This is a genomic window from Sulfuricurvum sp. MLSB, from assembly GCF_000747095.1.
In the GTDB taxonomy this organism is placed as follows: domain Bacteria; phylum Campylobacterota; class Campylobacteria; order Campylobacterales; family Sulfurimonadaceae; genus Sulfuricurvum.
The window spans coordinates 1-41,909 of record NZ_JQGL01000089.1 but is presented as its reverse complement, the minus strand read 5'-3'; the positions used below and the strand labels follow the sequence as shown (position 1 = coordinate 41,909).

The following is a 41,909-nucleotide window of genomic DNA, read 5'->3' as shown; positions in this document are numbered from 1 at the left end:
AAAATCTTTTCGAAGAGCTCAAAGCGCTCCATCCGAAAATCCACATCATGACGGCCAATCAGTTTGAACTCGCCAAGGCGATTTTGAGCTAATTTCAGCCGCTTTAGGCTATAATCGATCACTATTATAATTGCAGGAACAACCTTTTATGATCGATGTAAAACTTCTCCAAAACAATTTTGACGAAACCGCCGCCGCATTGATGCGCAAAAAAGTCTCGGTTGAGACGATTCATGAGCTCAAAACCGCCTTTGAAACCCTCAAAAGTGCCAAAACCGCCTATGAAAACGCACAGGCCAAACAAAACGAATTGAGCAAGCTCTTCGGCCAGTACAAAAAAGAGGGGAAAAATACCGACGATCTGAAAAACGAAGTCGATGCCAACAAAGCGGCTCTAACCGATCTCCTTGAAACCCAGCGCACTGCCGAAGAAGCATTGGACGCGATCATTATGCGCGTCCCCAATATCCCGGACAGCAACGTTCCCGACGGAGCGGATGAAAACGACAATATCGAAATCAAAAAAGTTCTCACCCCGCCGACCTTTTCGTTTGCTCCCAAAGAACACTGGGAACTGGCCGAACAAAACGGATGGATCGATTTCGAGCGGGGCGTCAAACTCGCCAAAAGCCGTTTCAGCGTCGTAAGCGGCATGGGAGCACGTCTGGAACGCGCCCTCATTAATTTCATGCTCGATTTCAACCGCGAACGCGGATTCGAAGAGGTGAGCGTTCCGGCCCTAGTCAACCGGCGTGCGCTGGAGGGGACAGGTCAGCTTCCCAAATTCGAAGAGGATCTCTTCAAAGTCGAAGACGAAGAGCTCTTCTTGATTCCGACCGCCGAAGTCCCCCTTACCAACCTCTATCAGGACGAAATTTTAAGTGCCGCAGAATTGCCGCTGAAAATGACGGGGTATACTTCGTGCTTTCGTAAAGAAGCGGGAAGCGGCGGCCGCGACGTACGCGGAATGATCCGCCAACACCAGTTCCACAAAGTCGAGCTGGTCGCGATTACCCGCGCCGATCAGAGCGACGCAGTGTTTGATCAGATGGTCGCGTGTGCCTCGGATCTGCTCAAAGCGCTCGAACTCCCCCACCGCCTTGTCACCCTCTGCACGGGAGACCTCGGATTCGGAGCCGCCAAAACGGTCGATCTGGAAGTGTGGCTGCCGGGCCAAAACACGTACCGAGAAATCAGCTCGGTCTCCAATACCCGCGATTTTCAGGCCCGCCGGGCTAAAATTCGCTATAAGGAAGAAGGCAAAAATCTTCTCGCCCATACCCTAAACGGTTCAAGTTTGGCCGTCGGTCGGACGATGATAGCCATTATGGAAAATTTCCAGCAGGAAGACGGCACCGTCCGTATCCCGCAAGTGTTGCACAAATACCTCTAATTTAAAGAGATCGTATGGCCGAAACCCAAGAAGAGATCATCATAATCGAAGAAATCGATACCGCAGGTTCTGAGGACTCCTCTTCGGATCAGACAAACGGTTCGGCCAAAGACGATTCCAGAAAGAAACGCCTTATCCTCGGGGCAGCCGCATTTTTGATGTTGGCACTGGCCGGAACCGGCACCTATGTGATGCTGTTTCCTCCTCATGAAGCGGCAGCAACCGCGTCGGAATCCGAGACAATCCAACCCTCCCGCGAACCCAAAGAAGAGATCATCGAACCCAGCGAACTCGAAAAAATGATCAACAAGGCCAACACCCTTTATGCCAACGGGGAAACCGCCGAAGCATTGAAACTCTACGAAAAAATCGCCCTCTACTCCGAAGCGATCTCCCAATACAATCTGGGTGTCATACAGCTCAAAGAGGGCAACTACAAAACGGCACTGGAAAACTTCAAACGTTCTATTGCCAACAGCGAAAACCGATGCGTCAGTGCCATCAATGCCGCGGTGTGTTCGCTCCATTTAAAACGGGAAAAAGACTTCAACTACTACATCGATCTTGCCGCTGCCTATCTGCCGCAAGAGAGCACGTCCCCGCTCTATTCGTATTATTACACTCTCATCAATTATTATAAGGGTCACTACCTCGAAGCGCTTAGCGCTCTCAAGCACCCGACATCCGAAGAATACCTGATCACGCAAAATAAGTTGCGCGCTAAAATCGATTCTCTTTACGGCAACTATGCGGATGCCATTAATGCCCTTGAGCATCCGTTGCAGGAAGAAGATTCCTTCTCTTTAGGGCTTTTACATGCCAATACGGGCGATCTTGCGACGGCCAAAAAATATCTCGCCGATGCGGTTATGCAAAACCCTGAGCCGGTACAGGAAAAACTGGCGTTGGCGTTTGTCAACATTAAAACAGGGATGCACGAAGACGCCTCGGCGCTGATCAAAGACGTGACGCATGCCTATCCTGACAAGGTCTATACCCCCTATCCGATCCGCGTGTTTTTGAAACCGTCCCTCTTTAATCCCGACGACGTTCAGCGTTTCTATCGAAGCCAGCGCCATGCCGCCCGCTCCAAAAACTATCAAACCGTTTTTTATTTTGCGCCGTACAAAATATTCAATGCCGCTCAAACGATCAATTACATCCGAAAAGGAAATGCCAACATCTACATAGACGATGTCGAGGGGGCCAAAGCGTATCTTGAAAAAAGTACCGATCTCTCTGTCATCGACCACGGCATTGCCCTCGCGATCCAAAAAGCGCTCGATTTCCGTCTCAGAGATGCCAACCGTCAACTGAACGATTTGCTCAAAAACAACCCGAAGCACTCTATCCTTCACTATAATCTGGCACTGACATACGCTCAACTGGGCGATTTTCCTAAAGCGTATGAGCATTTTCTCCGTTCCTACCATTTGGATGCCGATAACTATCTATCCGGTATCTTTGCCCTGATGAGCTCGGACCTGATCGGCAAACACAATGCCAAACTCTCCTCCATCCTCAAAGAAAATCTCTCAAAAGAGCCGGTCAACGAAGAATTTGAGCTCTATCGCGCCGTTTTGGACATTGCACACAATAATTTCCCCAGTGCCGCAAAATGGGTCGGAAACAAATACAAAGAACGTCCGTTTTACCTCGGGCTGAAAGTACTGATCGCTTCCGAAACCGCAGACGATGATGAAGCGAAAAAAGCTGCCGAACGGCTGATAAAAATGCAACCGGGAGATATGCTTCCCCACCTGATGTACATCGATACCCATTTCAAGCAACAAAAGCCCAAAGCGTTTGCCGGATCGGCAATCAATTACCTCAAACAACAGCGATTTCGGTACGATGATCTTTATTTCGGCCCGCAGATCACCCGGGAACGGGCGATCATGATGAGTGTCATGACAGGGCAGCTCACACCGATGATCGAACGGCTGAAAATGCAGCTTCAGACAACGGCAGGCGATACGGTAGACGTGAACGGGGCGTTAGCGCAGGCATATCTGTACAACCGTGAGTTTGAAGAGGCCTATACGCTCTACAATCAGCTTATTGACACGCACAAGATCAAAGACGGGCAAACCCTCTTTCTGGGTGCATGCGCTTCTATCGGAGCCGAACACTATCAAAACGCCATTGCCTTGCTCGAACTGTCCAAACTGACAAATCCGGCTCTCGCGGAAACCCGCTACGCGTTGGGAATGCTCTATTTGCAGATCCAGAACAACGCAGCCGCTGCCGGACAGCTTAACCGTCTTGGGAACAACGGCTTCGTCTCACGCTATTTTGATTTTGCCATCGACACCGATAAATTGGCGCATGAACCGCACAAATATCACGCTTTATAAACAAAGCGCCGCAAAAGGTAATATGAGGCCCGTAACGGCCCGTAAAGAAGATATAGCGCGGCTATAAGCGCCATCCCCTCGATGGGATAAACGAATATTCCCATCGCTACTACGATCACCGCGATCAAAAATCTGAGCAGATGAAATGACTTGAAACTGATCTTTTTAAAGCTTGGATAGCGGATATTGCTCACCATCAAGACAGCCAATGCCGCACCAAGCGGCAGCATCAAAAACTTCAGTTCCCCGTACTCTTCGTAACGTTCGAGAAGCAGCACCGCCGTAGCGATCATAATGGCCGCTGTCGGAATCGGCAGTCCGATAAAAACGCTCGGCTCAATGCGCGATGTCGTCACATTAAATCGTGCCAGACGAACCGCCCCGAAAATAATAAACAGTGCGCTGGCAACAATCCCGATACGCCCATATGACTCTCCGATATACAGGTACATTAACAATGCGGGTGCGACTCCGAAAGCGACAATGTCGGCTAAGGAATCAAATTCGACGCCGAAATGGCTGGCCGTATTGGTCATACGCGCAACACGTCCGTCCAAACCGTCAAAAATCAACGCCAGAAAAATGAACCACGCGGCTTCGGAAAAGGAACTTTCCAGTGCCAGCGCAATCGCGTAAAACCCGGTAAAAATAGATGCTGCGGTAAAAAAATTGGGGAGAAGGTAGGCAATCGGGGGAGGAGGATCTTTACGTATCATCGCCTGCCTTTGGGTGAAAATACGCTTACGCAGCGTTGAAATAGCCGACGATGCTTTCGCCGGAACGAAGAGTGGCACCCGCATTTACTGATAAACGGACATTTTCAGGCAAATAGACAATGCTTCGCCCTTTTGCCAGAAAGCCGTATCGTGATCCTTCCTTGAATTTCTGATTCGCTTCCGCATCGATGCCGATAGGGAAACAGCTCTGTTCGCTAAGATGTTCGATGTAGACCTCTTCGCCTTTGGCGGAACGGAATGACAGTACCGCCTTTTCGTTCAACGTCTCCGCAAGCGGGTGATACAGCGGCAGCGATGCGCCGTGACGGATTTTATATCCCTCTACGGTAGCGTCAAACGGAGCGCGGAGTATCGATACGTCCCACAATGAATTCAATACCGTCATCTTTTTCATTTTATGCTCATCGATCACAACCTCTTCGACCGAAAGAACGACACCGTCCACACTGCTGATAATGGCGTCTGGCTCATACGCGGCCGTATTGCGTTCGGGGTTGCGGAAAATTATCAGCAACGCCAGAAGCAGCGCACCGAACAAAAACTGGAATAAATGAAGTCCCGTCATCGTAAAGAAAAGAAAAAGAGCACCGACTACGCCGGCCAATAGCCATCCCCGTTTTGAGAGGATGAAAGTGTCATTCTGAACGTTCATGTCGTGCTCCTTTGAACTGTTTACTCTGAAATGATGGTTGTTTCGCTCGCCCGTATCTCTTTACGGGGCTCCAGTTTGGTCTCAATGTTGTTTTCACTCTCATACGCTTCGATGATATCGCGCACTTGATCGCCCGTAATGTTTTCTTTCGCGTACAGAAGTTCAACGATCTTTTCGATAGCCCCTCGGTACTCTTCCAAACGTCCTTTAACCATAGCATAACGTTCGTTCAGGGCGTTTTTAATGTACGCATCCATGTCTTCGGCCATCTTGTCGCTGTATTCACGTGCTTGCGTCATACCGCCGCCCAAAAAGGTACTGCGCTGTTTTTCAAGAACCATCAAACCGGCTACGTCGCTCATGCCGTACATTTGTACCATTGCTTTGATGATGTCAGTCGTGCGTTCCAGATCGTTGGCCGCGCCGGTACTGATTTCGCCGATGAAAACTTCCTCGGCCGCCCGTCCGCCGAGCAGTACATCCACCTCGGCCCACAACTCGTGGCGCTGCATCAGGTATTTATTCTCTTCGGGAGTATTCAGGGTATATCCCAATGCCGCAAGTCCGCGCGGGACGATCGATACTTTGGAAACTTTTTTAGCCCCCTTGGTCGTCTCGGCCAACAACGCGTGTCCGCTTTCGTGGTAGGCGACGATCCGTTTTTCTTTTTCATCGATCCGGCGGCTCTTTTTCGATAGTCCCGCGATAGCGCGTTCTACCGCTTCGCGCAAATCGGTCTGTTTGACCGTTTTTTGGCTTTTGCGTCCGGCCAACAAAGCCGCTTCGTTGACGATATTGGCCAAATCGGCTCCGGCCAGCCCCGCAGTCAGACGCGCAATCTCCTCGAGATCGACGTCAGCGTCTTTTTTGATCCCTTTGACATGAACGTTGAGAATGTCGATACGTCCCTGATAGTCGGGTTTGTCGACCAGCACCTGACGGTCAAATCGTCCCGGACGCAGCAACGCCGGATCAAGGATCTCAGGGCGATTGGTGGCGGCGAGGATAATGATCGGCGTATCGGTACCGAATCCGTCCATTTCCGCCAGCAGTTGATTGAGGGTTTGTTCGCGCTCGTCGTTTCCACCCATCATCCCGCCTGCGGCACGGCTTTTACCGATCGCATCGATCTCATCGATAAAAATAATCGACGGAGCGTCTTTTTTCGCCTGTTCGAACAAGTCACGCACGCGGGCGGCACCGACACCGACGAACATCTCGATAAAGCTTGACCCCGAAACAGAGAAAAACGGAACGTCCGCTTCCCCCGCGACCGCTTTGGCCAGCAGCGTCTTACCCGTACCCGGACTTCCGACGAGGAGAACTCCTTTAGGGATTTTCGCACCGAGTTCAACGTAACGGTCGGGAAAGCGGAGGAAATCGACGATCTCGAGAACTTCCTCTTTCGCTTCCTGCGCTCCGGCGACGTCATCGAATTTGGTTTTGGGCTTTTCAGAATTGATCAGGCGTTTGGATGTTCCCATGCCGAGAATTCCGCCCCCCATATTTCGCTGCATCCGTCCGGCAAAGAACATCCAGATAGCGATAATGATCAAAAACGGGAACAGCCATCCGAACATGTCGGTAAACCAGTTGCTCTCGCTGAAGCCGTTGTAATTGATCCCTTGCTTGTCCAAAAGAGGGATTAACGTCGCATCCGGCCCGACGATACGGGTTGTATACGCTACTTTACCGTTTCCGTCGCTGCCGATCGCACGAATCAAAGTCTGGCCGATAGAGACTTTCTCGACCTCTTTGTTTGCAATGAGGCGCTTGAGGTCGGCGTAGCTGATCTCCTGTGTTCGGGTTACGTTTTGTCCCGAAATTTTTCCGGCAAGCTCATTTTCGTCTCCGATAAACGCTTTGAACAGCATAATAACGACAATCGAAAAAATAGCAAACGTGATGAGAGGATTTTTATTGAAAAAATTGCCGTTTTTATCCGGATTCGGATTCGACTCGTTTTGGCTCATTATTATCCATTTCCTTTTTGGGTCATTACAAGGGTAACCCATTCATTTTCAACGATACGCTCGGTCAGCTCAAGAGCTTTATACGAACGCAAAACTTTATCTTCATATTTATCCATAATGCCTGAGAGGATCAGAATGCCGTCCTTCGCTAACCGTTTTTTCAGGTCGCCCGCAATAAACACCAAGACATCGGCGACGATATTGGCGATAATGACATTGTACTTTTCATCGCTTTCTTGTACCGGACCTTCCCATATTCTGCGGTAAGAAAGGTGGTTTTGCTCCGCATTTGCAAGCGCATTTTCAACGGAGAGCGGATCGGTATCGCACGCGTCAACGACGGCACCTTTGAGCAGTGCGGCCATGGCCAAAATTCCGCTGCCGCATCCTACGTCCATTACGCTGTCGCCTGCTTTAACGTATTTGGCAACGGCGCGAAGGCACGATGCCGTCGTCGGATGATGCCCCGTTCCGAATGCGAGAGCGGGATCGATTGCGATGTTCAGCATCCCTTCTTTCGGTGCTTCCCATGTCGGATGGATGTAAAAGGGATCGATTTGAACGGGGGTTACCGCTTGCTGATAGCGCGCAATCCAATCATCGTTTTTCTCTTTGGTCAGGATCAGCTCGACATCGATCACTTCTCCGGTTGCCCGCTGCAGCGCTTCGGCAAACTGGCCGATCCCCCAGCTCACGGTTTCAAGGTTTTCTTCGCTGCGTATAATAAAGCCTTCGTCGGTCTCTTCGAAACCGACGGGAAGCAGATCGACCAAAAAGTCGCTGAAAAGCTCGATATGAGATGATGGCTTGACCACCAGCATGTAATAGAATTCTTGCATTAACCCTCAGTACCGAGAACTGCGGCAAGTTTTTCTTTCAGAACCTGCGGCGTAAAGGGCTTGACAATATAATTGTTTACGCCTGCTTTGAGAGCGGTAATAACTTCCGCTTTTCCGCCCTCTGTCGTGACCATAATGATCGGAAGATCAGTAAAACGGGCATCTGCACGTACTTTTTTCACCAGTTCAAGACCGTTCATTTCCGGCATATTCCAGTCCGTAATCAACATACCCATATCAGGATTTTCATTCAGAGCGGCCCATCCCTGTAGCCCGTCTTCGCCTTCCAAGACATCTTCATAACCGAGTCGAGAAAGCGTATTCTTGATAATACGGCGCATCGTCGAACTATCATCTACTACCAATAATTTCAATGTACGTCCTTTTGTCGATTCAAAATTTTGCAGAATTAATGCCCAATGATAACGAATCCATCTTTGCGGAAAGTTTAAAAAAAGCGTTTGAGGTCAATTGTCCCCTCATAAAACGCTTTTCCGACGATAACTCCCGCAATCTCTCCCGTTGCGAGGAGGGCTTCGATATCGGATTCATCCCGGACACCGCCGCTTGCAATCGTGGCAATGCCCGATGCTCTGGCAATCTCGAGGGTAAAATCGACATTTACGCCGGAAAGTGTACCGTCGCGTCCGACATCGGTACAAATAATGGCTTCGACCCCCGCATCGGCGAATGCACGGGCCAGATCCGTCGCCTTCATGGAGCTGACTTCACCCCATCCTTCAACGGCGACGTACCCGTCGATTGCATCAATCCCTACGGCGATCGGATATTTGGATGCCATCTCTTTGACGAACTCGGGATCTTTGACCGCAATGGACCCTAAAATCAGCCGGTCGATTCCCAGCTCAAGATAACGTCGGATCGTCGCTTCATCGCGAATCCCCCCTCCGAGTTCCAGTTTGACATTGCAGTTTTCACGGATTGCGCGAATCTGTTCAAGATTTTTCGGTTCCCCTGCAAACGCGCCGTTCAAATCGACGAGATGTACCCATTCGGCCCCCATTTCCTCGAAGGTTTTCACAAGTTCCCAAGGGGTATCGGAGTAAATTTTGGCGCTGTCCATCGCCCCTTTGGTCAAACGGACCGCTTTGCCGTCTTTGAGATCGATCGCCGGAAAAATTGTCATCAGGTATGTCCTTTTAGAGATTGATAAAGTTTTTGAGAATACTCAGGCCGTTTTGATGGCTTTTCTCCGGGTGAGGCTGTATTCCCATGACGTTTGCATGCGCCACGGCACTCGTAAAACGGTAGCCGTATACGCTCTCGCCGATGCTGTCCGCCTCGCTAGAGCACAGGGCATGATAGGAGTGGACAAAATAAAGATAATGCGCTTCATCCAGCCCTTCGAAAAGGGGATGAGCTTTGGTAAACATCCGGTTCCAGCCCATGTGAGGGACTTTGAGCGGCGTATGGAAACGGCTGGTGTCAAACGCCACAACCCGACCCGGTATCAGCCCCAGCCCTTCGGTAACTCCGAATTCTTCACTCGAATCAAACAGCAGCTGCATCCCCAGACATATCCCCAAAAGGTATTTCCCGCTTTGGGCGTACTCTTTGACCGCCTGATCCATCCCGCGGCTTCGCAAATGTTCCATCGCATCGCCGAAAGCTCCGACACCGGGCAAAATCACTTTGTCATACGATGAAAGCTTATCGGGATCGGATTCGACAACGACTTTTTCTCCCAAAAGGTCAAAAGCATTTTTGACACTGGCAAGATTGCCCATATTGTAATCGACGATAGCTATCAATGGCGTTCTCCCAAGTTCGTAAAACGGATATAGACGGCAAGGCCCACCAGCAGCATCGCTACGCCGCCGACGATGTAAACGGCATTCACGATCATGGCGGGTTCCGTCATCGCGAATTTAAAGACGAGCATCAGCGCTTCGATCGAAAGGGCAATGATGATCGAACCTAAAAACCGGACCATCGTCTTGTGAATGCTGGAGGCGGGATCGCTTTTGGGCCGTCCCAACACTTCCTCTTCAAAAATGGTTTTGACCAAGTCCAATATTGCCAGAGACAATGTCAGCAAAATGGTCGCTTCGAAAATATCTTTGATCTCAATCCGGTCATAATGGCCGAACCCGTACGCCAAAAAGCTTTCGATCCCTTTGACGAACAGCAACAAAGCAACGAGCGAAAGGACGACCGTAAAAGCGGCATACGCCAGCCTGAAGAATCGTCCGGCATTCGATTCAAGCGCCATAGGATGGGCGATTTTAAGAACTTCGCCCAACGGCATGTCAATGCACGCAACGTACACAATTTCACCGTGCTCGTCAAAAATAGGCTCCGATGCGGTCACGGTGAGTTCATCGTTGAGCAAAGAAGGATAAGGATCGGTAATGGTGCATCGGCGCTCATGCATGGCGCGATAATAATAGGCACGAGTGGAACGGTTCGTTCCGACATCTTCCTCTTTTTTCCCGCTTTTAAGATATGTCGGGCTGACCTGGTTCCCTTTTGCATCGAGGACATACGCCGCTTCCAGCCCCTGAAGATCACCCCTGATTTTCAACAGACGGGCGGTAATGGACTCGATCGAGACGGAAGGGAGATGATTGGGGAGATTTTTATGAAAAAGATAGCAAAAATAGGCCCTTGCTTTCGGGCGAATTTCCGCAAACTGCTGGATATCCTGGACAACCATTCCTTCTCCTTTTTCTCTGCCTTTATTGAGGGGGATTGTAACTTAGTTGCGCTATAGTTACGCTTATGAAAAATTCAAATCCTCGAATCGCTATCGTCCGGCTGAGCGCGCTGGGCGATATTGTCAATACTGCCCTCATACTGCAGATTATCCGTCGATATTATCCGGACGCCGTGATCGATTGGTTCGTCGAAGAGGCATTCGCGCCGATATTGGCGGGACACCCTCTCCTGAATGAGACTGTCGCCGTACCGATCAAACGGATCAAAAAAAACAAAGATTTCACCCTTCTGACCCAGACACTCACGAATCTGAAAAACCGTCCTCCCTACGATCAAATCATTGACGCGCAGGGACTTCTCAAATCAGCCGTCGTCGCATCGCTTCTGCCCGGACGGGTCCACGGTTTCGACCGCCGCAGCGCCAGAGAAGGGATCGCCGCATGGTTTTACGATACGACCTCGCATATCCCCTACGATGAAAACGTGATCCGCCGTAATATCAAAGTCGTGACCGATGCATTGAATATCCCCTATTCCGAAGCACTCATCAAGGATAAGAACCCGGTATTCCCAACCGGTTCCAGACCCCCTCTCCTCCCTGAAAACACCAAAGCCGTCGCCTGCGTCATCGGGGCATCATGGCCGAGCAAATGCTATCCCAAAGAACGTTTTGCCGAAGTATGCGCCAAACTGGATGTTCCCTGTTATCTGATCTGGGGAAGCGAGCCGGAGCATCAGGATGCTCTTTGGATAGCACAGCACGTTCCCAACGCCGCCATTGCCCCGAGAATGTCGCTGAAAGAACTCGTCAACTTTATTGCCCACTGCGATCTGCTCATCGGAAACGACACGGGGCCGACCCACATGGCCTGGGCGATGAATCGCCCCTCGATCACCCTTTTCGGCCCGACGAACGAACGGATGATCTATCCGACCGACAAAAACATAGCGCTCAAATCATCCTCCCCTGTCAATATTCTTAAAATTGACCGGAATGATTTTTCGATCCGCCAGATCGATCCGCAAGAGATCGTGACCAAAGCCAAGGAACTCTTATGATCCGTTTCCGCCTCTTTTTGGCATTAGACCGTTTTCTGATGATATTGCCCCGTGCATGGCGCAAAGAATTTTTTATTGCCCTTGGATGGCTCGCCCATCGTTTGGCCCCCAAGCGTAACCGTGTAATCGCCCAAAACCTTGCATTCGCCTTCGGCGGCACCATGAACGAAGCCGAACGGGAGACAATCGAGCGGTACTGTTACCGCAATCTGCTCCTAAACTTTTTGCAGGTTATGGAAAACCGCCGAAACGATGCGGAAGATCTGGCCAAGCGCGTGAGCTTTGAAAACCGGGAAAAAGTGGATGCTCTCCTGGCCGAAGGTCGGGGGATCATTTTCATCTCCGCCCATTTTGGCAACTGGGAAATCGGAGCTACTGCTCTCTCCAAACTTATCGTACCGACGACGGCAATTTACAAAAGTTTCGACCGTCCCGAGTTTAACCCCTATCTTCTCGAAGCCCGTACCCGTCACGGCATGGAGATGATCGAAAAAGAAGGAGCGCTCAAACACCTTACCCGAGCCCTCAAACAGAAAAAATGCGTTTCACTGATGATCGATCAGGCCAGCAACGCACGCCACGGCGTCGCCGTCGATCTTTTTGGTCACAGCACGTACCATTCTTCCACTCCGGCAACCCTTTCGTACAAATACAACGCCCCGATCATACCGCTGTATATACTGACCGATGACGACGAGAATTACACGATCCGTTTCGAAGAGCCCATCGAAGTAAAAAGCGACGATCCGCAATCGATTCTCGATGCGACGCAGCGTCAGGTAAAAACGTTGGAAGACATTATCCGGGCAAATCCCAAATTTTGGTTCTGGTGCCATAAACGCTGGAAAGGGGAATTTCCGGAACTGTACCGGAAATAAGGGTATTTAAAGAAATAAGAATCAGGCCGGATAGGCCGCTTTTAAAACTGCATACAGCTCATCAGGGGTCATATCGGGATGTGATTCCCATGAATGTTTCATCACGGCATTGTCTTCTTCGCCGTTCCATATTTTGACGTAATGCCCCTCTTTATAGCCGTGATCCTGACGGAATTGGTTCAGGATATTTTTTCCGACATAAAGGCGGTACAGGGTATCGAGGTTCAGCCCTCCCATTTCGGCAAGTTTGAAAAAGTCATCGGTCATAATATGCAAATCGCCGTTAATGGCCGGTTCGAGCGCATGGCGCATTAAAATCTCGATTTTGAGCATCAGGGCCTCATCCGATGCATACTCCCCTTCTTTAGCGCGGCATACTTCGCCGTATCCTTCGGTTTCGGACATCCATTGCGCCATTTGCTCGAAATTTTCCCCTTCACGGTAGATGCCGTCTTCAAGAACGAGGCTCATAATGAAATGCCATACATCCACGATCTCGATTTGTAGATTCGCATAATCGGTCGGCTGTGCAATGCTTTTCCAGTGTTTCCATCCAAACGAATCGATCATTTCGGCGCATTCCATATAGACGCAACGCCGCCAGTTGATCCGTTTTCCGTCCTTGGTTATCCCCTTTTCCCATCCAGTGCCGTTGGTGGAATCATTAAGGCGTTGCTGCAGTTCCAGCATACAAAGTAATTTATTCATAATTTTCCTTTTTTATGTTGCTAATTATACGCTAAACTTTCATCATGCAAAAGATCAATTGCCACCGATGCGCGTACTATTTCGTCACGTGGGAAGCCAACCAGCCCCACGGATGCAAAGCGTACGGATTCAAGTCCAAAATCATCCCCTCGCAGGTCGTTCTCAGTTCCAGCGGCAAACCCTGCACCTTTTTCACCCCGAAGGGGAGCGTTTCCAACTGATTTTTTTCCCGAAGCCGAGGGTGTTATCGGTCATTTTGACCTCATCGAGCTCGATTCGCCACAACGTCGGGTTCATGACCCGTGCATAAGGAAACCGTGTAAAATAAACTCTTTGGCTCTCTTCATCATCCGCTTTTCGGACATGTGCGGCAAACTGTATTCCCTGTATTTTCCCGACGGTTTTCGTCTCCAATGCCACCGTTCCCGCGACATACTCATTATCCTTGATATTGCGCATGTGTTCGGTCGATTCGTCCGAAGCGACGATAAACGCGACTGCTTCGGGGTCAAAGGCATAAAACATCGAACAGCACCACAGCCGCTGGCCGATTGTCGCCAAAGAAAGAAGATGGTGTTGCTCAATAAAGGCAGCGATTTTTTCAAACTCCACGCAGTACTCTCCCCAGCTTTTCGAGCGCGTTCTCCAAAATAGACGAAGGAACCGCGAAGTTAAGCCGCATGAATCCAGATCCCTCTTTGCCGAAGCTCAGTCCCGGACTGAGCCCAAGCCTCGCTTCACGGACAAAAAATTCGCGCAGTTCGCGATCGCCCAGCGTTAAAGCCCGGCAATCGAGCCATGCCAGATAGGTCGCTTCGGGCTTGCCATAGAGGATGCTTTTCTGCGTCGCTGCCCACGCGTCGATCATCGCGGCGTTACGCCCCAGATGCTCCATCAGACCACGGTGCCATTCATCTCCCTGAGCGTAAGCCGCTTCAAACGCAACGTGCGACAATGCCGCGCCCTCTCCCCAGTGGACACGCTTACGTTCCTCATCGTACAAAGCACGCAGATCAGGCGAAGGGATACATACCGTCGAGATCGAAAACCCCGCCATGTTAAACGTCTTACCCGGACCGATCAGCATAACGGTATTGTTTTGAACCGCTTCGGAAAGCGAAGCGGTAGGAATATGCCAATGCGGTTGGTAGACAAGGTCGCAATGGATCTCGTCACTGATGATTCGGATACCGTGCTCGCAGCACAGCGATCCGAGCGATTCTAGTTCCTTACGGCTCCATACCCGACCAACCGGATTATGGGGAGAACACAACAGTAACAGTTTGGTTTTCGGTGTTATTTGGGAACGAAGGAGCTCAATATCAAAACGATACATCCCCTCATTGTCCTGCTTTAGCGAATGGGTAACAAGGCGGCGGTTGTTATGTTTGACCATCGCATAAAACGGCGGGTACACGGGGTCCATCACGACGACCTCATCCCCCTCGTCGCTAAGCGCTCGTATCGCAACGCCGATCGAAGCGACAACCGAAGGAGAGTAGCTCAGCCATTCGCGCTCTATTGTGAATCCGTGATGCGTTTCGAACCATCTCATCTGCGCCGCATAGGCATCATCGCTCATTATTTCATACCCGATCACCGGATGATCCAAACGTTCCCGTACCGCGTCCAGAACACACGCGGGAGTCGCAATATCCATATCCGCTACCCACATCGGCTGTACCGTGTCGGTTCCGAAAAGGGCATTACGCAACGTATATTTTTCGGCGTTGGTACCGCTGCGGTCGATGAGAATATTGTAAGAATCTAACGCCATACGCTCGCAAATCCTCTCTGCGCTTGAGATTGTTTGACGTAATCGAACGCGGTCGCCTCTTCTTGAAGCGGGCGCGTATCCAACACTATCACAATCCCGTTCTCATTCAGCCGTCCGCGGATCGCTTCGAGGATAACCGAGAGATCCTCTACCGGTTCGTCTATCGCATTAATGACAATACCGTCATATCCCAGCAAATGGGGCTTGAGATTGCGCATGTCCCCTTGATAAAACTCTACCCTCTTACGCGCTTCGGGAACATTCAACGCCGACAACGTCATACTGCGGATGTCGCCGCCGATGCGGTAACGGCATCTTCCTTCCCGAAGCAATTCAATCGCCGGAGCAATAAAACGGGCGGATCGCTCGATCCCCGTCACTTTCTCGAAGACTCCTGAGAGTTCCAGACTCAGCCTCCCTGCTTTGCATCCCAACTCCAAAACGTTCCCTTTCTTGCCGATCAGCGTTCGAATCGCCTCGGCGGCCTGATGGGCGAACGTGTTCCCCTCGCCGTACCCCGCATCACAGAGCGCAGCGATCTCCTGATCCTCGATAAGCGAATCATTCGTTGATTCCTGAATCGTCTGTCCCCGCACATACCGGAACCCCGCATGCTGGTAGAAATGGCGGCGGAATGCGTAACGCGACGATGCGACGATTTCGTTTCCCGTCGAAATCCACGATCCCCCTTTGATCAGATTGTGTTTACCGTCAAACGTCGGAGTGGAGAAATCGTCATACCACGGATGGGTTGAAAACCCGGCAAACCCGCTGATCGGCGTTTGCGTCCATTGCCATACGTTGCCGACGACATCGTACAATGCGCCGTGTGCGAATGTATCAACCGGAACGGAAGAAGCGAAATGGGCCAGATTCAGATTGGCACGCGCATCGTCGTATATCTGCGATTCCATACCGCACACCTGCACCATCCGATACCATTCGACTTCACAGGGCAAACGGTAGGTTTGACCTTCACGGACGCTCTTCCATCGGCAAAACGCCTGCGCTTCGAGAGCGTTAACCTCCACCGGCCAATTCATGGGAAGCTCGATCTCATCGCTCAGAGTCCGTAACCGATACGTTCCGTTTCCCTGATCGATCCAAAATGCAGGACACGCTGCCTGAGCGATACGAAGGAATTTCAGCCCCTCTTCATCCCACCAGCGCGGATCGGTATATCCCCCGTCCCGAACGAATGGCAAATACTCTGCGTTGCTGACCAGATACTTCGACGCTTCAAAATCTTTGAGAGGAAATTTTTGCGTCCCGTATTCGTTGTCCCATCCGTACAGCCCGTGATCGCTTTGTCCTTTTCCCAGCACAACATCCCCGCCTTGTATGGGGACGAGAAGATTTTCTGGGGCCGCACCGCTTGTCGTGCAACGGGGGAAATCGCGATGGGATTGGATCAGTTCCAGCGGCATCTGGCGGTGTAAGACGCTAGAGGTTTCGATGTGAATGCGCTCATGTTCGATCCCCATCCAGATCGCCCAAAAAGGGTCGTTTTGGGTAATCGGCAGCGTCATCGGAAGGGTTTGAATCAGAGCGTCGACAATCTCCCGAACTTGCGTTCGGTATTCTCTCACCGCCGAGACCGGAGGCCACGAAAAACGTTCGCTCGATTCGTCCCACATCATCTCGTCGACCCCGACGGCGAACAGCGATTCGTATACGGCGTTAATCCGTTCTTTCAGCACCCCCGCCGCAATCAGTTTATTGATGTAAAACACGGCGGTATGCCCGAAATAAAAGATCATCGGATGGCGGGTAGGTTCGGATTGGCGGTAAAAAACCTCTTCCGTTTTCAGAAGCTCGAAAAGGGACTCAAAAAGATCGAAGCTCTGATGGAAATAGTCTCTGAGCTCGCGGCGTTTGGCGTCGATGTCCATTCCGTCCAAACGTACCGATTTCATCTGTCTCAGCACTCAAAGTCCTTTGAATATATTGCGGAAGCAATACGTAAAAATCATCATTTATAAAATATTGCGGATAGTATAGTAAGTGAATGCTAAAAGAGAGGAAAAATGGTCGGAGCGACCTGACTCGAACAGGCGACCTCTACCACCCCAAGGTAGTGCGCTAGCCAAACTGCGCTACGCCCCGACGTAAAAAAGTGGAATGGAAGAATAATCGAAAGTTGATTAATCCCACCTAAAAGCGAATCGGGTTATACTCGTTTCATGAAAATCATCACATCTACTCTTTTGTCATCAACCGACAGCGTTACTGCCTGCTTTACAACGCGTCACGGCGGAGTTTCCAAGCCTCCCTATACGAGTGCCAATCTTGCGTTCCATGTCGGCGATGCTGTTGCGGATGTCCTCTCCAATCATGACCGGCTAGCCGGGATACTCGGCTATGAGCGCGCACGGTTGGTTCATATGCGCCAGATCCATTCCGATCGAATCATCGCCGTCGATGAGACATACGGCTTCGATTCCCCGCCCGAATGCGACGCCCTGATCACCGACCGTCCCAGTGTTGCGCTGATGGTGATGAGCGCCGATTGCACTCCCATACTTCTCTACGATCCGCAGACCCGTTCCATCGGCGCCGTCCATGCCGGGCGCGCAGGTGCGCTAAACGCCATCCTGCCAAAAACCATTGAAGCGATGTGCTTCAACTACGGATCGCGAATCGAAAACATTTTTGTCAGCATGGGACCCTCCATCGGAGGGTGCTGTTACGAAGTCAACCCTGCGATCGCGATGGAAACTGAAGCAAAAGGGTACGCCGATGCGCTGCGGACAAAAGATGAAAAAGTATTTTTGGATGTCAATACGATTCTGCTGACACAGCTGACGAGAATGGGAATTGCCAAGGAACAGATCGAACTGATCGGAGCGTGTACGTCGTGCGAGAGCGATACCTATTTCTCGTACCGCGCCGACAAACAGCACACCGGGAGAATCGCCGGAGTGATTATTCTCCGCTGACCCGGCGCGCAAGCTGCTCCGGCAGCAACCCGAGCGATTCTTCGACCAGACGGGTGTTGCCGTGTTTGATAAATGCATCGTCATATTCGAAACTCACGACCGAGACATCACTGATTTTTGCTTCGGAAAGCCATTCGAGCAATGCGCTGCCGACCCCGCCCATACGCGCCGAATCGCTAAAAACGTACCACTGTTTGTGGCGCTGCGCCATGCGATAAAGCATCTCCTCATCCAACGGCTTCACGAACCGTAGGTCGAGCAAGGAAGGCTTTTCGTCCAGATACGCCATTGTCTGTGCCGCACGCCCGACACCGTTGCCGTAGCCGATAAACAACACAGTCGAGTCATTTTCGACCAGCAGCTGCGCTTTCCCCGTCTGGAAAGGGAGCGATTCGGGTAAATCCGCCTCCAAAAATGCCCCTCTCGGATAACGGATGGCGCAGGGACGATCATATCCGGCGGCATAGGCGACGATCTGATGAAGCGATTTTTCGTCTCTCGGCGCACACAACGTCATGTTGGGGATCAGACGCAAAAAGCTGATATCAAAGGCCCCCTGATGGGTTTCGCCGTCTTCGCCGACGATTCCCGCACGATCCATCGCAAAAACGACAGGCAGGCCCATCAGGCACACGTCGTGAACCACCTGATCAAATCCGCGCTGCATAAAGGTCGAATAAATCGTGCAAAACGGTTTGAATCCTTCTTTGGCCAGTGCCGCCATTGACGTCACTGCATGTTGTTCGGCAATCGCCACATCCCAAAAACGGTCGGGGTATTTTTCCATCAACGGCGTTAGCCCCGTACCGCTCGGCATCGCTGCGGTAACACCGACAACTTTATCATTTCGCTCAGCCACATGCAAAAGCGCTTCAGTGTAGATTTGCGTAGCGCTTTTGGCAGAACTCTTGGAACTTGCCGCACCGCTTTTGAGATCAAAAGGGGAAACGCCATGCCATTTTTCGTGTTTCCCCTCCGCGATTTCGTACCCTTTGCCTTTAATCGTCTGAACATGTACAAGGACGGGTTTACCCATCCCTTTGGCCGTTTCAAACGTCTCGATCAGAGACTTGAGATCATGCCCGTCGATAGGTCCGATATACTCGATTCCCATCTCTTCGAACATGATTCCGGGGGTAATGAGTTTGAACGACTCTTCAAACCGCTTGGCAATATAGTGTGCCCCTTCCCCGAAATTGTCGACAAACTGTTCTGTTTTTCGCTTAAACCGCTGATAAAACGGACTGGCCATCGCAGAGCTGAGCATGCGGCTGAGTGCACCGATCGGTTTGGCGATGCTCATTTCGTTATCGTTGAGAATAATCACCATCGGGTATTTGCGGTCGCCGAGTTCGTTCATCGCTTCGTATGCCATCCCCGCCGACATCGCGCCGTCTCCGATAACCACGACGGGAATCCGACTCTCCTGCTCGTTTTTAAGCGCAATCGCTTTGGCCGCACCGACTCCGAGCGAAATCGACGTGGAACTGTGCCCGGCGATGAAATAATCTTTCGGCGATTCGGAAGGTTTCGTGTACCCGCTGATCCCGCCGAACTGCCGCAGCGTGGCGAACTCTTCCCAACGCTCGGTGAGCAATTTATGCGCGTACGACTGATGGGAGACGTCAAAAATAAACGGGTCTTTGGAAGGGTCAAAAACTTTGTGCATGGCAACAATGATTTCGGTCGCGCCGAGCGTAGAGCTTAAATGGCCGCCGTTGGAACTGACCACTTCCAAAATACGCTCGCGGATCTTCCCGGAAAGTGCCTCAAGTTCTTGTAGCGTGAAATTTTTAATGTCCATAATAATTATCGGTCCTGAAAAATAGGTAAAAATTCAATCCATTATAGGAGAATTGATTCGGAAAGGGCTTTACGATTCAAGCAAAAGCGATCGTTTAAGTCTCTCATAACGCTTTTTGATCTCTGAATCGATATTGCCTACATCGCTGATGGCAACAACGCCGCCGGGGCTGATCGCACGGTCGGAAAGAACCTCGACATGAGCAAGAGAGCATTTTCGAAGCGTCTTTGAGATCCTCGATCAAATCGCTCGAGAGCTTGGCGGCAATCTTCGCACTGTTGTCCTGCGTTTCGATCCCGATGACCTCTTTGGCTATGTCCAACGCCGTATGGGTCAGCTCTTTTTGTATCGCATCCAAAGCCGTCATAAATTCTTTAGCCGCATTTTCAAGTGTTTTGACCGATACAGCGATCTGATCTTGCGATTGTCCCTGCCGTTCGCCGCTTTGGGATTTCTCCTGAGCGATTCCGGCTGCGACGCCCTCTTCGTATGCCATTTTTTTGGCCTCGTCCAAAGCCGCCACATGCTCTTCTTGCATCGTTTCCAGCCGCATCTGCATTTTGATGACGTTGGAACTCATCTCATCGGCTTTTTTCAGAAGCGATTCGATCAGCTCGTCTTTGTTGGAGGAATGAAACATTCCCGGCTGCGATTGGGCGGCGACGTCTTGCGCTTCGCCGCTCGTCCGCGCTATCTCCTCGCTTGCTTCACCGACGCTTGAACCGGAGAGGGATGAGAGAATTTTGAACTGGTATTTGCTGATCGCATGCGCGCCGGACCGATCGTTCGGAATAACGACATCCATCTATCTTACTCCACCATCTCTTCAGATTCACCCAGCTGCAAGATACCTTGTTCCGCCAGATTTTGAACCACTTCGACAACTTTGCGCTGTGCGGATTCGACCTCTTTGACCTTGACGGCACCCAGAAACTGCATCTCTTCGACGAATGCGTCCTTGGCCCGCTGCGACATGTTCGCATAAAACTTCTCTTTGAGTTCGTCGGCCGAACTTTTAAGTGCCAACATAAGGTCGTTCTTATCGACCGATTTAAGGATTTCACGCACACTTGCACCGTCGAGATCGACGATATCCTCGAACGTAAACATCATCTCTTTGATCGATGCCGCGAGTTCCTGATCGAGCTGTTCGATCTGCGTCAACGTCGCTTTGGAAGCTTTCGCACCCAAACGGTTGAAAACGTCGGCAACGGCACGCGGTCCGCCCACTTCGACTTTGTAGGTTGCAAGTGCCTCGAGCTTGCTTTCCAGCACCGCACTGACCCGTTTGATAATTGACGGTGAGATATCCCCGAGTTTCGCCATCCGCATTGCGACTTCCGCCCGTAGATCATCCGGGAAGATGTAGAGGGTCTCAGCGGCCGCCGATGCGTCCATATGAGCCAAAATCAGCGCGATTGTCTGCGGATGTTCGGTCATAATAAAGTCGGCCAGCTGTTGCGGCTTGATCTTGGAAAGATAGGCAAAGTTCTGGATATTCTGCATCGATTTGGACAGTCGTTCCAAAACTTTTTTCGCTTCATCAGGACCCAGTGCTTTGTACAAAATCTCTCGCGCGTAATCAAGCCCCCCGGTATTAAGGTACTGGTTGGATTGGATGATGGCATAGAACTCTTCCAACACTGCCGCCCCGAGATTTTTTTCGATGGAGCGGTTGTTGGCAATGTATTTCGAAACTTCGGTAATCGCTTCGACGCTCATCCGCGAAAAAACGGTCGCCGTAACGTCTTCACCCAACTGTACCAGTAAAACGGAGACTTTTTCAGCCATCGACATTTCATCGAAATGAGCTTGTTGTTGCGGTGTCAGCGTCATATTCCCCTCCTATCGCTTGTGCATAGCATTATCAGGTGTGGACTCTTCTTCAATCAGCGCCTGAATCAGGTTGGCCAATTCATCCGGATGTTCCTCGGCAACTTCACGTACTTTTTCAAGAAGAACATCGTATTTAAGTTCATCTTCATTGAAGTTTTCGCCGATGCCGAGCTGATTTTCCACTTTTTTGCGCATTTGCTGTACCTTCTCGGCCAGGTCTTCGTCGACATCATCGCTGATCTCGAGATTAGGTTTCTCGAACTCTTCCTCTTCCCGGCTGAATTCAAGCATCCGTTCCGCAAACGGAATAATGATCTGGCGGTACGCAACGTACAGAATAAGCGCCACCAGCAGATATTTGAATACCGGGAAAAACGGTTTCAGATAGGTATCGATAAACTCGGATGTCTTCGATGCCGTATCTTTAGGCTGCATCCCTTCTTTGGAGGCCTGAAATTCGAAATTGCGTACCGTAACCTGATCGCCGCGCTGCTCGTCAATACCGATGGACTGCTTGACCAGCGCATCAATCGCCTGCAGTTGCGTTTCATCCAGTGCGACGTATTCCATGACGTCGGTCGGCTCTCCCGCAGCATCTTTTGCGGGTTCATACTTCCCATCCACGACAACCGCAGCCGTAATACGCTTGATACGGGCAAATTCCATCTTCTTGGTAGAAACGGTTTTGGAAATTTCGTAATTCGTCGTGCCGCTTGTTTTTTCGTATTTTTCGCCCGTCGCGTTGTTACTGAGCCCCTCGACCGGACCGATGTTGCTTACCGCTCCCGGAACTCCGCCGACTTGTGCGGGAGCCGCTCCTTCGCGTTTTTCTTCGAGTGTCTGCTCGCTGCGAACAACGTTTTCAGGGTCAAACGTCTCGGATGTCGAACTCTGTTCGGAAAAGTCATACTCGATCGTCACTTTGGCGACGACCCGGTCTTTTCCCCCGATAAACGGAGAGAGGACATTAATTATCTTCTCTTCTTGCTTTTTTTCTTCTTTGGTTTTGTACTGCTGCTGAATCTGCGAAAGCTCGCCCATCTGTGCGGCGGCCTCATCATCCCCGAGCGTTTCTCCGTCCGAGTTGATAAGGGCGACATTTTCGGGTGTCAGCTTGGGAACTGCGGCAGCAACAAGTTTTTTGATGCCCGATATCTGCTTTGCCGTCAATTTGCGATCAGGATACAGCTGTACCATAACCGATGCGGAAGGGGGAACCTCTTCGGAAACGAACAGCGTCTCTTTGGGAAGAGCGAGACTGACACTCGATTTTTCAACCGGAGAGAGAGAATCGATCGAGCGGGCCAATTCACCCTCTAGCGCCCGTCGAAACTTGACTTCCTGATCAAAACTGGTGGCGCCGAACTCTTGCTTGTCAAACAACTCGAATCCGACGTGCCCTTCTTTGGGAATTCCCTGCGACGCGATAGCGATCCGCTCTTTGTACACAACTTCTTTAGGAACCTCGATCACGTTCTCGCGGGGAACACGATAGGGAATCTGGTCTTTTTCAAGCTGCTCGATCACTTTAGCCGCATCCTGAGCAGATAACTGATCAAAGAGGACCTGATAGCCGTCGCTTGACTCTTTTGAGCCTCCGGAAGTATAAACGACCAAAAAAATCAAAAAGGCAACGATTCCCGTAACCGCTGCACCGATAATAATTTTTTGTGCTTGGTTAAGCTTTCCGAAAAAAACAACGAGTTGCGAGAAAAGGGCCTTAAAATCCATTTTTACCTGTATCTACTTTTATTTATAACAAAGAATTCGTAAGTTCAAAAAATCGGTCGTTCTGTGAGGCGGTACCGACGGTCACGCGAATTGCGTTTAGTCCGTAGCTACTTAAATCACGTACAATCATACCCTTTTTTAACAATTCTTGCGCAATTTTCGATGAATTTTTTTCTTCAGGAAGAGACAAAGTGACGAAATTCGTATAACTATCGATAATATTGATCCCTTTGGCCGCGGCAAACGCTTCATACCGTTTCATTTCCTCGAAGTTATACGCGATGCACTCTTGCACAAATGCCTCGTCTTCAAGTGCCACCGATGCCGCTTCGAGAGAAAGAGTCGTGATGTTAAACGGCGGCCGCACTTTGTAAAGCGCCTTGATGATAGGCGCCTGTGCGATTCCATACCCTACCCGCATCCCGCCGAGGCCGTACGCCTTCGAAAATGTTCCCAGAAAGAGGACGTTCTCAAACCGCGCTATCAATTCGCGGGGATCGACTGCCTTGGAAGGGTCTTTGAAACGGGCATACTCCATATACGCCCCATCGACGATCACCAGCGTATCGCTGTCGACTTTTTCGATAAAGCTCAGCATCTTTTCCGCGTCCAGACCGTCTCCCGTCGGATTGTTGGGAGTACACAGGAAAACGATATCGGGTTTGTGCTCGGCGTAAAGGGCATAAAACTCTTCCATGTCGTGTTCGCGCGATGCGGTGCGAAGAATATGCGCCCCGACCTGTTTCGCATAAACCTCATACATCGCAAACGTGACGCTGTTCATCAGTACCTTGCTCCCCTCGTGAGCTTTGGCATGGATCGCGAATTCTATCACCTGATCGCTCCCCGCGCCGATGATCAGTTCGTTCGGAGCGATAGCGTATTTGGCGGACAATGCCGTTTTAAGCTTCACCATCGAATCGTCGGGGTAGAGGGCCATGTTGTCGATAATGGCACGGACGGCCTCTTTGACTTTGGGCGAGCATCCGAACGGATTTTCGTTGCTGGCCAGCTTGACAATCTGATCGGGTGCGATCCCGTACTCCCGGACGACCAGTTCGATCGGTTTCCCGGCCTCGTAGGTCTTGATGGTATCCAATGTGCTGTTAAACGTCATAATTCTCCCTTGACATAGCTTCCCAGCCATGTTACTTCTTCAATATGGTCCTGAATTACGGATTGAACGTCAGGTTCGTCGATGTGGCCGAAGAAATCGATAAAGAACCAGTATCCGAATCCGTCATTGTCGCGCGAAGGACGGCTCTCGATTTTGCTCAGATTGATGTTTGAATTGTTAAAATCTTCGAGGAAATGAACGAGCGCACCCGACTTTTGGGCATCTTTCAGACGTACCAAAATAGAAGTCTTGTCCTCCCCGCTTATGCCGTTTTTAAAATCGCTCAAAATAAAAAATCGCGTCGCATTATTGCGGGTATCTTCGATGTTTTCAAAAAGTGTCGGCACACGGTACAGTTTGGCGGCGATATGCGAACAAATCGCCGCCGCTTCGGGGTCTTTAGAGGCCAAAATCGCCGCTTTCGCCGTCGATTCGACGGGAATATGCTCGATCGTGTCAAGCCCGTGTTCGAGGAGAAATTCGCGGCACTGTCCGAATCCTTTGTCTTTCGAATAGATACGTTTGATATGGTGAATTTTCTCGGCTTTGGTTGCAAACGCCATATGAATCGGCATGTACAGCTCCGCCACGATTTTTACCGAACTTTTTCCCAGCAGATCAAGCGTCTCGCCGACAACACCGTCGCGACTGTTCTCGATCGGAACGACGCCGAATTTGGCGCGTCCCGCTTCGAGCGTTTTGAACACGGCGTCAATCGAACCCAGCGAAAGGTAATCGCTCATCGCGCCGAAACGCGATTCTGCCGCCTGATGGGTAAAACTCCCTTCCGGTCCCAGATACGCAATACGTTCGGGGAGTTCAAGATTACGCGAAACGGCAAAAATTTCCAGAAACACCGCCTCGATCGCCTGACGGTTCAAAAGACCGTTGTCTTTTTGGCTCAGGTCGCTCAAGCGGTCAATGATCGCTTTTTCCCGTTCCGGGCGGTAAATAGCCGTATTGCTTTCGTGTTTGATCTCACCCACGCGCCGAACCACTTCCATACGGCGGTTCAATAATTCGACAATGGCATTGTCGATCTCGTCAATACGTGTTCTGCATTCTTCCAGTGTCTTCATATATTCTCCAATACCTCTTGCATATCGGCATAAACCGCTCCCGGACGCTCCAAGGGTTTAAGAGAGGGAAGTATTTCGTCCGCGCTGCGGATTTTCCCGCTGAGAACAAAAACCCCGCTCATCCCTAATTCCTGAGCTCCGATCAGGTCCCCTTTGACGTCATCGCTGATGATCGTAATATCGGCGTATTCGATCTCCTCTTTCTGCAGGCGTATCCGTCGCAGAGCCTCATCGAAAAACGGTACGCTCGGTTTACCCACAACCGTATACGGAACGGACGTCGCAAATGCGAGCATTTTCAAAATGGCTCCGACACCGGGATAGCGTTTGTGATTTTTGACGTACAGCGTCGTTTCATGCATCCCAATCAGTTTGGCACCGGACAAAAGAAACTCGATCATCTGCGCGTACTCATCCGGTGCAAAGTCCTCTTTAATCGCAACCAAAACGATATCGGGGCATTCGTAATCCAAAACGTAACCCATCGATTCGACTACCCGTAAAAACGGTTCCGAACCGTATGCAGCCACTTTTTGCTTTTTCTCGATGTAACGCTCAAGCATCATCAGCGGATCAAGATAATGCTCACGCCCGATGGCGAGCCCGATCGAGTTCAGATACCCCAAAAACTCGTCACTGGGATTTTTGGTGCTGTTGGTTATCACCATGTACGGGATGCCATTGGCGTTTAGGTAATCGATAAATGCCACCGCTCCACGGACCGGGAGTTTGGTATTGTCCTCGATCAACGTCCCCTGTACATCGATAAAAAACATCCGGTGTCCTACAGATAATCGCGCTCGCACGCAATAACGTCGTCAAAAGTTTCACGGCGGCGGATCAGACGGTCTTGTCCCTTTTCGACCGCAACTTCGGCAGAACGTCCCCGGGTATTGTAGTTGCTTCCCATCCCGAACCCGTATGCTCCCGCACTGTGCACGACCAAAAGATCGTTATGCTCCATCAACGGCAGCGGATACTCTTTCGCCAAAAAGTCACCGCTTTCGCACACCGGCCCGACAACATCGGCAACACTTACGTCACCCGTTTTTTCCAGCGCTTCGATACGGTGATACGCTTTGTAAAGACTCGGACGAATCAGATCGTTCATTGCACCGTCAACGACGACAAAGCGTTTTGCCCCATTGCGCTTTTCGTACAGAACTTTGGTCAGGAAGTAGCCCGCATTGGCAGTCAAAAAACGCCCCGGTTCACACACGATCGTCACGTCCAACCCTTTGAGAGCCGCTAAAATTGCCTGTGCATAATCATACGGGGTAATCGTCGTTTCGTCATTGTAACGAACGCCGAGCCCCCCTCCGATATCGAAAAACTTCAGTTCGATATCAATCGCCTGAAGAGAACGAAGCAAATCCGCGACAATGACCGCCGCTTCATAAATCGGCTCCAGCTCGGTCAGTTGACTTCCGATATGAAAATGAATCCCTACCGGATCAAGGTTCGCTGAGTTTTTGGCCTGGATATACATCCGTTTGGCTGCATCGATCTCGACCCCAAATTTATTGTCGTGAAGCCCCGTCGAAATATACGGATGCGTTTTGGGATCGATATTGGGATTGACCCGGATGCTAATCCGGGCTTCTTTGCCGAGTTCCCGTGCGATCAGTTCTACACGCCCGAGTTCCGCTTCGCTCTCTACGTTGATGTAGAGGATATCCGCTTCGATCGCTTCGCGGATCTCGTCATCGCGTTTGCCGACGCCGCTAAAAAGAATACGGTATTTCGGAACTCCCGCAAGCAGCGCGCGGCGGACCTCGCCGATCGATACACAATCGGCACCTGCCCCTTCCTGCGCAAAATGCTTGACGACGCTCAGATTGGAATTTGCTTTCACCGCATACGCCAATATCGATTTGCGCCCGCGAAACGCCTCTTTCAGTGACTCGAACTGTGCACTCATCGCATCAAAATCATAGACATACAAAGGAGTGCCGTAGTTTTGGGCCAAAGCTTTAAAATCGATCACCATCATCCCTTTTCGATTAGTTTTGTCGCGATTTTACCCTAACTCTCCTTAGGGGACTTCCAATGCGTCCTATCATTATGGCGAAGAGGACGCCGATCGGGGCTATAACCCCGAAGGCAGGAGATAGCGTTTTGTTATTCGAGAGTTCTCCCATCATAAAAAGAAATCCCCACACCAGCAAGGTTGCAAGAATGGCTCCGAAACTGAAAACCGAAAGGTTTAAGAACCGTGCGCTGACCGGAGCGAAAGAGAAAAAAATTACGATCAGAAAGACGGCAAACCACGGAGTGACAAAGATCCGGAACATCGCACTCTCAATCTTCGCCACATCGACGTTTTGATCTTCAAGCAAGGCCAGGGCATCAAAACCGTCAATAATCGTAAAATTGGCTTTTCCTTCGTACACCTGATCAAGAATTTTTGGTTTGAAATCCTTAAGCGCCCGGACATTGGAGCGTTCTTCAGTTACGATTCCGGTTGCATTCAGATCCAGGCTTCCGGGCGGACGCAGTATATGAGCTTTTTTAATATTCCAGTATCCGTTGTCATAATCATAAACCGCTTCCGAAGCGCTGAGCACCTCTTTCAGTTTTCCCTTTTCAAAGGTGAAAATGCGGATTTTTTCCGCTTTTTTTGTTAGCGGATAAAGATTTCCGAAATAAACATAATTGCCCTCATGGGTGAAAAAAAGATTGCTCGTCGGACGGATGAACTGTGACGTTTCTCGAAGATTGTTGGCAAATTCGTTGGCACGGGCGAAATTCGTCGCGTGCAACGCGATGTGGAGCGAAATCATCATCACCGCCACCGATAAAAAAGGAGCGAGTATCCGGCTTTTGGAATATCCGATGGAATAATAAGCGGCCAACGCATTGGAACGAACCAGCTCTACCGATGTCGCGATCATGGCAAATACGAGTGAAATGGGAAGCATCATGTCGACCGCATAAAACCCTTTGTACATGATGTAAATCAAAACAAGGTTGGCGGAATCGGGAAGTTCCGAGGCATTTTCCATCAGATCGAATCCGACCATAAAACTGCCTAACGCGATCAGAATAATGAAAAAATAACGCAAATATAAAAATGATAATGTTGAAAATGCGAGCATAAAAACCCAATGTATAAAAGTTAGGCTTTATTGTACCCAAATGAACCTATGAAAACTCACAATCCCTTAAGGGAACATTTGGACGCAACGTCAGCGCAATCGGTATGAAGCAGCATTTCGACGGCATCGGCAGCTTTAGTTATCCATGATGCCAAATCAGTATTTTCATCTGCCGTAAAGGGGCTCAACACGTAATCGGCCACCTGTGATTTGTGTTCAGGTTTTCCGATTCCCATCCGTACGCGGATATAATTCTGACCGATCGCAGCATCGGTCGATTTGAGTCCGTTGTGGCCGCCGTGACCGCCTCCCGTCTTAAAACGAAGTGCCCCGAACGGCAAATCAAGGTCGTCGTGAATGACAATAACATCGTCTATTTTATAAAAATTTTTGACCGCTAAAACCGATTTTCCGGAGAGATTCATGTACGTGGTGGGTTTGAGGAGAAAATGTTCAGCCATTTTAAACAACTCCCCTTCGAAGGAGCTCTTTGAAACGGATTGAACTTTATGGCGACGGCACAGTTCGTCAATCACCATGAACCCGATGTTGTGACGGGTAGATGCGTACGCCGAGCCGGGGTTCCCCAGTCCGACGATCAGCATGATTACTTCGCTTTGATAACGCTCAGAACCGATACGCGGTCTGAATCGGTGAATTTAGCGTTTTCCATTGTCGGAAGATCGCGAACCAATACAGAATCGCCAAGATCGAGAGGTGATACGTCGATTTCGATCGCGTTAGGAAGGTTTTCGATCGCCGCTTTTACGCGAAGGCGTTTTTTAGCGATGTAAAGCATCCCTTTGTTTTTCAAACCGACAGGGCTTCCCATAGGTTTAACCGGTACATGATAGTGGGTTACAACACCACTTTGAGCTACCATCAAATCAACGTGCAACAAGTTTCCTGAAACCGGGTGAGATTCATACCCTTGAACAACAACGTTCATCTCTTTGCCGGCAACATTCACAGGGAATGCTACGGTTTCTTTGTTGCGAACGGTACGGATAAAGTCGTTCATTTTGAACGCGGCGTGAACGTTTTCAAGCCCTTTTCCGTAGATGTTGGCAATGAGATAACCATCACGGCGGTACGCTTTTGTGGCGCTTTTGCCAATACTCTCTCTTACAATGCCTTCTAGCATAATCATGTCCTTCAAAATAAAATGGGACGGATTATACTTAAATAAACTTTAAACTATTCTAAATTTTACTGTTTGACATACTATCGTTTCAAGCCGATAAAATCCTCTTCTTTAAACTCTTTCGGCCCGTCATCGACGCCGAGTTTGTCTTTCTCTACTTTCGACGTCAGCCCTTCCATCTTAAGCTTCAGATCCGATGAGGAAGTCGCATACGCCAGAGCATCATCGCGGCTGATCCGCCCGGCAAGATACAGATCGAGCAGCGCCTGATCGAACGTCTGGGAATGGTACAGTTCTTTCCCCTCGGCTATCGTGTCGGGAATTTCAAAATCGCGGTTTTCCGCAATCAGCTGCTCGATACGCGGCGTCCGCACAAGCACCTCAAGAGCGGCTACGCGTTTTCCGTCCGTTGTCGGGACAAGACGTTGCGAAATAACCCCTTTAAGAACCGATGCCAACGTCATCCGTACCCGATTTTGTTCCTCATGAGGAAAGACGGAAATGATGCGGTTGACCGTTTCCTTGGCATCAAGCGTATGCAGGGTCGAAAAGACCAAATGCCCCGTATCGGCAGCATGCAGAGCGATCTCGATCGTTTCGACGTCCCGCATTTCCCCGACGAGAATGATATCGGGGTCTTCGCGCAACGCGGCACGCAGCGCGCTGGAAAATGTGCGGGTATCCTGTCCTACGCTTCGCTGGTTAACGATACATTTGCGGTCTTTATGGACGAATTCAATCGGGTCTTCGATAGTGATGATGTGCTTGCGCCGGCTATTGTTGATCTCATCTATGATTGCCGCCAACGTCGTCGATTTACCGCTTCCGGTAACCCCGGTGACCAGGACAAGCCCCCGTTCCATTTCGGTAAAACTGTGTACGACTTCAGGCATATTCAATTGATCGATCGTCAAAATTTTGACCGGGATCAGACGGAATACCGCCGAAATCCCTTCCATCTGGAAAAAGATATTGATACGAAACCGTGTATTCTCGTCAAAAGGATAAACAAGGTCAAGCTCTTTCTTCTCGACGAGTTCGGGGAAACGGGTACGTAGAAGTTCCTTCGCAAAAATCAGCGCGTCGTCTTTGGAAAGAATTTCGCCGGATAGAGGGATGATCTCACCGTTAACCCTGGCACGCACTACGGAATTGGCTTTAATATGCAGGTCGCTTCCGCCCGCATCCACCATGCGGCGCAAGTAGCCGCGGATTTTTTTGAGTACTTCAAAATTTAACTGATTGACATCGATTTGATGCTGGCTGCGTGGAGGCTGTTCATTCATCTCTTCATTACTCCAATGCGCTCAAAATCTCATTGAACGCGATTTTAAAGGCTTCCAGCCCTTCGGCGATCTGCTGATCGATGACGCTTTCCATCGAAATACCCGCCGAGGAGATACGCTTCATGTGTTCTTCAATCACTGCGGCATTCAACGGAAGTTTCATCGTTGTGTCCCCGCCGCCGACATATGCTTCGATTGTAGCGATCGGCGCAGTATTGACGCTGTTGGGCGCCAAAAGTTCATCGATATAGTACGACGCTCTCAAATCATTTCCTTTGACCCCGGTACTGGCAAACAGTACCCGGCATTTCGGGACGCCGAGCGCTTCGACGCGGTTGTAGATGTCTGCGGCATTCATGATTCCCGTCAACCCCGTCTCGATCCCTTGCTGAGCAAGCGTATCGTCGATAGCACGGTCGATACGGCTGACAAAGACACTGATAACCGTATCCACGGCTTGTTGCGCGCGTCTGGCTGAGCGTTCGAACGCTTTGGCGCATTCCAGTGCCTGCTGAGGCGAAAAGATCAATGTCGCATTGACCGCAATTCCGCTGGCTGCCAATGTTTCCATTGCCTCATACCCGGCCTTCGTAGCGGGGACTTTGATCATGACGTTAGGACGTTTGATCATTTGGTGCAACCGGATCCCTTCGCTGATCGTTGCTTCGGCATCGTCGCACAAAAACGGATCCACTTCGATACTGACATAGCCGTCATCCCCCTTGTCGTAAAGGGGACGCAGAATGTCGGCCGCTTTTTGAATGTCGTATACGGCCAATGCTTCGTATTTCTCTTTTGCCGAAAGACCCTGAAGTCCCGAAAGTTGTTCTTTATACGCCGGAGACGTCAGAATCGCACTTTTAAAAATAGCAGGGTTTGAAGTAGCGCCGTTTATGATCCCTTGCGCGATCAGCTCTTTAAACCCTTCATCCAAAAATGTCCGTTCAATAAAATCGGCCCACAGGGCAAAACGCGATTCGGCAATATACATATGAAAATAGGCTCCCTAACACAAAGTAACGTTATTATGCCGCAAAAGAGTTAAAAATAGAGGTTGATCCCGGCTTTGATCCGCTCTTCGGTTTTTCCCTGATCGTACGTTTCATAGCTTCCGAACATACTCCCCCAAGGGCTCAGCTGCCACTGATGAGATAGCGTGATTCTGTTTCTTTGAGACGCTTCAATATAAAAAATATGTCCCGCTTCCACAAGCGTTTTCATCCGCCCGTTCCAATTAATCCCGACCCCCGCACTGAATCCCAGTCCGGCATCGGTATCGAATCCCAAACGTACCTCCGGCTCGCTGAGGAGATATCCGTAAACATCATCGTTTCCGACTGCGGCACCGGCTCCGACCCGAGTGACGAAACTGAGTCGATCTTCTCCGTACTCGCGATCCCAGCCGGTTTTCATCCGCCATGAAAACGGTTTGAAAAAACGGCTTACCGGGGCAATGGAAGCCAGGGAAAGGACCGTCAGCTTCTCCAGTGTCATTTTGGAATCTTCCACCCCGACAAGGGTATCCAAAAATTCGATTTGCGCCCCGGAAAGATGTCCCGTGTCATCCTCTCCCAAATCATGAAGCGCCGGCCGCCATCCGATCATTAACGGCGAACGGTTCTCCAACCAGCCTTTTGAGAGGTTGATCCGCGCGGCATGGTGCGCAATGTCAGGATTGGGTTTCTCCTTCATCGCCAATAATTTTCCCATCCCCAAAGCGGCACGTTCGGAAAGAAGCGAATGATACCGTTTGGCATACAGGTCTTTGGATAGTTTCCCTTCGATGTAGCGATATTCGACCAACTCGGCGGCCGCTTCGAGAACATACCGGCGTTCTTCCTCGGGAATCGCCATCTCCCGAACTTGTCCGGGTTCAATTCGATCATCCACCAACGAATGCACGGCCTCGATCCCTTGTTGGCTCAAATGGCGTTCGTACGCCAGAAGTTTTGTCCGTTTGGAAGGACGATAGTGCTTGGCGCCTACCAGCTCTTCCTCTTCAAATGCGCGGACTGTTTCCGGCGGGATCACATAATAAAAAAAATGTTCCCTCAACCGGACGCTCGGGCGGGCTACTTCGGTCAACCAAAGCATATGGTACGAACAGTTCTCGTCAAAAAAATAGTACCACGAATTGATACGCTGCAGCTCCCAGATGTGACGCACCATGGCCATGACCTCATCGCGCGTCAGGTTCAGATCGTATTCCCATACATCCCGCGTCTCGGTATCGCGGTATTCTTTGAGCTTTTCATAATACGGAAGCATCGAATAATATCCGTAATACCCTCCGAAAAGCCCTTTGTAGGCAAACAACAGACCATTCGTCTCCTCCGTGTGGGCCGCATAGTTGATCGCATACGACATCAGCTTCGATTCCATACTCGAATCAATTCGCAAAAACGTATGCCCGAACATTGAGGCGGGCGAATTGATATGCGCACTGGGAAAGACAAGGGTTACTTTTTGGAGATCGAGCTTTTCGACCAGCGTCTCGTATTCACGACATTCGCCTTCCCCAAACGATACATTCAATTCCGCTTCGATCCATGCCCTGCGAGCCGGGAAGCGGCAAAAAGGGCTCCCATCGCTTCGGTTGGTATCCTCATTCAAACGACGAATCGTCTCTTTTAGTTCGGAAGCAAGATCATTTTTCCCATTAGGCGAGAGGAAAAATACCGGATCATCAATCTCGCTTTCACTCTGAGGGGCATGCATCAAAAGATGCCAATACCGCTGCTCAGAGAGATTTTTATCATCAGCCTGTGCTATCAGTTTATCGGTCGAGACTCCCCAGACCGCCAAACTCATTGCACACAGAAAAAAAAGAATCGGCAAAACGGCCCTTTGAACGTGAAATTTTATCCTTCCCGCTCAGGCGGGAAGAAGGCTTGTTGTTTAGCCGGCGATAGTTGCGACGTTATCCATGACCGTCGCCATATCGACTTTTTCATTCGAATAAATGGCATTATAGTTTGCTTGCAACGCGGACGCAAATGCCGCTTTGTCCTCTACATTCATCAATTCCGCCAACGTCTCAACGCTTTCGCCTTGCCCGATCGCGATCTCGCGGGAAAGCTGATCCATGTTTGAAGCGACAAATTCGGCTGCACGTTCATTGAGTACAAGTTTGGCACGTTTACATCCTGATGTCCCTGACGTTACACCGAACGTTTGGTTTCCAAGCGTACTATTGGTTGTAGCCTGCAAAGCCAACATCAATGCCGAACTGTCATCTTTGATGATTTGCGATCCAAGACCGCATCCCGTTTGGCTGTTGACGGTTGCAAAACCGGCAGTACTAAATGCGGCGACCGCTGCAATAGATACTAATACTTTTTTCATCGTAACCCCTTTTAATATGAATTAACAAAAAGTATAGGTAAAACACCCTTAATCTTTTCTGGAATCCCAAGCAGCAGGCAGTGTGTCCATTTGAGAAAGACGTTTCAAAAAATCTTCTCGACAGACCTCTTTGGCACCGAGACTTTTAAGATGCTCTGTCGGCACCTGACAATCGATGCAATCGAATCCCCATTCCCGGAGTTTCTCAACCAGCATTGCCAATGCCACTTTGGAGGCATCGCTCACTTTCGCAAACATCGATTCGCCGCAAAACATTCCTCCGACACACACGCCGTAAAGCCCTCCGACAAGCTCTCCGTCCAGATAGGCTTCGACGCTGTGGGCATGTCCCAAGGCATGAAGTGTTTCATACGCTTCAATCATTTCCGGGACGATCCAGCTCCCTTTTTGTCCCCTTCGGGGCGCACGGGCGCATTCGCGTATCACCTGAGAAAATGCCGTATCGAAGCGGATATCGAACTGCCCCAGTTTTTTTCGCAGTGAACGGTGCAGTTTAAAGTCGTTCAATTCCAAAATCAGCCGCGGATCGGGAGACCACCACAAGATCGGATCACCTAATGTGTACCATGGAAAAATCCCTGTACGGTATGCCATCATCAAGCGAGAAGGAGAGAGATCGCCGCCGTAGGCTACGATACCCTCTTCCGAAGCACTGCGGGGGTCAGGAAAAGCAAGATGATGGGGAAGCTTTGGGATCATCAGGAGTAATGGAACTCCAGTCCATCCGTGTAGTCGACAAAAACCTTTCCGCCCTGAACCAGTTTTCCAAAGAGCATCTCATCCACAAGAGGGTCTTTGATTTTTTCCTGTATGACTCTCAAAAGAGGACGGGCACCCATTGCCTTATCGTATCCTATTTTTGCCAGATAGCTTTTGGCGGAACTGCCGATCTCAACCGAAACTTTCTTCGTTTTGAGCTGTAGGTTCAACTGCCGAATGAATTTTTCAACGATTCCTTCAACCACGCTCAACGGCAGCGCCGCAAATTCGATGACACCGTCAAGACGATTGCGAAATTCGGGCGTAAAGAATGATTTGAGCGCCTCATGGCGCGAAATGGAGCTGTCGGCATTGAATCCCATGACGTTGCGTTCGCTTGCCCCGATATTGGAAGTCATCACCAGTACGACATTGGCAAAATTTGCTCTGAATCCCGTATTATCGGTCAACGCCGCGCTGTCCATCACTTGCAGCAATACGTTGATCAAATCCGGATGAGCCTTTTCGATTTCATCAAGCAGTAACACCATATAAGGGTGTTTACGCACCGTCTCGACGAGCAATCCGCCCTGTTCAAATCCTACATATCCCGGAGGGGCACCGATCAGTCGACTGAGCGCATGTTTTTCCATATATTCGGACATATCAAACCGCTCGAAGTATATCCCCAGACTCTCAGCCAGCGATCGGGCCAGCTCCGTTTTCCCCACCCCCGTCGGGCCGGCGAACAAAAACGAAGCAATCGGTTTGTTCGGAGTGCTCAAGCCGGCGTAGGAACGTTTAATCGCCTTGACCACCTGAGTAACCGCGTTATCCTGCCCGATCACCGATGCTGTGAGTTCGGCTTCCAAGCCGGCGAGTTTCTCCCGAACATCATCTCCCATCTTCGACATAGGGATACCCGTCATTTTGGAAATGACCGTCTCGATATCATGAGGTGTGATCGTTTTACGTCTGTGTTTGGCCAGATGAAAAGATGCCCCGGCTTCATCAATGAGATCAATGGCCACATCGGGCAAAAAGCGGTCGGTAATGTATTTTTTAGAGAGCTCGACGGCCGAGCGGAGCGCTTTGTCCGTGTATTTTACTCCATGATGGCGTTCGTACCGTTCACGCAGACCCCTGAGAATCAGAAAACTCTCCTCCGGTGAGGGTTCGCCTACCTCGATGCGGGCAAAACGACGGCTGAGTGCACGGTCTTTCTCAAAAACATTGCGGTATTCGGCATGGGTCGTCGCCCCCATGCATTTGATCTTCCCGGAAGCTAAAGCCGGCTTGAGCTGATTGGAAGCATCCATGCTTCCGCCTCCGACAGCTCCCGCTCCGACAATGGTATGGATCTCATCAATAAATAAAATCGCATTCGGGTGGGCCTCCGCCTCGTCCATTACGGCTTTAAGTCGCTTTTCGAAATCGCCGCGGTATTTCGTCCCTGCCAGCATCGCACCCAGATCAAGGGCGAAGATTTCGGCATCTTCCAAAATTGCAGGCACGTCGCCCGATACGATCCGCAATGCCAATCCTTCGGCAATCGCCGTTTTGCCGACGCCCGGTTCGCCGATTAGGAGCGGATTGTTTTTTTTGCGGCGGCATAGGGTTTGGATGGAGCGTTCGATCTCGTTGACACGGCCGATGACAGGATCGATTTTCCCCTCACGTGCCTGAACGATCAGATTGATGGCATACTGAGCCAGTGCTCCTTCATTCTCATCCAATCCCGACGGCGTCTCGATATCGCGGTGCGAAATCGCTTCTAATACATCAACCCGCTCGATTCCGTATTCGTGCAGCAGCATACATGCGTAGGTATGGTTTTCTTCGAACATCGCCGCCAGCAGGTCTCCCACATCGGCGACCTCTTTTTGAGCACTTCGCACATGGTGCATCATCCCCTCAACCATACGCGCCAAGGCGACCGTCTCAAAAGGTTCCTGATTCACTTCATCAGGAAGCGGTTCGATCATACGCACTAGATAGGCTCCCAACGCTTCGCGCATCTGCTCCACATTACCGCCGCACTCACGAATAACCGCTTCTCCTTCACCGGAATTCAGCAGCGCAAGCATCACGTGCTCGATCGTGAGGTATTCGTGACGCTGATGTCGTGCAAACGCAAGTGCCTTTTGAAAAATCGCGTTTAGCTCGCTGCTGACCATACTATGCCTCCTCGAGTATCGCTTTTAAAGGGAATCCGTTTTCGCGCGCCATCGATCCTACCTGATACACCTTCGTCTCGGCGATCTCGTAGGGATAGACGCCGCACAGCCCACGCCCTTTTTCATGCACTTCCATCATAATGGTGTGCGCTTCGTGAAAACTTTTACGAAAGATGCTCATCAGAATGTCAACGACAAAATCCATCGACGTATAATCGTCGTTCAGCAAATACACCTTGTATTGTTTCGGATGGGTGAGCGTTAGGTCATTTTCCAACTCATGTTTTACAGCCATATTGAACTATACCCAATCTTTTTAAATATTTGCTGCATGCAGAAAATCGGCCACAATTTCTTCGGCATTTTCCAGGCCGATAGATATCCGTACCAACCCCGGTGTGATTCCCAGAAATTCGCGTGTCGGTTCATCAAAATCACGATAAATCGTCGAAGCCATGTGCAGCCCCAATGTCCGGCTGTCGCCGATATTGGCCGTGATCGTAATCAGCTTCGAACGGTTGAGAAACTCGAACGCCGCTTCTTTACTTCCAAGATCGAGCGTCAGGAGGGTACCGCACCCGTTGGCAAATTGATCGCGGTAGCGATTATGATGTGGGTGATGAGGCAGCGAAGGATGATTCACCGCCAATCTTTTGGCATACAAAGCTTTCGCAACCGTTTCAACGCTCGAGACTATCCGATCCATACGCAAAGGCAATGTTTCAAGCCCAAGCATCGTCAAATAACTTCCGAATCCGTTTGCCGACATCCCGAAATCGCGCAATGCCCGTTTTTTGGCATTCGCGATCAGTGCCATCGAACCCATTTTCTGGATAAACGGATGCACGTCCCGATACCGGTCGCCCTTGAATTTATCTTCACCGTCGCGGATGGGGCGGAAAACGACCGCTCCTCCAAGCGCCGAAGCGTTACCGGTAATGATCTTCGTCGTCGAATAGACGACCATATCCGCGCCCAATGACAGCGGCGCGATACTTAAAGGGGTGATCGTATTGTCAACAACCAGTGCCACACCGTAACGGTTGGCAATTTCGGCAATGCGCGCGATGTCAGGAAGGCGCATATTCGGATTGCCGACACTCTCCAGAAATATGATCTTTGTCGCCGTATTGACGGCTTCTTCGACCGCTGTGAATTCATCCACATCAAAAAAACGGGTCGTAATTCCAAAGCGCGTAAGGGTTTCGGAAAAATACGAATACGTCCCCCCGAACAGTCCCCCGATGCTGATAATCTCATCCCCGGCTCTCAAAAGGCTCAGCGTCGCCATCGCCGTCGCACCCATCCCCGAAGATGCCGCTACAGCACCGATACCGCCGTCCATCGATGCCAAAATCTGTTCCAGCTGTCCGGATGTGGGATTGCCGACACGTGCGTACAACGGCTTTTTGATCGATCCGTCAAAAATGCCTTCTCCCGTTTCACTGTTACCGTATCCGAATGAAGCGGAATTGATCATCACAGGACTGATTGGGCCTTCTTTTTTCCCCGTCTGCTGTACGAATCGGGTCGTAAATTCTTCAAAGCGCATAGAATCTTATCCTCATGACGGTCTAGCCGTCTTTTATCAATTTTATATTACAATTCTGGCAATTATAACGAAAAAGAAGTTGCATTGGCCAAACGTATCTTTGTTACCGCTACCAACACCGACATTGGCAAAACCTATACTACCAAGCTCCTGATTGAAGCATATAGCCGCATGGGGTTCCGCGTCGGCGTCTACAAACCGATTGAAACCGGCGTGATTGATTTTCCCGTCGACGGGAAGAGCCTTTTTGAGACAGCATCTTATTTTAATCCGGCATTGCACGAATTAACCCTTAACGACATCGTAACCCTCCAATTCCCTCTACCGGCCGCCCCGTATGTCGCGAGCGGCAGGGTATCGATCGACCTTGCACTTTTCGAGAGGGGACTGGAAAAAATCGAATCACTCTGCGACGTCGTATTGATCGAAGGGGCCGGAGGGCTTCTTGTCCCCATCGACGAAACGTCAATGATGATCGATCTGCCCCGTTATTTCAATGCCGCCACGTTGTTGGTCACCCACTGCCGCCTGGGATGCATCAACGATACGCTCCTGAACCTCAAAGCCCTGGACGATGCGAAACTCTCCTACGTTTGGGGGTTTAACTGCCGCGAAGGTGATCTTTCGTTTGAGCAGACCTCGCTCCCCTACTTCACTCACCGCTTTGAAACGCTCTATTTTATCCGGGACGACATCGATGCCATAGCCCGTTCACTTTTGGATACAATTGCATAAGCATTAGAGGAGAAACCATGCGCCATTTGATACGAACCGACGATTTTTCAACCGAGCAGATCCATACGGTGTTACGCGATGCCGAACACTACCTAGCCGGACAGTTTGACCCGATCTTGCGCGAAAAAATCATCATCACCCTCTTTTTCGAAAATTCTACCCGCACGAAAAGCTCTTTTGAGATTGCAGCCAAACGCCTTGGTGCCGAAGTCGTTCATCTGGACGTTCAAAAAAGTTCAACCAAAAAAGGGGAAACCCTCGTCGATACGGCGATGAATCTTGATGCCATGGGACCGCATGCAATGATCGTCCGCCACGCTCACGCCGGCGTACCGGATATTTTGGCACAGCATACCCGCGCGTCGATCATCAATGCGGGAGACGGTGCGCATGCCCACCCGACACAAAGCTTGCTCGATCTTTTCACGCTGACACGCCATTTCGGAAATGTGGCGGGGAAAAAAATTGCCATTGTCGGCGATATCAAAAACTCACGTGTCGCCAACAGCAACATCGAGTTGCTGACCCGCTTCGGGATGGATATCACGCTGGTGGCACCGCCGCATTTTCTCCCCGAAACAGGATTGAAGGCAACCCATAATATTCGGGACGTCATCGATAATGTTGATGCTATCATGAGCCTTCGTACCCAAACCGAACGCCATTCGCATCAGACCTACGGATCTCTGAAAGATTACGCCAGCGATTTTTGTATCACCCAAGAGCTCATGGGGAACAGAGACGTGATTTTGCTTCATCCCGGACCGGTTCACCGGAACATCGACATCGACGATGCCATGCTCAAAGATCCCCGCTGCAAAGTACTCGAACAAGTCAAAAACGGCGTTGTTATCCGTATGGCCGTCCTCAAGGCACTTATCGTCTGATGTTTGAACGCTTCAGTGAACTGGTCGCCGAAAACGTTCCTACATTTTTTTATACCGATTTCAAAGGGGAGCACTTGCACTGCTGTCGCTTTGATGAGCTCTCTTCATATGACATCGAATTTGCGTTTCATGCACCTACGGCAAGTCATAATCTTCCCCATAAACCGCTTCATTTTCCCGTCGACCCAACATGCTATCGTATGAAATTTGAGCAGGTACACCATCATATACAAAGAGGCAACACGTATCTGCTCAATCTAACGCAACCTACGCCGATCGAGACGCCTCACACCCTCAAAGAAATTTACGATATGGCTCATGCCCCCTATAAGATGAGGGTTGGCGATGCATTTGTCTGTTTTTCGCCCGAGCCGTTTATCACCATCGAGAACGATATGATCCACACGTATCCGATGAAAGGGACGATTGATGCCGCATTGCCCGATGCGATCGAGACGATATTGAATGATGCCAAAGAGACAGCCGAACACACAATGATCGTCGATCTTCTGCGCAACGACTTGGGAATGGTAGCCGACACCATAACCGTTGAAAACTTCCGTTATGTCACGACCATCGACACGGGTGAAAAGAGACTGCATCAAGTCAGCTCTCATATCAGCGGAAAACTTCAGGAAAATTGGAAAAAGAATGCCGGAGAGATACTCAAAAAACTTTTGCCGGCAGGGAGCATCAGCGGCACCCCTAAAAAAAAGACGCTTGAGATCATTGAAGAAGTCGAAGGTTATCAACGCGGCTATTTTAGCGGTGTATTCGGTTATTTTGACGGTAAATGCCTGTACAGTGCCGTAGCCATCCGCTTTATCGAAAAAAGCAACGGCAAACTGATCTACAAGAGCGGCGGCGGGATTACCGCCGACAGCGACTGGCAGATGGAATACCATGAAATGATCGACAAAATCTATATCCCCTAACGCACGGAGACTTGCGTTTTCATTTTCTTCATCGTTTTTGGTCCGATACCCTTTACATTAACCAACTCATTAACATTTCTAAATGCGCCGTGGGATTTTCGATATTTAATGATTTCGTTGGCTTTGGCAGGCCCGATACCGTTGATCGTTTGTAACTGAGCGGAATTGGCTTTATTGATGTTGACGGCACCGAACGCAATAGAAACAAGCACAAGCAGGGAAAAAATAAATTTCAGCATAGTTATCCTTTTGAGAGAATAAATATACTATAGCATATATTAACGGAAATTAATATTTAAAAGGCATGAGGAGACGCATGATTATCGGGAATAGTGATTGATCAGAGCGATAGGTTGAGTAAAAATTAATTAAAGCAGGAAAAATAGGATTGAATTAAAAATATTTAGTTTGGATTGATGAATGCTGATGTGATTGTATAAAAAAGGAAGAGAGAATCTTGAGGCCTGGCGGC

General features: G+C 50.1%; 41 protein-coding genes, 1 tRNA gene and 1 pseudogene. 9 read left to right on the top strand and 34 right to left on the bottom strand.

Translation table 11 applies throughout. From position 1 onward, the window contains the following. Positions 1-148 precede the first annotated feature (148 nt). Both serS and JU82_RS06845 read left to right on the top strand, forming a co-directional pair. The gene (serS, locus tag JU82_RS06850; RefSeq protein WP_037948527.1) at positions 149-1,393 is read left to right on the top strand and encodes a serine--tRNA ligase; all 1,245 of its coding nucleotides are present in this window, start codon (positions 149-151) and stop codon (positions 1,391-1,393) included. Between the two features lie 14 nt (positions 1,394-1,407). Next, the gene (locus tag JU82_RS06845) at positions 1,408-3,750 is read left to right on the top strand and encodes a tetratricopeptide repeat protein (protein WP_037948524.1); all 2,343 of its coding nucleotides are present in this window, start codon (positions 1,408-1,410) and stop codon (positions 3,748-3,750) included. Here JU82_RS06845 and pssA read toward each other — a convergent pair. From pssA to JU82_RS06805, 8 genes are all read right to left on the bottom strand, one after another. Further along, positions 3,738-4,466: a CDP-diacylglycerol--serine O-phosphatidyltransferase gene (pssA, locus tag JU82_RS06840; protein ID WP_037948521.1), complete on the bottom strand. Its 729-nt coding sequence runs from the start codon at positions 4,464-4,466 to the stop codon at positions 3,738-3,740. The two genes, JU82_RS06845 and pssA, sit on opposite strands and share 13 nt — an antisense overlap. A 25-nt stretch (positions 4,467-4,491) precedes the next feature. Next, complete coding sequence (locus JU82_RS06835) at positions 4,492-5,139, bottom strand: phosphatidylserine decarboxylase (RefSeq protein ID WP_037948519.1); 648 nt, start codon at positions 5,137-5,139, stop codon at positions 4,492-4,494. A gap of 20 nt (positions 5,140-5,159) precedes the next feature. Then, positions 5,160-7,112 (bottom strand): ATP-dependent zinc metalloprotease FtsH, encoded by a 1,953-nt coding sequence (ftsH, locus tag JU82_RS06830; RefSeq protein WP_037948516.1) that lies wholly within the window; start codon positions 7,110-7,112, stop codon positions 5,160-5,162. A gap of 2 nt (positions 7,113-7,114) precedes the next feature. Beyond that, entirely contained in the window at positions 7,115-7,951 is an 837-nt protein-coding gene (locus tag JU82_RS06825) for a 50S ribosomal protein L11 methyltransferase (protein WP_037948513.1), read from the bottom strand. Further along, positions 7,951-8,325: a chemotaxis response regulator CheY gene (locus JU82_RS06820; RefSeq protein WP_037948510.1), complete on the bottom strand. Its 375-nt coding sequence runs from the start codon at positions 8,323-8,325 to the stop codon at positions 7,951-7,953. Before JU82_RS06820 ends, JU82_RS06825 begins: the two co-directional genes overlap by 1 nt. 74 nt (positions 8,326-8,399) lie before the next feature. Continuing rightward, on the bottom strand, positions 8,400-9,098 hold the full coding sequence (hisA, locus tag JU82_RS06815) for a 1-(5-phosphoribosyl)-5-[(5-phosphoribosylamino)methylideneamino]imidazole-4-carboxamide isomerase (protein ID WP_037948507.1): 699 nt from the start codon (positions 9,096-9,098) through the stop codon (positions 8,400-8,402). A gap of 13 nt (positions 9,099-9,111) precedes the next feature. Further along, complete coding sequence (gene hisH, locus JU82_RS06810; protein ID WP_037948504.1) at positions 9,112-9,723, bottom strand: imidazole glycerol phosphate synthase subunit HisH; 612 nt, start codon at positions 9,721-9,723, stop codon at positions 9,112-9,114. Next, on the bottom strand, positions 9,720-10,628 hold the full coding sequence (locus tag JU82_RS06805; RefSeq protein WP_037948501.1) for a PDC sensor domain-containing protein: 909 nt from the start codon (positions 10,626-10,628) through the stop codon (positions 9,720-9,722). Before JU82_RS06805 ends, hisH begins: the two co-directional genes overlap by 4 nt. Before the next feature lie 65 nt (positions 10,629-10,693). Here JU82_RS06805 and waaC point away from each other — a divergent pair, with 65 nt between their 5' ends. Continuing rightward, on the top strand, positions 10,694-11,689 hold the full coding sequence (gene waaC, locus JU82_RS06800; protein WP_037948497.1) for a lipopolysaccharide heptosyltransferase I: 996 nt from the start codon (positions 10,694-10,696) through the stop codon (positions 11,687-11,689). After that, on the top strand, positions 11,686-12,567 hold the full coding sequence (locus JU82_RS06795; protein ID WP_037948494.1) for a lipid A biosynthesis lauroyl acyltransferase: 882 nt from the start codon (positions 11,686-11,688) through the stop codon (positions 12,565-12,567). Before waaC ends, JU82_RS06795 begins: the two co-directional genes overlap by 4 nt. A gap of 21 nt (positions 12,568-12,588) precedes the next feature. Here the strand turns inward: JU82_RS06795 and JU82_RS06790 are convergent, their stop codons facing one another. After that, entirely contained in the window at positions 12,589-13,275 is a 687-nt protein-coding gene (locus JU82_RS06790) for a dUTP diphosphatase (protein ID WP_037948491.1), read from the bottom strand. A gap of 44 nt (positions 13,276-13,319) precedes the next feature. On the opposite strand from JU82_RS06790, the gene JU82_RS11895 reads away from it, so the two are divergent. Beyond that, the gene (locus JU82_RS11895; protein WP_294892440.1) at positions 13,320-13,496 is read left to right on the top strand and encodes a uracil-DNA glycosylase; all 177 of its coding nucleotides are present in this window, start codon (positions 13,320-13,322) and stop codon (positions 13,494-13,496) included. Here JU82_RS11895 and JU82_RS06785 read toward each other — a convergent pair. The 4 genes from JU82_RS06785 to JU82_RS06770 form a co-directional block, all read right to left on the bottom strand. Beyond that, on the bottom strand, positions 13,468-13,887 hold the full coding sequence (locus tag JU82_RS06785) for a pyridoxamine 5'-phosphate oxidase family protein (protein WP_037948488.1): 420 nt from the start codon (positions 13,885-13,887) through the stop codon (positions 13,468-13,470). The two genes, JU82_RS11895 and JU82_RS06785, sit on opposite strands and share 29 nt — an antisense overlap. Continuing rightward, a complete protein-coding gene (locus JU82_RS06780; protein ID WP_294892438.1) occupies positions 13,877-15,052 on the bottom strand; it encodes a PatB family C-S lyase in 1,176 nt (391 codons plus the stop codon). Before JU82_RS06780 ends, JU82_RS06785 begins: the two co-directional genes overlap by 11 nt. Further along, entirely contained in the window at positions 15,043-16,980 is a 1,938-nt protein-coding gene (gene ovoA / locus JU82_RS06775) for a 5-histidylcysteine sulfoxide synthase (protein ID WP_294892436.1), read from the bottom strand. The genes JU82_RS06780 and ovoA overlap by 10 nt, the downstream gene beginning before the upstream one ends. Before the next feature lie 100 nt (positions 16,981-17,080). Then, positions 17,081-17,158, bottom strand: a tRNA-Pro gene (locus tag JU82_RS06770). Positions 17,159-17,235: 77 nt separating this feature from the next. On the opposite strand from JU82_RS06770, the gene pgeF reads away from it, so the two are divergent. Further along, positions 17,236-17,991, top strand: coding sequence for a peptidoglycan editing factor PgeF (gene pgeF / locus JU82_RS06765; protein WP_037948485.1), 756 nt, complete (start codon positions 17,236-17,238; stop codon positions 17,989-17,991). On the opposite strand, the gene dxs is transcribed toward pgeF, so the two are convergent. From dxs to JU82_RS06670, 20 genes and pseudogenes are all read right to left on the bottom strand, one after another. Beyond that, a complete protein-coding gene (dxs, locus tag JU82_RS06760) occupies positions 17,978-19,795 on the bottom strand; it encodes a 1-deoxy-D-xylulose-5-phosphate synthase (RefSeq protein WP_037948482.1) in 1,818 nt (605 codons plus the stop codon). The two genes, pgeF and dxs, sit on opposite strands and share 14 nt — an antisense overlap. Positions 19,796-19,864: 69 nt before the next feature. Beyond that, entirely contained in the window at positions 19,865-19,969 is a 105-nt protein-coding gene (locus tag JU82_RS12225) for a hypothetical protein (RefSeq protein ID WP_366921370.1), read from the bottom strand. Between the two features lie 55 nt (positions 19,970-20,024). After that, positions 20,025-20,291, bottom strand: a pseudogene (locus JU82_RS12220) (FliH/SctL family protein); the annotation flags it as partial. Between the two features lie 314 nt (positions 20,292-20,605). Then, complete coding sequence (fliG, locus tag JU82_RS06750; protein WP_037948479.1) at positions 20,606-21,631, bottom strand: flagellar motor switch protein FliG; 1,026 nt, start codon at positions 21,629-21,631, stop codon at positions 20,606-20,608. Between the two features lie 9 nt (positions 21,632-21,640). Continuing rightward, positions 21,641-23,362, bottom strand: coding sequence for a flagellar basal-body MS-ring/collar protein FliF (gene fliF / locus JU82_RS06745; RefSeq protein ID WP_037948476.1), 1,722 nt, complete (start codon positions 23,360-23,362; stop codon positions 21,641-21,643). 22 nt (positions 23,363-23,384) lie between these two features. Further along, complete coding sequence (hisC, locus tag JU82_RS06740; protein ID WP_037948474.1) at positions 23,385-24,479, bottom strand: histidinol-phosphate transaminase; 1,095 nt, start codon at positions 24,477-24,479, stop codon at positions 23,385-23,387. Further along, a complete protein-coding gene (gene pheA, locus JU82_RS06735) occupies positions 24,476-25,558 on the bottom strand; it encodes a prephenate dehydratase (RefSeq protein ID WP_037948472.1) in 1,083 nt (360 codons plus the stop codon). Before pheA ends, hisC begins: the two co-directional genes overlap by 4 nt. Continuing rightward, on the bottom strand, positions 25,555-26,334 hold the full coding sequence (locus tag JU82_RS06730) for an HAD-IIA family hydrolase (protein ID WP_037948469.1): 780 nt from the start codon (positions 26,332-26,334) through the stop codon (positions 25,555-25,557). Before JU82_RS06730 ends, pheA begins: the two co-directional genes overlap by 4 nt. A gap of 8 nt (positions 26,335-26,342) precedes the next feature. Further along, a complete protein-coding gene (gene lysA / locus JU82_RS06725) occupies positions 26,343-27,548 on the bottom strand; it encodes a diaminopimelate decarboxylase (protein ID WP_294892431.1) in 1,206 nt (401 codons plus the stop codon). A gap of 13 nt (positions 27,549-27,561) precedes the next feature. Continuing rightward, positions 27,562-28,656, bottom strand: coding sequence for an LptF/LptG family permease (locus tag JU82_RS06720; RefSeq protein ID WP_037948465.1), 1,095 nt, complete (start codon positions 28,654-28,656; stop codon positions 27,562-27,564). Positions 28,657-28,712: 56 nt separating this feature from the next. Next, positions 28,713-29,261 (bottom strand): aminoacyl-tRNA hydrolase, encoded by a 549-nt coding sequence (pth, locus tag JU82_RS06715; protein ID WP_037948462.1) that lies wholly within the window; start codon positions 29,259-29,261, stop codon positions 28,713-28,715. A 2-nt stretch (positions 29,262-29,263) separates the two neighbouring features. Next, the gene (locus JU82_RS06710) at positions 29,264-29,800 is read right to left on the bottom strand and encodes a 50S ribosomal protein L25/general stress protein Ctc (protein ID WP_037948458.1); all 537 of its coding nucleotides are present in this window, start codon (positions 29,798-29,800) and stop codon (positions 29,264-29,266) included. A gap of 80 nt (positions 29,801-29,880) precedes the next feature. After that, the gene (locus tag JU82_RS06705) at positions 29,881-31,086 is read right to left on the bottom strand and encodes a type IV pilus twitching motility protein PilT (RefSeq protein WP_037948455.1); all 1,206 of its coding nucleotides are present in this window, start codon (positions 31,084-31,086) and stop codon (positions 29,881-29,883) included. Between the two features lie 7 nt (positions 31,087-31,093). Further along, the gene (locus tag JU82_RS06700; RefSeq protein WP_037948452.1) at positions 31,094-32,077 is read right to left on the bottom strand and encodes a transaldolase; all 984 of its coding nucleotides are present in this window, start codon (positions 32,075-32,077) and stop codon (positions 31,094-31,096) included. A gap of 50 nt (positions 32,078-32,127) precedes the next feature. After that, positions 32,128-33,924, bottom strand: a complete 1,797-nt coding sequence (locus JU82_RS06695) for a DUF4105 domain-containing protein (protein ID WP_294892427.1) — start codon at positions 33,922-33,924, stop codon at positions 32,128-32,130. Positions 33,925-33,984: 60 nt separating this feature from the next. Beyond that, positions 33,985-34,431, bottom strand: a complete 447-nt coding sequence (locus JU82_RS06690) for a DUF3015 family protein (RefSeq protein ID WP_037948449.1) — start codon at positions 34,429-34,431, stop codon at positions 33,985-33,987. 48 nt (positions 34,432-34,479) lie between these two features. Further along, positions 34,480-35,151, bottom strand: a complete 672-nt coding sequence (gene aat / locus JU82_RS06685; protein ID WP_037948447.1) for a leucyl/phenylalanyl-tRNA--protein transferase — start codon at positions 35,149-35,151, stop codon at positions 34,480-34,482. Then, complete coding sequence (gene clpA, locus JU82_RS06680) at positions 35,151-37,328, bottom strand: ATP-dependent Clp protease ATP-binding subunit ClpA (protein ID WP_037948444.1); 2,178 nt, start codon at positions 37,326-37,328, stop codon at positions 35,151-35,153. The genes aat and clpA overlap by 1 nt, the downstream gene beginning before the upstream one ends. 1 nt (position 37,329) lies before the next feature. After that, positions 37,330-37,623 (bottom strand): ATP-dependent Clp protease adaptor ClpS, encoded by a 294-nt coding sequence (locus JU82_RS06675; RefSeq protein ID WP_037948441.1) that lies wholly within the window; start codon positions 37,621-37,623, stop codon positions 37,330-37,332. 21 nt (positions 37,624-37,644) lie between these two features. Further along, positions 37,645-38,880 (bottom strand): aminotransferase class I/II-fold pyridoxal phosphate-dependent enzyme, encoded by a 1,236-nt coding sequence (locus tag JU82_RS06670; protein ID WP_037948439.1) that lies wholly within the window; start codon positions 38,878-38,880, stop codon positions 37,645-37,647. Positions 38,881-38,964: 84 nt separating this feature from the next. On the opposite strand from JU82_RS06670, the gene bioD reads away from it, so the two are divergent. From bioD to JU82_RS06655, 3 genes are read left to right on the top strand one after another with little or no spacing between them, the layout of a single operon-like run. After that, positions 38,965-39,615 (top strand): dethiobiotin synthase, encoded by a 651-nt coding sequence (bioD, locus tag JU82_RS06665; RefSeq protein ID WP_037948437.1) that lies wholly within the window; start codon positions 38,965-38,967, stop codon positions 39,613-39,615. Between the two features lie 17 nt (positions 39,616-39,632). Further along, entirely contained in the window at positions 39,633-40,502 is an 870-nt protein-coding gene (locus tag JU82_RS06660; RefSeq protein ID WP_037948434.1) for an aspartate carbamoyltransferase catalytic subunit, read from the top strand. Next, on the top strand, positions 40,502-41,437 hold the full coding sequence (locus JU82_RS06655; RefSeq protein WP_294892422.1) for an aminodeoxychorismate synthase component I: 936 nt from the start codon (positions 40,502-40,504) through the stop codon (positions 41,435-41,437). The genes JU82_RS06660 and JU82_RS06655 overlap by 1 nt, the downstream gene beginning before the upstream one ends. On the opposite strand, the gene JU82_RS06650 is transcribed toward JU82_RS06655, so the two are convergent. Then, a complete protein-coding gene (locus tag JU82_RS06650; RefSeq protein ID WP_037948432.1) occupies positions 41,434-41,676 on the bottom strand; it encodes a helix-hairpin-helix domain-containing protein in 243 nt (80 codons plus the stop codon). The two genes, JU82_RS06655 and JU82_RS06650, sit on opposite strands and share 4 nt — an antisense overlap. Positions 41,677-41,909: the final 233 nt, after the last annotated feature.

Excerpts from the sequence above, each read along its gene's own strand:
- hisA (WP_037948507.1), bottom strand. The coding sequence starts at position 9,098 with ATGACAATTTTTCCGGCGATCGATCTCAAAGACGGCAAAGCGGTCCGT.
- hisC (WP_037948474.1), bottom strand. The coding sequence starts at position 24,479 with ATGACGTTTAACAGCACATTGGATACCATCAAGACCTACGAGGCCGGG.
- clpA (WP_037948444.1), bottom strand. The coding sequence starts at position 37,328 with ATGGTCAGCAGCGAGCTAAACGCGATTTTTCAAAAGGCACTTGCGTTT.
- JU82_RS06795 (WP_037948494.1), top strand. The coding sequence starts at position 11,686 with ATGATCCGTTTCCGCCTCTTTTTGGCATTAGACCGTTTTCTGATGATA.
- JU82_RS06805 (WP_037948501.1), bottom strand. The coding sequence starts at position 10,628 with ATGGTTGTCCAGGATATCCAGCAGTTTGCGGAAATTCGCCCGAAAGCA.
- JU82_RS06675 (WP_037948441.1), bottom strand. The coding sequence starts at position 37,623 with ATGGCTGTAAAACATGAGTTGGAAAATGACCTAACGCTCACCCATCCG.
- JU82_RS06730 (WP_037948469.1), bottom strand. The coding sequence starts at position 26,334 with ATGTTTTTTATCGATGTACAGGGGACGTTGATCGAGGACAATACCAAA.
- JU82_RS06835 (WP_037948519.1), bottom strand. The coding sequence starts at position 5,139 with ATGAACGTTCAGAATGACACTTTCATCCTCTCAAAACGGGGATGGCTA.
- pgeF (WP_037948485.1), top strand. The coding sequence starts at position 17,236 with ATGAAAATCATCACATCTACTCTTTTGTCATCAACCGACAGCGTTACT.
- fliG (WP_037948479.1), bottom strand. The coding sequence starts at position 21,631 with ATGACGCTGACACCGCAACAACAAGCTCATTTCGATGAAATGTCGATG.
- pheA (WP_037948472.1), bottom strand. The coding sequence starts at position 25,558 with ATGAAGACACTGGAAGAATGCAGAACACGTATTGACGAGATCGACAAT.
- JU82_RS06790 (WP_037948491.1), bottom strand. The coding sequence starts at position 13,275 with ATGAATAAATTACTTTGTATGCTGGAACTGCAGCAACGCCTTAATGAT.
- serS (WP_037948527.1), top strand. The coding sequence starts at position 149 with ATGATCGATGTAAAACTTCTCCAAAACAATTTTGACGAAACCGCCGCC.
- aat (WP_037948447.1), bottom strand. The coding sequence starts at position 35,151 with ATGATCCCAAAGCTTCCCCATCATCTTGCTTTTCCTGACCCCCGCAGT.
- ftsH (WP_037948516.1), bottom strand. The coding sequence starts at position 7,112 with ATGAGCCAAAACGAGTCGAATCCGAATCCGGATAAAAACGGCAATTTT.
- JU82_RS06710 (WP_037948458.1), bottom strand. The coding sequence starts at position 29,800 with ATGCTAGAAGGCATTGTAAGAGAGAGTATTGGCAAAAGCGCCACAAAA.
- pth (WP_037948462.1), bottom strand. The coding sequence starts at position 29,261 with ATGCTGATCGTCGGACTGGGGAACCCCGGCTCGGCGTACGCATCTACC.
- JU82_RS06660 (WP_037948434.1), top strand. The coding sequence starts at position 39,633 with ATGCGCCATTTGATACGAACCGACGATTTTTCAACCGAGCAGATCCAT.
- JU82_RS06845 (WP_037948524.1), top strand. The coding sequence starts at position 1,408 with ATGGCCGAAACCCAAGAAGAGATCATCATAATCGAAGAAATCGATACC.
- dxs (WP_037948482.1), bottom strand. The coding sequence starts at position 19,795 with ATGGACATTAAAAATTTCACGCTACAAGAACTTGAGGCACTTTCCGGG.
- pssA (WP_037948521.1), bottom strand. The coding sequence starts at position 4,466 with ATGATACGTAAAGATCCTCCTCCCCCGATTGCCTACCTTCTCCCCAAT.
- JU82_RS06670 (WP_037948439.1), bottom strand. The coding sequence starts at position 38,880 with ATGCGCTTTGAAGAATTTACGACCCGATTCGTACAGCAGACGGGGAAA.
- JU82_RS06825 (WP_037948513.1), bottom strand. The coding sequence starts at position 7,951 with ATGCAAGAATTCTATTACATGCTGGTGGTCAAGCCATCATCTCATATC.
- JU82_RS06655 (WP_294892422.1), top strand. The coding sequence starts at position 40,502 with ATGTTTGAACGCTTCAGTGAACTGGTCGCCGAAAACGTTCCTACATTT.
- JU82_RS06780 (WP_294892438.1), bottom strand. The coding sequence starts at position 15,052 with ATGGCGTTAGATTCTTACAATATTCTCATCGACCGCAGCGGTACCAAC.
- lysA (WP_294892431.1), bottom strand. The coding sequence starts at position 27,548 with ATGGTGATCGATTTTAAAGCTTTGGCCCAAAACTACGGCACTCCTTTG.
- JU82_RS06705 (WP_037948455.1), bottom strand. The coding sequence starts at position 31,086 with ATGAATGAACAGCCTCCACGCAGCCAGCATCAAATCGATGTCAATCAG.
- fliF (WP_037948476.1), bottom strand. The coding sequence starts at position 23,362 with ATGGATTTTAAGGCCCTTTTCTCGCAACTCGTTGTTTTTTTCGGAAAG.
- waaC (WP_037948497.1), top strand. The coding sequence starts at position 10,694 with ATGAAAAATTCAAATCCTCGAATCGCTATCGTCCGGCTGAGCGCGCTG.
- JU82_RS11895 (WP_294892440.1), top strand. The coding sequence starts at position 13,320 with ATGCAAAAGATCAATTGCCACCGATGCGCGTACTATTTCGTCACGTGG.
- JU82_RS06720 (WP_037948465.1), bottom strand. The coding sequence starts at position 28,656 with ATGCTCGCATTTTCAACATTATCATTTTTATATTTGCGTTATTTTTTC.
- JU82_RS06650 (WP_037948432.1), bottom strand. The coding sequence starts at position 41,676 with ATGCTGAAATTTATTTTTTCCCTGCTTGTGCTTGTTTCTATTGCGTTC.
- JU82_RS06690 (WP_037948449.1), bottom strand. The coding sequence starts at position 34,431 with ATGAAAAAAGTATTAGTATCTATTGCAGCGGTCGCCGCATTTAGTACT.
- JU82_RS06700 (WP_037948452.1), bottom strand. The coding sequence starts at position 32,077 with ATGTATATTGCCGAATCGCGTTTTGCCCTGTGGGCCGATTTTATTGAA.